The organism is Microcoleus sp. N3A4 (genome assembly GCF_036701805.1).
Lineage (GTDB): Bacteria > Cyanobacteriota > Cyanobacteriia > Cyanobacteriales > Microcoleaceae > Microcoleus.
The window spans coordinates 1-57,671 of sequence record NZ_JAUBRJ010000003.1; the positions used below are offsets into that span (position 1 = coordinate 1).

Annotated in this window: 56 protein-coding genes (1 of these 56 running past the window's edge); 27 read left to right on the forward strand and 29 right to left on the reverse strand. The window is 44.3% G+C overall.

Annotated elements, in window-relative coordinates; translation table 11 throughout:
• From QUA56_RS02355 to QUA56_RS02370, 4 genes are all read left to right on the forward strand, one after another.
• Window positions 1–211, forward strand: a 211-nt coding sequence (locus QUA56_RS02355; RefSeq protein ID WP_333352671.1) for a hypothetical protein, incomplete at its 5' end; no start/stop codon positions are given.
• 238 nt (window positions 212–449) lie between these two features.
• A complete protein-coding gene (locus QUA56_RS02360; protein ID WP_333352674.1) occupies window positions 450–584 on the forward strand; it encodes a hypothetical protein in 135 nt (44 codons plus the stop codon).
• Window positions 585–588: 4 nt separating this feature from the next.
• Window positions 589–1,206, forward strand: a complete 618-nt coding sequence (locus tag QUA56_RS02365) for a transposase (RefSeq protein WP_333352677.1) — start codon at window positions 589–591, stop codon at window positions 1,204–1,206.
• Window positions 1,190–1,621: a transposase gene (locus tag QUA56_RS02370; protein WP_333352680.1), complete on the forward strand. Its 432-nt coding sequence runs from the start codon at window positions 1,190–1,192 to the stop codon at window positions 1,619–1,621. Before QUA56_RS02365 ends, QUA56_RS02370 begins: the two co-directional genes overlap by 17 nt.
• Window positions 1,622–1,807: 186 nt before the next feature.
• Here the strand turns inward: QUA56_RS02370 and QUA56_RS02375 are convergent, their stop codons facing one another.
• From QUA56_RS02375 to QUA56_RS02410, 8 genes are all read right to left on the reverse strand, one after another.
• Window positions 1,808–2,605: a hypothetical protein gene (locus QUA56_RS02375; RefSeq protein ID WP_333352683.1), complete on the reverse strand. Its 798-nt coding sequence runs from the start codon at window positions 2,603–2,605 to the stop codon at window positions 1,808–1,810.
• A 7-nt stretch (window positions 2,606–2,612) separates the two neighbouring features.
• On the reverse strand, window positions 2,613–3,425 hold the full coding sequence (locus QUA56_RS02380) for a hypothetical protein (RefSeq protein ID WP_333352685.1): 813 nt from the start codon (window positions 3,423–3,425) through the stop codon (window positions 2,613–2,615).
• A 4-nt stretch (window positions 3,426–3,429) separates the two neighbouring features.
• A complete protein-coding gene (locus tag QUA56_RS02385) occupies window positions 3,430–4,221 on the reverse strand; it encodes a TIGR04255 family protein (RefSeq protein ID WP_333352688.1) in 792 nt (263 codons plus the stop codon).
• A gap of 344 nt (window positions 4,222–4,565) precedes the next feature.
• On the reverse strand, window positions 4,566–5,711 hold the full coding sequence (locus QUA56_RS02390) for a citrate synthase (RefSeq protein WP_333352691.1): 1,146 nt from the start codon (window positions 5,709–5,711) through the stop codon (window positions 4,566–4,568).
• Between the two features lie 234 nt (window positions 5,712–5,945).
• Window positions 5,946–6,440 carry a phosphohistidine phosphatase SixA gene (gene sixA, locus QUA56_RS02395; RefSeq protein ID WP_333352694.1) on the reverse strand — a complete coding sequence of 165 codons (495 nt, stop codon included), beginning with the start codon at window positions 6,438–6,440 and terminating at the stop codon, window positions 5,946–5,948.
• Between the two features lie 93 nt (window positions 6,441–6,533).
• Window positions 6,534–9,950, reverse strand: coding sequence for a diguanylate cyclase domain-containing protein (locus QUA56_RS02400; protein ID WP_333352696.1), 3,417 nt, complete (start codon window positions 9,948–9,950; stop codon window positions 6,534–6,536).
• Between the two features lie 456 nt (window positions 9,951–10,406).
• Window positions 10,407–11,681 carry a bifunctional oligoribonuclease/PAP phosphatase NrnA gene (locus QUA56_RS02405; RefSeq protein WP_333352699.1) on the reverse strand — a complete coding sequence of 425 codons (1,275 nt, stop codon included), beginning with the start codon at window positions 11,679–11,681 and terminating at the stop codon, window positions 10,407–10,409.
• A 238-nt stretch (window positions 11,682–11,919) separates the two neighbouring features.
• Complete coding sequence (locus QUA56_RS02410) at window positions 11,920–12,417, reverse strand: HNH endonuclease (RefSeq protein ID WP_333352702.1); 498 nt, start codon at window positions 12,415–12,417, stop codon at window positions 11,920–11,922.
• 345 nt (window positions 12,418–12,762) lie between these two features.
• Here QUA56_RS02410 and QUA56_RS02415 point away from each other — a divergent pair, with 345 nt between their 5' ends.
• Window positions 12,763–13,227, forward strand: coding sequence for a COP23 domain-containing protein (locus QUA56_RS02415; RefSeq protein WP_333352704.1), 465 nt, complete (start codon window positions 12,763–12,765; stop codon window positions 13,225–13,227).
• Between the two features lie 394 nt (window positions 13,228–13,621).
• On the opposite strand, the gene QUA56_RS02420 is transcribed toward QUA56_RS02415, so the two are convergent.
• Window positions 13,622–16,396 carry an AAA-like domain-containing protein gene (locus QUA56_RS02420; RefSeq protein ID WP_333352707.1) on the reverse strand — a complete coding sequence of 925 codons (2,775 nt, stop codon included), beginning with the start codon at window positions 16,394–16,396 and terminating at the stop codon, window positions 13,622–13,624.
• Window positions 16,397–16,513: 117 nt separating this feature from the next.
• Between QUA56_RS02420 and QUA56_RS02425 the strand changes: the two genes are divergently transcribed.
• The 3 genes from QUA56_RS02425 to QUA56_RS02435 all read left to right on the forward strand — a co-directional run bounded on the left by QUA56_RS02425 (window position 16,514) and on the right by QUA56_RS02435 (window position 18,929).
• Window positions 16,514–17,281 (forward strand): 5-formyltetrahydrofolate cyclo-ligase, encoded by a 768-nt coding sequence (locus tag QUA56_RS02425; RefSeq protein WP_333352709.1) that lies wholly within the window; start codon window positions 16,514–16,516, stop codon window positions 17,279–17,281.
• 48 nt (window positions 17,282–17,329) lie between these two features.
• Window positions 17,330–17,848 (forward strand): O-acetyl-ADP-ribose deacetylase, encoded by a 519-nt coding sequence (locus QUA56_RS02430; protein ID WP_333352711.1) that lies wholly within the window; start codon window positions 17,330–17,332, stop codon window positions 17,846–17,848.
• Window positions 17,849–18,038: 190 nt separating this feature from the next.
• Complete coding sequence (locus QUA56_RS02435) at window positions 18,039–18,929, forward strand: M48 family metallopeptidase (protein WP_333352714.1); 891 nt, start codon at window positions 18,039–18,041, stop codon at window positions 18,927–18,929.
• Window positions 18,930–19,084: 155 nt separating this feature from the next.
• Here the strand turns inward: QUA56_RS02435 and QUA56_RS02440 are convergent, their stop codons facing one another.
• The 3 genes from QUA56_RS02440 to QUA56_RS02450 form a co-directional block, all read right to left on the reverse strand.
• Window positions 19,085–19,363, reverse strand: coding sequence for a S1 RNA-binding domain-containing protein (locus QUA56_RS02440; RefSeq protein ID WP_333352716.1), 279 nt, complete (start codon window positions 19,361–19,363; stop codon window positions 19,085–19,087).
• Between the two features lie 157 nt (window positions 19,364–19,520).
• Window positions 19,521–20,120: a Uma2 family endonuclease gene (locus QUA56_RS02445; RefSeq protein WP_333352719.1), complete on the reverse strand. Its 600-nt coding sequence runs from the start codon at window positions 20,118–20,120 to the stop codon at window positions 19,521–19,523.
• Window positions 20,121–20,374: 254 nt separating this feature from the next.
• Window positions 20,375–22,240, reverse strand: a complete 1,866-nt coding sequence (locus tag QUA56_RS02450; RefSeq protein ID WP_333352722.1) for an AAA-like domain-containing protein — start codon at window positions 22,238–22,240, stop codon at window positions 20,375–20,377.
• A gap of 276 nt (window positions 22,241–22,516) precedes the next feature.
• Here QUA56_RS02450 and QUA56_RS02455 point away from each other — a divergent pair, with 276 nt between their 5' ends.
• From QUA56_RS02455 to QUA56_RS02470, 4 genes are all read left to right on the forward strand, one after another.
• The gene (locus QUA56_RS02455; RefSeq protein WP_333352725.1) at window positions 22,517–22,690 is read left to right on the forward strand and encodes a hypothetical protein; all 174 of its coding nucleotides are present in this window, start codon (window positions 22,517–22,519) and stop codon (window positions 22,688–22,690) included.
• 40 nt (window positions 22,691–22,730) lie between these two features.
• Window positions 22,731–23,069, forward strand: a complete 339-nt coding sequence (locus QUA56_RS02460; protein WP_333352728.1) for a hypothetical protein — start codon at window positions 22,731–22,733, stop codon at window positions 23,067–23,069.
• A 286-nt stretch (window positions 23,070–23,355) separates the two neighbouring features.
• Window positions 23,356–24,690 (forward strand): serine hydrolase, encoded by a 1,335-nt coding sequence (locus tag QUA56_RS02465; protein WP_333352731.1) that lies wholly within the window; start codon window positions 23,356–23,358, stop codon window positions 24,688–24,690.
• A 457-nt stretch (window positions 24,691–25,147) separates the two neighbouring features.
• Entirely contained in the window at window positions 25,148–27,757 is a 2,610-nt protein-coding gene (locus QUA56_RS02470; RefSeq protein ID WP_333352733.1) for an AAA family ATPase, read from the forward strand.
• Window positions 27,758–27,990: 233 nt separating this feature from the next.
• Here the strand turns inward: QUA56_RS02470 and QUA56_RS02475 are convergent, their stop codons facing one another.
• From QUA56_RS02475 to QUA56_RS02490, 4 genes are all read right to left on the reverse strand, one after another.
• Entirely contained in the window at window positions 27,991–28,362 is a 372-nt protein-coding gene (locus tag QUA56_RS02475; protein WP_333352736.1) for a DUF4342 domain-containing protein, read from the reverse strand.
• Window positions 28,363–28,582: 220 nt separating this feature from the next.
• The gene (glgA, locus tag QUA56_RS02480) at window positions 28,583–30,058 is read right to left on the reverse strand and encodes a glycogen synthase GlgA (protein ID WP_333352739.1); all 1,476 of its coding nucleotides are present in this window, start codon (window positions 30,056–30,058) and stop codon (window positions 28,583–28,585) included.
• 273 nt (window positions 30,059–30,331) lie between these two features.
• Entirely contained in the window at window positions 30,332–30,631 is a 300-nt protein-coding gene (locus tag QUA56_RS02485) for a hypothetical protein (protein ID WP_333352742.1), read from the reverse strand.
• A gap of 376 nt (window positions 30,632–31,007) precedes the next feature.
• The gene (locus QUA56_RS02490; protein ID WP_333352745.1) at window positions 31,008–31,736 is read right to left on the reverse strand and encodes an AIM24 family protein; all 729 of its coding nucleotides are present in this window, start codon (window positions 31,734–31,736) and stop codon (window positions 31,008–31,010) included.
• 180 nt (window positions 31,737–31,916) lie between these two features.
• Here QUA56_RS02490 and QUA56_RS02495 point away from each other — a divergent pair, with 180 nt between their 5' ends.
• Complete coding sequence (locus QUA56_RS02495) at window positions 31,917–33,413, forward strand: glycosyl hydrolase family 57 (RefSeq protein WP_333352747.1); 1,497 nt, start codon at window positions 31,917–31,919, stop codon at window positions 33,411–33,413.
• A 143-nt stretch (window positions 33,414–33,556) separates the two neighbouring features.
• Here QUA56_RS02495 and QUA56_RS02500 read toward each other — a convergent pair whose 3' ends face one another.
• Window positions 33,557–33,856: a hypothetical protein gene (locus QUA56_RS02500; RefSeq protein WP_333027404.1), complete on the reverse strand. Its 300-nt coding sequence runs from the start codon at window positions 33,854–33,856 to the stop codon at window positions 33,557–33,559.
• Between the two features lie 46 nt (window positions 33,857–33,902).
• Window positions 33,903–34,517 (reverse strand): DNA-3-methyladenine glycosylase, encoded by a 615-nt coding sequence (locus QUA56_RS02505; protein WP_333352750.1) that lies wholly within the window; start codon window positions 34,515–34,517, stop codon window positions 33,903–33,905.
• 20 nt (window positions 34,518–34,537) lie between these two features.
• Here QUA56_RS02505 and QUA56_RS02510 point away from each other — a divergent pair, with 20 nt between their 5' ends.
• Complete coding sequence (locus QUA56_RS02510; RefSeq protein ID WP_006633228.1) at window positions 34,538–34,660, forward strand: hypothetical protein; 123 nt, start codon at window positions 34,538–34,540, stop codon at window positions 34,658–34,660.
• A gap of 169 nt (window positions 34,661–34,829) precedes the next feature.
• On the opposite strand, the gene QUA56_RS02515 is transcribed toward QUA56_RS02510, so the two are convergent.
• Window positions 34,830–35,348 carry a pentapeptide repeat-containing protein gene (locus QUA56_RS02515; protein ID WP_333352752.1) on the reverse strand — a complete coding sequence of 173 codons (519 nt, stop codon included), beginning with the start codon at window positions 35,346–35,348 and terminating at the stop codon, window positions 34,830–34,832.
• Window positions 35,349–35,734: 386 nt separating this feature from the next.
• On the opposite strand from QUA56_RS02515, the gene QUA56_RS02520 reads away from it, so the two are divergent.
• Window positions 35,735–36,235 carry a hypothetical protein gene (locus QUA56_RS02520; RefSeq protein WP_333352755.1) on the forward strand — a complete coding sequence of 167 codons (501 nt, stop codon included), beginning with the start codon at window positions 35,735–35,737 and terminating at the stop codon, window positions 36,233–36,235.
• Between the two features lie 107 nt (window positions 36,236–36,342).
• Complete coding sequence (locus QUA56_RS02525) at window positions 36,343–36,657, forward strand: translation initiation factor (RefSeq protein ID WP_333352758.1); 315 nt, start codon at window positions 36,343–36,345, stop codon at window positions 36,655–36,657.
• 471 nt (window positions 36,658–37,128) lie between these two features.
• On the opposite strand, the gene QUA56_RS02530 is transcribed toward QUA56_RS02525, so the two are convergent.
• Window positions 37,129–38,253 carry a THUMP domain-containing protein gene (locus tag QUA56_RS02530; RefSeq protein WP_333352761.1) on the reverse strand — a complete coding sequence of 375 codons (1,125 nt, stop codon included), beginning with the start codon at window positions 38,251–38,253 and terminating at the stop codon, window positions 37,129–37,131.
• A gap of 462 nt (window positions 38,254–38,715) precedes the next feature.
• Here QUA56_RS02530 and QUA56_RS02535 point away from each other — a divergent pair, with 462 nt between their 5' ends.
• From QUA56_RS02535 to QUA56_RS02545, 3 genes are all read left to right on the forward strand, one after another.
• Window positions 38,716–38,868: a hypothetical protein gene (locus QUA56_RS02535; protein ID WP_333352764.1), complete on the forward strand. Its 153-nt coding sequence runs from the start codon at window positions 38,716–38,718 to the stop codon at window positions 38,866–38,868.
• A gap of 142 nt (window positions 38,869–39,010) precedes the next feature.
• A complete protein-coding gene (locus QUA56_RS02540) occupies window positions 39,011–40,159 on the forward strand; it encodes a JmjC domain-containing protein (RefSeq protein WP_333352766.1) in 1,149 nt (382 codons plus the stop codon).
• Between the two features lie 75 nt (window positions 40,160–40,234).
• Window positions 40,235–41,257: a sucrase ferredoxin gene (locus QUA56_RS02545; RefSeq protein ID WP_333352769.1), complete on the forward strand. Its 1,023-nt coding sequence runs from the start codon at window positions 40,235–40,237 to the stop codon at window positions 41,255–41,257.
• A 100-nt stretch (window positions 41,258–41,357) separates the two neighbouring features.
• Here the strand turns inward: QUA56_RS02545 and QUA56_RS02550 are convergent, their stop codons facing one another.
• From QUA56_RS02550 to QUA56_RS02575, 6 genes are all read right to left on the reverse strand, one after another.
• The gene (locus tag QUA56_RS02550; RefSeq protein ID WP_333352772.1) at window positions 41,358–41,798 is read right to left on the reverse strand and encodes a GNAT family N-acetyltransferase; all 441 of its coding nucleotides are present in this window, start codon (window positions 41,796–41,798) and stop codon (window positions 41,358–41,360) included.
• A gap of 478 nt (window positions 41,799–42,276) precedes the next feature.
• Entirely contained in the window at window positions 42,277–43,620 is a 1,344-nt protein-coding gene (locus QUA56_RS02555) for a TldD/PmbA family protein (RefSeq protein WP_333352775.1), read from the reverse strand.
• Window positions 43,621–43,681: 61 nt separating this feature from the next.
• A complete protein-coding gene (locus tag QUA56_RS02560; protein ID WP_333352777.1) occupies window positions 43,682–43,930 on the reverse strand; it encodes a DUF4926 domain-containing protein in 249 nt (82 codons plus the stop codon).
• Window positions 43,920–44,261, reverse strand: a complete 342-nt coding sequence (locus tag QUA56_RS02565; RefSeq protein ID WP_333352780.1) for a DUF6883 domain-containing protein — start codon at window positions 44,259–44,261, stop codon at window positions 43,920–43,922. Before QUA56_RS02565 ends, QUA56_RS02560 begins: the two co-directional genes overlap by 11 nt.
• A 20-nt stretch (window positions 44,262–44,281) precedes the next feature.
• Complete coding sequence (locus tag QUA56_RS02570) at window positions 44,282–45,769, reverse strand: TldD/PmbA family protein (protein WP_333352783.1); 1,488 nt, start codon at window positions 45,767–45,769, stop codon at window positions 44,282–44,284.
• 201 nt (window positions 45,770–45,970) lie between these two features.
• The gene (locus tag QUA56_RS02575) at window positions 45,971–47,011 is read right to left on the reverse strand and encodes an adenosine deaminase (RefSeq protein WP_333352786.1); all 1,041 of its coding nucleotides are present in this window, start codon (window positions 47,009–47,011) and stop codon (window positions 45,971–45,973) included.
• 290 nt (window positions 47,012–47,301) lie between these two features.
• Between QUA56_RS02575 and QUA56_RS02580 the strand changes: the two genes are divergently transcribed.
• The 8 genes from QUA56_RS02580 (at window position 47,302) to QUA56_RS02615 (ending at window position 54,884) form a co-directional block, all read left to right on the forward strand.
• Entirely contained in the window at window positions 47,302–48,642 is a 1,341-nt protein-coding gene (locus QUA56_RS02580) for an adenylosuccinate synthase (RefSeq protein WP_333352789.1), read from the forward strand.
• Between the two features lie 260 nt (window positions 48,643–48,902).
• Window positions 48,903–49,274: a hypothetical protein gene (locus tag QUA56_RS02585; protein ID WP_333352792.1), complete on the forward strand. Its 372-nt coding sequence runs from the start codon at window positions 48,903–48,905 to the stop codon at window positions 49,272–49,274.
• 37 nt (window positions 49,275–49,311) lie between these two features.
• Window positions 49,312–49,680: a hypothetical protein gene (locus QUA56_RS02590; RefSeq protein WP_333352794.1), complete on the forward strand. Its 369-nt coding sequence runs from the start codon at window positions 49,312–49,314 to the stop codon at window positions 49,678–49,680.
• 64 nt (window positions 49,681–49,744) lie between these two features.
• A complete protein-coding gene (locus tag QUA56_RS02595; RefSeq protein WP_333352797.1) occupies window positions 49,745–50,353 on the forward strand; it encodes a 50S ribosomal protein L25/general stress protein Ctc in 609 nt (202 codons plus the stop codon).
• A gap of 100 nt (window positions 50,354–50,453) precedes the next feature.
• Complete coding sequence (locus QUA56_RS02600; RefSeq protein WP_333352800.1) at window positions 50,454–50,714, forward strand: hypothetical protein; 261 nt, start codon at window positions 50,454–50,456, stop codon at window positions 50,712–50,714.
• Between the two features lie 149 nt (window positions 50,715–50,863).
• The gene (locus tag QUA56_RS02605) at window positions 50,864–53,566 is read left to right on the forward strand and encodes a tetratricopeptide repeat protein (RefSeq protein WP_333352803.1); all 2,703 of its coding nucleotides are present in this window, start codon (window positions 50,864–50,866) and stop codon (window positions 53,564–53,566) included.
• 93 nt (window positions 53,567–53,659) lie between these two features.
• On the forward strand, window positions 53,660–53,920 hold the full coding sequence (locus tag QUA56_RS02610) for a DUF4214 domain-containing protein (protein WP_333352806.1): 261 nt from the start codon (window positions 53,660–53,662) through the stop codon (window positions 53,918–53,920).
• Window positions 53,921–53,930: 10 nt separating this feature from the next.
• Window positions 53,931–54,884 carry a DUF4214 domain-containing protein gene (locus QUA56_RS02615; RefSeq protein WP_333352809.1) on the forward strand — a complete coding sequence of 318 codons (954 nt, stop codon included), beginning with the start codon at window positions 53,931–53,933 and terminating at the stop codon, window positions 54,882–54,884.
• A 57-nt stretch (window positions 54,885–54,941) separates the two neighbouring features.
• Here QUA56_RS02615 and QUA56_RS02620 read toward each other — a convergent pair whose 3' ends face one another.
• The 3 genes from QUA56_RS02620 to QUA56_RS02630 form a co-directional block, all read right to left on the reverse strand.
• On the reverse strand, window positions 54,942–56,147 hold the full coding sequence (locus tag QUA56_RS02620; protein ID WP_333352811.1) for a glycosyltransferase family 4 protein: 1,206 nt from the start codon (window positions 56,145–56,147) through the stop codon (window positions 54,942–54,944).
• A 43-nt stretch (window positions 56,148–56,190) separates the two neighbouring features.
• Window positions 56,191–57,444: a glycosyltransferase gene (locus QUA56_RS02625; RefSeq protein ID WP_333352813.1), complete on the reverse strand. Its 1,254-nt coding sequence runs from the start codon at window positions 57,442–57,444 to the stop codon at window positions 56,191–56,193.
• Window positions 57,445–57,511: 67 nt separating this feature from the next.
• Window positions 57,512–57,671, reverse strand: the 3' end of a protein-coding gene (locus QUA56_RS02630; protein WP_333352816.1) for a glycosyltransferase family 4 protein. It continues 1,097 nt past the right edge of the window; 160 of the gene's 1,257 nt are visible here — the last part of the coding sequence; its start codon lies beyond the right edge, outside the window — the gene reads right to left on this strand; the stop codon is at window positions 57,512–57,514.

A 57,671-nucleotide genomic window follows, 5' to 3' on the forward strand; every position in this document is an offset into this window, starting at 1 on the left:
TTTGACAACTACAAAAATAGATGTTTGCTTACGCAAGCATTTAATTGTTAGTTTAGCATACCAACTAATGAAGAACCACTATTTTTATCGATTTTATCATGATCTTGCCTCTGTCTCACATTTATTTGAAATGACTATAAGTTGGGCTGGGGAGATTAAAATAAAGAATAAATTAACTAATTATTTGCAAAAGTTAGAAGCAATCGCATAAGTTACTCAACAATTACCAAGCTAACATTATTTCTATTATTCAAAAATATGTAAATGATGGATGGATATTATCATTTAATTTTTCAGTACAATACTCCGGACAGTTTTTAAAGAGGGAGGCGATCGCAATACAGCAGAGAAGTGAAAAAAGTGAGTGCAATCTGAACCAAAAATAAACAGAAAAAAAGGCACTCTTTTCGGTTAAGCTATAAAAACACACAAGCTCAACAGATTGCCTTATGAAGATTATTGAATCCATCTTACAACAAATGCCGGGGATTAGTCAACCCCAAAAGAAGTTTTTAATCACTTTATTTTCAACTATTTTGCTGGTAAGAAGGCAAGGTCAACTTCACGAATCTCAGTCGTTATAGCTGTTTGAGTGAAAAAACCTACCGTCGTCACTTTCTCAAAAGCTTTAACTTTCCACAATTTAATCAATATTTTCTCAAAGAAGCTTTAAACCCTGACCACACAATTATTGCTGTTATTGATTGTTCTTTTTTAAGCAAAAGCGGCAAACAAACTGATGGCAAGGCTTATTTTTATAATGGTGTAGCTGGTAAATCGGAACAGGGGTTGGAAATTTCTGTAATTTCTATTGTCGAAATTGAGACTCGTTTATCTTATAGCTTAAGCGTACAACAAACTCCGTCACGCCCTCAAATAAAGCCCGTGAAAAAAATGCCCAAAAACCCGAAGAATAACAGCTCAAAAAAATCTCGCAAAAACCCGGACTCTCAAAGCTCAAAGCCTGACATCACAAGAGTTGATGACTATGCACAACATTTGAAGAATACTCGTTGTTTTTTCCCCACTTCTGTACGTTATTTGGTGGCTGATGGCTATTACTATCGCTCTAAATTCTGGGATGCTGTGCGGGACTTAAATTTAGACTTTATTGGCAAGTTAAGAAGTGATGCTAACCTACGCTATCTCTATACAGGTGAACAAAAGAAGCTGGGAGCTCCACGTAAATATGATCGCACAAGTTGACTGCCATGATTTGAGTCGTCTTAATTTTGTTAAAGACCTAAAACCCGGAGTTTCATTATATACATTGATTGTGTGGAGTTGTTGTTTAAATTGCCCAATTTGTTTGGTTTGTATCTCTGAGGTTCAAGCCAACGGCAAAATCAAAAATGCTTTATTGTTTAGCACTGATATTCACCTACCACCTGAGCAAATTCTTGAATATTATCAGGCTCGTTTCCAGATTGAATTTATTTTTCGTGATGCTAAGCAATTTACGGGATTGTCTGATTGTCAAGCTCGTCATTTACCACGGCTTGATTTTCATTTTAATGCCAGTCTTATTGCCTTAAACTTAGCTAAACATGAACTCTCTAGTTGTCATTCATCTGCCAAGTCGTTTGTGTTTTCAATGGCCTCTTATAAACGTCTGGAATAAAATCGCGCATCTACTTTCTACCTTTATTGATAAGTTAGATTTAGACCCGGATTTGATTTTAAATCACCCTAACCTTCCTTCAGTCTTGTCTTATGGTACTTTAGCTGCTTAAAAACTGTCCGGAGTATTGTCAGTAGATTCCAGATAAAATTATGTTGGTTTTATTCAAGGAAATCTAGAAGTTATTTAAATAACTGGTCCCGAAGGCTCAGTACGATAGCTTAAGTGTTCTAGATGGTACTCAACTGTGTCACGCATATCACGAACTGTAAATTCCATTTCAGAGACCGCTTCGCATTTGCGTAAGTCCACTGTTCCGCTATCCTTTGTCTTTTCTAAAAGATTGGGAAATTCTTTCTTGAGGCTACTTGCTATATTGACAGCCATTTTACCGTATTCAGCCTTATCAATGATGTAGACAATGCTGATCGAGAGTTCATACGGTTCTTCGCGAGGAAGTTCATCTTTGGGATCATAAGACAGACGGAAAGACAATATTCCAGCAGAATTTTTCTTACCTTTATCGTCAATGTGTTTAAAAACGGCTCTAAGCCGATCAACAAGGCTATTCGGTAGAGCATGGCGACGATATCTAGCAGCCAGCCAACTCTGAAGAATCTGCCCAGAATCAGTATTGAGTTTATAAGTCTCATCAGGCTGGAGAGTGTCAAGCCTATCTTTATTTATCAACCTTTTTGAGGCGATTAGTTCAATCCAAACAATTTGTCCATCATGTTTGTAATCTATATGTAAAATGCGCGGATTTTTCCCGTAAGTGAAGTTCCCATTGTGCTGCTCTAAGATGCGAGCAAAAATGAATTCCACAGCAGGTTCAACATCCAGATTGTCATTGGCGATATCGCAATCGTGGGATATTGCTATAGCCAGATCAGCATCAGGTACATCGGTCAAGCCTACCGCCTGAAAGTCTTTCTGAGCAAGTACGCTACCCTGTCGCCATTTGGTGTTTCGAGACCAAGGCATTCTTGTACTAACTCCTCTCATAGACAGCCACAGACGACTCGCTCAACACATCGTGGAGCGATCTCAGGTTTTTGCCAGAGCCTTTAGGTTCACGGCGAGTCTGTGCTTCTTTATCGGCTATTGCCTTGAGAGTGGCTAAATCTGCTACAGGATCTTCATCTGTCTTGAGTATATCGAGCAAAGAACGTCCATTTAAAATCGGACGATGCACAAGCTTATCTAAACGAATGATGTTTGCTCTATTAAATTGGTCGGCGACGCGGGACAATTTCTGAATACGCATTACTGCTTCTCCCTTTGGCTCTTGTCCTGCCAGCCAGGCATAGACAGTAGGACGAGTGACCCCAAGAACAGAAGCTAGATCAGACATATTTATAGCAAATACATCACGGATATTCGCAACATGTTCAGCAGGCGATAGCGTAGCACTGCTGCCTACGGCAGATTGCGTATCAGCCTGCTTTGCCCTAGAAGGTTCGACATGTATACGTGGATAGTGAAGTCGGTTTAGTAACTCAGCGGTACTATGTGCAGTCATGATACCACCAGTACCTGCTGTCCAAATAAATAGCTCAACTCTTAATGCACCTATCTCATTAGGAGTATAGGTTTTCATAGGATGAAAAGAAGCCTGGGAATAGGGTGTAGGTATTGGGCGTTGCTTAATCAGGGTAGGAAAATAATAATTTGAAAATCCCAAAGTTTTGTGGATACTGGTTTCTATGACTTGCATATTTAGCCTTTCATACCCTAAATCAGCAACGCCGGTTTTCATAGGATGAAAAGAAGCCTGGGAATAGGGTGTAGGTATTGTATTCATATTCTTAAGCCCATTTTTCTCTAGCGTAGTCAGTCACCGAAACTTTGAAAGCATTGGTGATGATGTCATGCGCCTTCAAAAGTTGATCTTTAATTTCTTTGAGATCGAAACTGTTTCGGTTAAAAACAAAATAGTCAGTATCTAACACAGCATTCCGACTATTAATCCCTGTGAATCGGGGTTGTAGTGAGAGCTGTAACGAAATCAAGTCAGGTGACAAAGCTAATGCCCCATCCGTAATAACCGCTCTAGCAACTAAATTGCCGTCATCAACAACTGTGACTGTCTCAGTAAAGCTATGGCTTAGACGACCCTCTAGATTTGCAGAAAAACCAAGCAGAGATGGATTCAAGTATTGTTGCAGTGTGTCATTATCCATCGGTACAACAGCATTAAGATAACGAAGTCCAATTCGTTCAACGTAAGCCAGCTCAACAATTTCGTGAACCAGCTTTAAGCCAGAGATGGTCTTCTGCAAGAAATCTGTGAAGGTGTGGTATGTAGTAGTGTGGAAAACCAAGGCATTCGAGAGCAATAGGTATCCTTCAGTACGCTCAGTATTCATGAAGCTCCAGCGCATATGCTGCTGAGGCTGAACATCAGGTTGTGATTCATCTAGTCGGCGAATTGTGAGTTCTAATTGATTTTCGGCTTGGAAGTCGGGGAACCCACTTCGGCGCAGGCGCTCCTGCAAACGGGCAACATAATCCGAGATTTGGGCAATTGGGTTAAATTGCACCTGAGCCAGTGTGTAGAACACGGGCGCAAGACTCATTTTTGGCGCTGGTGTTTTCATAATATCAAAAGGATGTCCATAGGATGTCCACAACTCTATTTTACATATCACTTTACACTTTTACGAAGATTTTTCCTGCGTACCGAACGTTTTTTAGAATCTGCACCATTTGTAAAAGGAATCTCTACAACCTAAAATTCACTGGCTTGGATAGTTAAGCCGTAGGGTGTGTCGCCATCGAGAATCCTTCATCAACAGCGACAATCTCATGGCGACGCACCTGTTCTTTTCCAGAGATGAGGAAACAAACCCAAAATTTTGGTAAGGTGCGTCGCTACTCTAAAAGTCGATTTTTATTGACAGATTTTTGCAAGGCGACGCACCCTACGGCTACAGCTTTGAGATTAAGATGGAAGCCTGTCCTCGATCGCAATATAAGGAGCACCGTGAGTCCCCGTATATATTTGAGTCGGGCGGTAAATGCGGTTTGCCTCTAGCTGTTCCTTCCAGTGGGCCAACCAGCCGGCAACGCGGGCGATCGCAAAAACAGGTGTAAATAAGTCGATCGGAATTCCCATTTTTCGGTAAACCAGACCAGAATAGAAATCTACATTTGCATAAATTCCTTTGTGACCCAAGTTCTCCTCAACCACTTCTTCCAACTTGACAGCAATGTCGTAATAATCATCGTGGCCGAAGTTCTCAAACAACTCTTCCGCTAACCTCTGAAGAATAGTTGCTCTCGGATCTTTCACCTTGTAAACTCGGTGGCCGAAACCCATGATTTTGTCCTTGTTGGCAACGCTCTTCTCGACAAAAGCCCGCACGTTTTCTACCGAACCAATTTGCTCCAACATATCAATCACTTCTTCATTAGCTCCCCCGTGCAGCGGCCCCGCCAAAGTGCCAACTGCTGAAGCAATCACCCCGTAAGGGTCTGTCAGCGTCGAAGCTGTTACCATTGCCGAAAATGTAGAGGCATTAATTGTATGTTCGGCGTGGAGAGTCAGACAAGTGTCAAAAATGCTAGCTAACAGCGGATCGGGTTCTTGCTCGTTGAGCATATACAGAAAGTTAGCCGAGTAGTTCAAGTCATCCCTCGGCCGCACCGGGTCATTGCCCCGCCGCATTTGCTGGAACGCCGCCACCATTGTCGGAATTTTGGCGAGCAGCCGCACGACAGCTTCTCGAATGTATCCCTGGTTGGGGAGAGCTCGGCGGGAGTAGAACAAGCCCAGGGCGGCCGCTGAAGCTTGCAGGGCGTCCATTGGATGTCCTCTTTCAGGAAAGCATTTCATCATGTCGCGGATGCGATATTTGATCCGCCGATGATATCGAATTTCATGCTCGAAGGCTTCTAGTTCTTCCTTTGTCGGAAGTACCCCCCAGATTAATAAATATGAAGTTTCGAGAAAGGAACTTTTCAGTGCCAGTTCCTCGATGCTAATCCCGCGATATTCCAGCAACCCTTTTTGTCCATCGACGTAGCTAATGCTGGACAAGGTGGCGGGAACACCTTCTAAACCTGGTTTGAATTCGCCGACGACCATTGCGATACCGTTTTGTGTGAGTTCAATACTACTAAAAGTACATTACCAGAAACCAAGATAGTGTCACAGTCTTGACAAATAATCATTTAATTGGGGTTGACAAACCGGGTTTTTCAACAGAGATCCCGATCGCACCGCTGCGTATTTTCGCCCCTCAAACCCGGTTTCGCCGTCCGAGAATGCGGGTTTAAGAGGGCTGGCGCGTCCTGTTAATGTCGGGGCGGTTCGCTGTTTCTACGACAGCAAAAACTTGGGCCCAGTCAGCCAAAACATTTGGCTGCGGCCCACTGGGGAGCCTGTTTCGGGGAGGATTAAGCCGATCGTACCTGCTTTTTTGAGGATCAGGGCGTCTTGGGTTGTACCCCAAAGCAAAGTTTCTGCCCAGCGGCCTAAGTCTGGTTGGTGGCCAACTACAGCCAAGCTGCGGCTTCCTCTAGCGGGCCACTGTTGGTACCACTCCAACCAGTTTTGGATGTCTCCTGATGGGGCTAGGGCTGGAGATTCTTCTATTTGGGAACTCAGACCTACTGTTTGCAGGATTTGGGCGGTTTGCGCGGCGCGCAATAGGGGACTGGTGAGAATTAGATCGAACTGAATTTCGAGTTCGTACAGCCGCTGGGCAACTTTCCGGGTTTTGCTCGCGCCCTCTTTAGTCAGCGGGCGTTCTGAGTCTGTATCATATTCTTCGGGTGCGGCCGCGATACCGTGGCGGATCAGATATAAGTGCACTGTCGCTGTCCTTTTGATAGATGTGCGATGGCTGCGCCCCGGCTTACGCCTGCGAACTTATGGGTGAAGTTTGGCGCGATCGACATCTTTTGCCTATTCTACAACTGCATTGAAATCTGCCGCCGTCATCTGGTTGGCGCTAGAGGCGTAGCGATCGCGCCCTTGTCGTTTCGCATCGTACAATGCTCGATCGGCGAGGGCTATCAGTTCATCCGGCGATGTGCCGCTGCCGGGAACCATGCTAGCAATTCCCATGCTAGCGGTCACGATCGCGCTCACATCAGATTGTTCGTGAGGGATTGCCAAATCTCGGATTGCCTGTCGCATCGACTCAGCAACTGCGATCGCCCCAGCAGCATCCGTATTCGGCAGGATAGCAGCAAATTCTTCGCCCCCATAGCGCACAAACAAATCGGCGGAACGTTTAACCGCTGCTGCTGCGGCTTTCGCGACTTTCACCAAACAAGTATCCCCAGCTTGATGTCCGTAGCAATCGTTATATCGCTTGAAATAATCTACATCCAACATAATCAACGAAAGCTGTTGTTTTGCCTGCATCAATCGGTGCCATTCCGACTGCAATCGCTCATCAAAGCAGCGACGGTTTGCTACTTGTGTTAACCCATCTGTCGCGGCCATTAATCTGTCTCCCTGAGCCTGATTTCTGAGTATCTCCTCTGCCTGCTTGCGTTCTGTAATATCAGCAAAAGTCGTCACTACTGCATACGGGTGACACTCATTCATCTGGAACAGCGGTTGCGAATTAATCGAAATCCAAGTCAGTGTTCGATCGGCCTTGTGAATGCCCATCAGCACATTTGATAGCGGTTTTCCCGTCTGTAGGGTGAGCGTTGCCGGATGCTGTTCGCCGGGGAAGGGAGAGCCATCTTCCCGAACAGTTCGCCAGTCTAAATCTACGGATGTACGCCCCATCATTTGTTGGGAGGTCAGCCCGATAATCCTTTCGGCACTGGCATTACAGGCAATAATTTCTCCGTCTGCTAGCTGAAGTACGACGCCTTCTGTCATGGTCGCAATCACAGAACGATACCGTTCCTCACTTTCCCGTAATTGACTCAGGAGAATGTTTTTGGCATCAAACTCTGAAGCCAGATGCACGCTACCAGCCAAAAACCCAGCCATCAGTTGTAAAGTCTGGATGTCTGACTCTGTAAAGGCAGAGGGTGTCGCTGAAACAACTTTTAAGACACCAACCCGTTCTTGTTGATAAAACAACGGAACAACCACCATTGACCGGAGACCAATGCGCTGACAGGCAGCCCGATCCACCCGTGCATCGGTTTCTGAATCGTCGCAAAGCATGATTTGGCCGGTCGCAATACATTTTCCCGATAAACTGGCCGCTATTTTGACCCGCAATCCAACATAGGGGCTGGCGATACCGCTGGCCGCCCGATACACCAATTCATCCCCTTCAACCATTTCAATCACCGATCCGTCGGCGCGGGTCAAATCTTGAGTCCTGTCTGCAATCACCGCCATGACTGCATCAAGATTGGGATTGCGGATGGCGATTTCCTGTTGGGTAGCAATCACCATACCCAGATGCTGGAACTCTTGCTGTAATGATGCTTCTGCTTGCTTGCGATCGCTGATATCCTTCATAAAGCAGTGATGCCCGATGAACTGCTGTCGATCGTCGTGAATCGAGATCATCACCAATTGTTTGTAGAAGCTAGAGCCGTCTCTGCGAATGCCTCTGGCTTCAACCTCTACTTTGCCGTCTTGCTGCATTTGTTGATAAGCCGCAATTAACTTTTCTAAATCATCGGGATGTACAGTTTTTTCCCAGAACATTCCGATCATTTCTTCGGGTTGATATCCAACTGCATTGGCATAGGATTGATTGACAAATATATATCGTCCTTGAGTATCCAGTTGAGAGATACCAGAAACTGCATTTTCTAAGGCAATCATCAATTCTCTTCGGTCAAACTCCGCCTGTTTGCGCTCACTAATATCGGTGTGAGAGCCAGACATCCGAATCACATTGTCGGCTTCATCCCAAAGGGCTTGACCGCGATCGAGAATCCACTTATAGCTGCCGTCTTTGCACAGAACCCGATGCTCTGAGATGTAAAACGGTGTTTTCTTGGCAAAATGGTCGAGAATTAGTTGCGTTACCAAATCGAGGTCATCGGGGTGCAAGCGTTTTGACCATTCATCCAGATGGTTAGAAATTTCGCGTGCTTCAAATCCCAACATCTCTTTCCATCGAGTGGAAAAAAAGACTTCGTTGCTTTTCAAATTCCAGTCCCAGATGCCGTCGTTATTGCCTCGCAGTGCTAGTTGCCAGCGTTCTTCGCTCTCGCGCTGTGCTTCAGTTGTTTCGATCGGCTTGCGAGCAGATAGACGCAGTTCCATCTCATCCATGACGATCGCGGCTAGATCGCGTAAGGTGGCTTTTTCTTCTGGGGAAAGGTGACGGGGATGCTTATCAATTATGCAAAGGGTTCCCAAGTTATACCCATCATGGGTTTTTAGTGGTGCTGCTGCATAGAATTTCAAACCAAATGCACCGGAAATTAGGGGATTTGCTATAGTCTGCGGATGTTCAAGAGCATTGCTAATTTCGTACACATCATCTTGCAAAATAGCTGAGGCACAGAGTCCGGGTTCGCGATCTATTTGCTCGACATCCAACCCGTAACGAGATTTGAACCAAATTCGATCGCGATCCACGAAGGCGACAAGGGCGATGGGCACTCGAAAAAAACGCGCCGCAATTGCCGTGATGCGATCGAAAGCTGCATCAGGTGGAGTATCCAAAATCTGGTAGCGCCGTAAACTTTCTAATCGCTCAGATTCATGGACTGAATGGTTGATTGTACAGTAATGTTGTTCGCTCTCTGGCAGAGTCATTTCTACTGGCTGATTCTCTGTGATATCCGTTTCTGTTTGTTGAATTTCAAGGGTTCCGGGCTCTAGGTTTACTTCCGATTGGTGAAGTTGTTGATGCCGTTCCTCTTCCTGGGCGATCGCGCTGGCGAGTTGGATGGCCATTTGTTGCAATAATTGCACTTCGGGGGATTGCGATTTCTGCGGGCTTCTACAGTCATGGGCAATCAGCAATCCCCACAAATTCTTCTGGCACAAAATTGGCACGACTAAATTTGCCTGAACCTGGAAGCGATCGAGAAATTCCACATAACAAGCTGGAATATGACCAGCGTGAATATCAGAAATGGCACTGATTTGTCCCTGGTTGTAACGCTCTATCCAGGTTGCTTCCAAGCAAGGGTCATAAATCTGTTTTCCCTGGATTGGCAGCCACTCGGCACCAACCGATTCAGCCAATACTACGCCATCTCCACAGGGCACGAAGCGATAAATAATCACGTGCTCTGTTTGCAGCAGCACCTTGGTTTCTGCAACCGCAAATTGCAAAAACATCTCCAAATTCGTGAAATCGTTGATTTGAAGTGCAATTTGGGAAAAATTTTCGATAATTTTCTCTGACGAGCAAGAGAAAGCCTGTTGTGTAGACATCTCCATGTTCCTTTCCTTTTCTCAACCTCTTTTTTACCAGTTTAACCTGCTTGGCATCGGTACAATAATTTATTATTTGTAGCCGCTGATATGCCGGTAGCATCGGAATTAATGTTACCCACAGTCAGGACACGGCACTGCCGTGTCCCTACAATTAATCTGGCGCGCAAGACACGGCACTGCCGTGTCCTCTATACCATTCCGGTGTAACCGGAATAGATATGAATAGGAACATGACTTTGTGGCTTTTAGGTAGGGTATTTTTGCTGTATTTAAGACTTTAATACAGTCTTGAGCCGTTAGCTGAGGTGTTCTGACTCGGTAAGGAAGACTACCTAAACAAACAAAATACCTCGATCCCCGACTTGTTTAAGCCTGCTGGGAGCTAACCTCACTTCATTAAAAACGATATAAGTCCTGTCAAGTATTAATTTTTTTTGTGAAGAATTAGTCTATCTAATTATGATAAACCGGATTGTCTGTCGGACTAATTAATTTCAGCAACTTTTGCTTGATCTGAGCATCAAATACTTCCCATTTCAGCCTTGCATAATCGCTGTGATCGTTTTCACCGGAAAGAAATCCCACCGGAATTTCAAAACCTCCAGCTTGACTTCTACCACCGCCAAAAAAGCGTCCTTGAGCGTCCTGACCGAAGGCTTCTTTAATAAATTCGTCGGGGTCGAGAGTCAGTTTAGTAGTTCGCAGCGAGCCAATTACTACTTCAATTTCTTCGTCTTTGTCGTGAACAATTCCGTAAACAACGGCTGTATGTACGTTCTCTTCTGTTACTAAAAAGTCCGCCGCTTGGGGAATAGAATCACGATCGTCATAGCGGAGGTAGCCGATGCCGGCGATCGAAAAATTGTTCTGGACGGTGCGGTGTTTGAGCGATCGCTCGATCGCGTCCATCACCCACTTAGAACGAGAGGACTGCAACACTGCATTCAGCAACTGCGGGTCGTAAAATCGGCTCAAATAAGCCGCAGCTAAAAAGTCTTCCTCCTGAGCTTGTCGGAGGGCGTTCGTATCCGATCGCAAACCGTGCATCAAAGCTGTAGCGCACTTGATGTGCAGGCTGACGCTGCCGTCGAGAGCTAGGAGTCCAGCCTGTAAATACTCCGTAAAAATTGTGGCTGTAGCGCGGATTTGAGGGCGCAAATCGGTGAATTCTGCGTTCATTTCCCCCTGCAAATTGTGGTGGTCGATGACGGCGGCGATCGGAACTCCAGCCGCTAAAATAAACTCAGTTAATTGACAAGTCGTGCCTTGATTGTCGATGAAAGCGCAGCCCTGATACACCGACAAATCCTTAGTTTTTGTCGTTTCCAGCGTCCAGCGCTGCAACGGCAACCCTGTCAATTTAACTAAGGCAATATTTTCTTGGTGGCTGAGGGCGCCGGCGTAGATCATCTCGCATTGGATATCGTACTGTTCGGCGATTAATTTGTAAGTCCAAGCGCTTGAAAGTGCGTCGGGGTCGGGGAAATCTTGCAGCAAGATTAACTGGCGAGTGCCTTTGTGCCGATCGAACATTTGGCGCAATTGCTCGACTTTGCGATCGTGCAATTCCTCGCGGAGACGGGCGCGATTCTCTTCGGAAGCAACTTCGGCTTTGCTGCGCCGTTTCCCAGGCGCACTCAATCCGGGTACAACCTCGCTGCTGACCTCAAGTTCACCTTCGCGGTTGCCGGATGTTTCATCGGAATTGTTAGGGGGATGGTCTTTCATCGTTGAAAATTAACAATTTAACTATTTCAGGATTTGCGCGGCATTCGATCTTAAATCCGGTTTCTTTGTAGATGCCTTGTTGTCAAAGCCAATACTTCTTACGAGAAACCGGATTTAAGAGTGTAAATTCTATCTTTAAGTTTTTAACTCATGCAGAGAGTGTGCGTTGCCAGGAACGAAGCAATCTCAGAAATCAGAACTTCTGCAAAAAACCCCCGCGCTTTCGCTGACAGGGGTTTTAAAGGCCAATTACATATTTTTGCCATTCTTTGTGCAGACCGCTCTTAACGTGTTTAGTCACTTCAAAATAAAGACCGCTGTGAGGCTTCCTCGGCGGATAGCGCAGCAGCATTCCCGCTTCTTTCGGCGTGCGACTGCCTTTATTGACATTGCAGCGCATACAAGCCGTAGCGAGGTTTTCCCAACTGTCGCCTCCTCCGCGCGATCGGGGAATCACATGATCGAGGGTTAAATCGTCCCCCGTATAACTACAGTATTGACAAGAGTGAGCGTCCCGGTGCAAGATGTTCCGGCGGGTCAGCGGAATATCCTTATAGGGAACTCGGACGTAATGCCGCAGTCGGATCACAGTTGGTAGCGGGAAGTTTGGCGCAATAAATTTCCCGTTGTGTTCTACCTGTTCTGCTTTTCCTTTCAGCAACAAAACTACCGCCCTTCGCCAATTGGTGATGTTAAGGGGTTCGTAGGAGGCGTTCAGCACCAGAACATTGCCCATTGTTGATTATTAAAGAGAATATTTTTACCGATAGTAACACAGGTTCCGCTTTAGGTGGGGCGGGCTCAGGAAGAGCAAGGATCGCGCAAAAAACGGTGAAAAACCGCACCTTTACCCTATTCCTGCGCGCTTGCGCCCCCTGCGGCTGCACCTATTTTCTCCCGTCCGTCTTTGTCAGCGAGCTTTTTTCCCCGAGTCTCAGCCTAGATGAGGCCACTATGTGCGATCGCAAAAATTTGCAGAATTAATTTTATTTTTTTCCCTAAATGCCTAATCTTCCCGGCAACAAGCAGTCTAACTTTTTAGACTATTAGTAACCTTAAATGAACAAGCTTATTACTGCTCATGAAATTTCGGCTCTTAAAGTCAGCTTTTAGCGCGTCAATTATTGCCCTTGCTGCTCAGATTTTAGCAAACAGTCCAGCCTTTGCCCAAACGCCTTCATTCTTCTGCGGTGCTGCGGGCGGCCGCCCAGCTACAATTGCTGTCCAACAAGGCAAAAATATTCCCGTTATTCTGTGGCTAGCTGATAACTATTTCAATGAATCGGGAGAGGACGCGATTACTCGGTGCACCCGAGTCTCGGGAATTCTCAACAACTCGCAACCGCAAGGTAACTGGGAGAATATTATCACATCAGGTGCATCTCCCAGCGGTCAACTAATTATTTGTGCAGCTAATTCTCAAGACGGTTCCTGTAGATTATTATATCAAGTACCCAAAGGGCAAAATCCCGAACAAGCCCGACAAGAACTCTTAAGAAAAGTCAAAAATCCTAATGTAAGTGTTTCGCCTGTTAAAGTAAATTGATAGTCATGAGTCATATCAATTCCGGTTCACTAAAACATGATTGTTGACTGTTGACTGTTGACTGTTGACTGTTGACTAAAAATATGCTTTCGGGCCAACTGACTATTTGGACATTTGAACAATACCGATGCAACCGGAAACTACAGCATATTCCATGTATATGCGGTACACACAATCTTGTCGCAAGTAAGGTGCGTCGCCACCGGTCAATCTGCAAATTCCATTGAACCTGCTCCGCAGCGACGCACCCTACATAACACGTACCGCACAATAATAGCTTTATAGTGTACTTCATGAACCTGGAATATGCTGTATATCATTAGCTACGGGTAGGGACACGGCAATGCCGTGTCCTACTTGCAGATTATTGATAGGACACGGCAATGCCGTGTCCCTACTTGCAGATAGTTGAAACTCTTCTCAAATACTTCGGTTGACTGGTGAAAAAATTGCAGCTTTGCTTTAGCAATTCTTCTAACCCTTCAATCTGCCTCAGCCAGACAGTGCCGTTGCTTCCAGCTACAGCAATTTGCTTCCCGTCTCGCTTCCAACTGACACTAACCACATTCTCCTCAAACTCAAATTGAGCAACCTGTCGCCCCGCTAAATTCCACAACCGCACTGTCTTGTCAATTCCGACTGTAGCAAGCCGTTCTCCGTCGGGACTAAAACTAATTGATTTCGCATCTAAATGCAAGGTTTGAAATTCATCAACTAATGTTTTTTCTGACAGATTCCACAGCCCGACTTTGCCATTCAATGTTACTGTAGCAAAGCGATGCTGGTGTTGAGCCGCACTGAAACTGATCCCAATTGCCTGAATCGGCAGTGTTTTTTTCAGCTTTCCCGACAAATTCCAAATTCGCACTGTAGAGTTGCCATCTAACGTCGTTATAAAATCGCCACTCGGGCTAAAATTTACGCTTCTCACTAAGCCGTTGTGACCGGGTAGGTTCACGCTAGACGATATTAATTTTTGCAGTTTTGATAATTTCCAAATTGCAGCATTGCTGTCTATTCCTGCGGCAGCCAACAACTTTCCTTCGGGACTAAAACTGATGCTGGTAACTGAGCCTTGAATTCCTGGCAATTGAGAAATATTTTGACCTGATAAATTCCATAATTTAACTGTACTGTCCCTTCCTGCGGTCGCTAAAACTTTGCCGTCCGGGCTAAAATTTACCATATTAACTGACTGCTGCAAAGCTTTCCATTCAGCAACTTTTTGCCCGGAAAGGTTCCATATCCGAACTTTATCGTCTATTCCGGCAGTTGCCAAAATTTGTTTGTCTGGGCTAAAACTGACGCTGGTAACTGCACCTGTATGAGCTTGCCAACTCATTGTCTTTTGGGGAAGTGATGGTGCTTTTACAGGCTGTTTTTTGCTAATTTTTTCGAGAATTACTTGTAAGGCTAACAGCGGTATAGTTGCCGGATATTGTTCTAGACGCGGTTTGTTTTTAACCAATTTTTTTAATTTTTCCCCAGAGGCGATCGCCCTCAGTAAAGCTTCTGATAAAGCTTCGGTGTTTTCGGTTTTTTGAGATACCGCCAACAGTAAAGCATCGCTGCCATTTTGTTCGATTTCAATACTTGCTTGTGCTAGTTTAAACCGCTGGTAAGCGAGAGTTGAAAAGCCGATCGCCGCCAGTAACGATGCTGCAAGTACCGCAGAACCGATGCCGATCCACTGTTTGGCTTTTTGTTTGGCAGAGTCAGCTTCCGTCCAAGCTTTTTCGGCATCGCACACAGCTTTTTTGGTTTCTAGTGTAGCTGAATGCAGCAGTTGATTTTGGTCGCTCAAAATAACTTTTTGGCTGGCCGTCAAAAACTGAAAATCTTCGTTTCTCAAACTTTTTCCGGCTGCCCAAACTAATGCTGACTGCAAATCATCCCCTCGCAACAGTTGGGAATCATCTTCACAGCTAGAATTGAGCCAGACTTTAATCGCTTCTGAGTAAGGCGAGAGTTTTTCTAATTTTTCTTCAATTAACTCTTTGTTAAATACAGCTTCGTAAATAGGATTAGAAATTGTTAATTTTTCCCGGTGCTTAACGATTAATCCGCTCAATCGCAATTCCATTTGTTCGCCGCTACCATCGGGGACAATTTCAGCTTGTTCTAAAATTTGCTGGTACAATCCGAGTCTCCTCACAATCCGCTGGTTTTCTCTGAAAAGCCGATCGCGAATTGTGGACAAATGTTCGGGCACATCCTGAGATTCCCAATTCTCCACTATTTTTAATCGCACTACCTTCTCAACCCACTCTTGAGAAGTGTGAATTTTCTCTTTCTCCCCCCCTTGCCGACGGGCGGCTGCATCTTTCTCCCCCCTTTGGCAAGGGGGGGCTGGGGGGGGTAAATTCGGGATTAATTGTGGGTTTTCCAGCAGGAGTTTGCACAGCTTTTGAGTCAAAAAAGGCTGCCCGCCCGTCCAATACAAAACCTCTCTCAAAACTTCATTAGGGCTGTCTGTAAGCTCTGCCAACCCCGCTGCTAGCGGTTGAGCTTCTGTTTCGTCAAAACCAGTTAATTCGATCGCCTTGCCAATATTAAAAGGGGTATTGCTGCTGGCATTTTGCTCGCGGCACAAATCCGTGGGCGATGCTACACCTAAGAGGGCCCAAGTTAGGCGATCGAACTCTGAATTGTTGGCGCGCTTGTTGTAGCACGATCGAATTAGCGCTAAAAAATCGTCGGCGGGAAAATCTAGGGCAAGAATACTGTCGATTTCGTCAATAAAAATGACAATATTGCTGGAAATGTTGGGTAAGAGTACGGTTTCGATGAATTCGCTCAATCTTTGAACTGGAGTTAAAAAATTGCGATCGCGCCACCAAGTCCGCACGTTGACAATATCCGACAGGTTAAAGTTATTTTCGAGAATGCGGAGTAAACCAGCATACCACTGTTCGGGAGTGACGCCGCGGTTGCCAATTTCCGAAATGTCGATCGCAGCACAAGCAATTCCTTCATTTCTCAGCCGCTGAATTGTCCGCACCTGCAAGCTAGATTTGCCCATTTGCCGGGAATTCAAAACATAACAAAATTCCCCGGCTTTCAATCCATTATAAAGGTCATCGTCTGCTTGCCGCTTCACATAATTTGGAGCGTTATTGGTGAGACTGCCGCCGACTTGATAGTAACTGGGCTTTGTTGTAAAATTCATATAAGTTATTCGGCGGTTGAAACTGCTTTTTGTCAAACAAAGTCTGCCTGCGCGGACTGAAGAAGTGAGGCGGTATTAAAGCATAATTCTGTATGATAAATTGTAGCACTATACAGCATGAAAACTGATTGGACTGGATATAACCACGACAAAGACCAGTTAAGAGCTGAAATTTGGTCTTTACTGAATCAGCAAGCCGCATCTATTGGCGATTCCTTTGGTCATATTCCCAACTTTGTTAATGCTGACATGGCGGCTGAAAAATTGGCAACTTTACCAATATGGCAACAAGCAAAAACGATTAAGTGCAATCCAGATTCGGCGCAAATTCCGGTGCGGATGCGGGCTTTGCAGGAGGGAAAACGCCTGTATATGGCAGTACCGCGATTGACAAGCACGCGCTGTTTTGTAGAGTTAACTGCTGCGGATTTGCAGAGACAAAATATATCAATTGCCGAAAGTGCGTTAGCGAAGCCCTCGAAGAGGATCGCCCGCAAAGCACTCGATTGCGGAAAATTGGTAAGTTTTGCAGAAATGGAGCCGATCGATTTAGTAATAGTCGGCTGCGTAGCCGCGGGCCCCAACGGTGGAAGAACCGGCAAAGGTGCAGGATTTGCCGATTTAGAATTGGCTATGTTGCAGGAATTCGGGTTAGTACAAATCCATACGCCAATTGTAACAACAGTGCACCCTTTGCAAATAGTCTCTGATTTGCGTTTGCCAATGCAAGCTCACGATTGGGCGCTGAATTGGATTGTTACTGCCCAGGAGGTAATTGAAACTAATACAAGTTATCGGCGTCCCAGTGGCTTAAACTGGGATAGTATACGGCCGGAACAGTTGGCGCAAATTCCGATTTTGCGAAAGTTGAGAGAGCAAGACTAGATAACGAGTTTCTGTGCTAAACTTGTCTACAGTTTACTATTGTAGAACATGAAAGTTATTTTGGGAGACATTACAAAACTGGAAGTTGATGCGATCGTGAATGCTGCAAATAGCAGCTTAATGGGTGGTGGTGGAGTAGATGGAGCAATACACAGAGCAGCAGGATCGGAACTTTTTGATGAATGCCGATTACTTGGAGGATGTAAGACTGGAGATGCTAAACTAACTAAGGGATATAAATTGCCTGCACGCTTCGTCATCCACGCAGTAGGGCCAGTATGGCGGAAGGGTGTTGATGGAGAACCGGAACTCTTAGCGGAGTGTTACCGTAAGTGTATGCAAATCGCCGCAGAGCGAGAGTTTGAGAGTTTGGCATTTCCTTGCATTAGCACCGGCATTTACAGCTTTCCTAAAGCTCTAGCAGGTGAGATTGCAGTGAAGGTATGCTCGGAATATATACAAAATAATGGTGGTTCTCCAAAAGTAATTTTTTGCTGTTTCGATCGAGAGAATTATGAGATTTATGAGAGAATTATATCTAAATACAACCCTAAAAAACCTCTCTAAAACTTCATCTAACGCACCCTACAAGTTAAACTGGGATAGTATACGGCCGGAACAGTTGGCGCAAATTCCGATTTTGCGAAAGTTGAGAGAGCAAGTTTAGATTTAGTTCTTTCAGGCATTGCTGAATCGAGAGATGAATGGCTAAGCATGATGAGGAACAGGCACATTTTCTAGAGGAGGTCTATTGAGGATGAAAAAAGTCTTATTAGGATTGAAGTCAGAGACTTACGAACATCCTTTCGATCGCAAAGCTTTAGCGTCTCTAGAAAAGATGCCTGGAGTTTCTTTATTGCTGAAGAAAGTGAATGAGTACGGTATCGATCGCCTACTCCGTTTGCAATGTTTGGGCAGTGATTTTCGCGTGACTCCCAACAATTTTCCGGGGTTGTCTCAGGCGTTGGAAGAAACTTGTCAAATTCTCGATTTATCTCCCTGTCCAGATTTATATTTGTTTCGCGGTTGGGGGCATATTATTACCGTTACGACTGGTATTGAAAATCCAATTGTAACGGTGAATTTAGAAGCCTACGAATGGCTTTCTAGCCAGGAACTGATTTATGTATTGGGGCATGAAGTCGCCCACATTAAGAGTCAGCATTTGCTCTATCATCAAATAGCGATGGTGATGCCGCTTTTAAAGACTTGGGTGAATGCAGCGACATTAGGATTTGGCGGTTTGGCGGCTAATGGGGTAGAACTGGCGTTCTGGAATTGGTTAATGATGGCAAGGTTTACAGCGGATCGGGCGGCGTTACTGGCTTGTCAGGATGTGGATGTAGCGATTACCGCGTTGATGAAACTTGGCGGTTTACCCAGTTGCTATGTAACACCGGAAGCGATCGCTGATTTCCTCGTTCAAGTGCGCGAATTTAGCGACAACAGTGTAGAGTCTCAAGATACACTTACTAAGTTACTCAGTTTCAACGATTCCAGAGAATCTTGGGTCGTGATGCGCGCTTCGGAACTCCTAAAATGGGTTGATTCAGGAGAATATCAAACCTTACTCGAACAACCCAATCAACCGCCACCATTATTAGACCCAGATGCTACAGAAGATTGGAATTTTCTAACGTCTTGGTAAATTCCGTATGCTATAGCAAAGTGCTGAGTAATGAACAGATGAAAGCGTTGCTAATTCCTGGGATTAAAATAGGACTAGATGCTTGGAACTTCGTTCCACATCATCTCGCTTTTCAGCAATGCCTTCTTTCAATTTATCACTCCCAATTATTTTGACTAATTCAACTGGCTGGGCTTTATCCCTAACCGAATTTGTTGTCCCGTTTCCTTGAATGCCCGCACGACTACATCAACTGATGAACCAACTGCTGGATATTCATCGCGTGTCATAAAACCTTCATCTTTGAAATCCCCGAGTTCAACAATACCCGTAAACTTTATCCCTGGAAGGGCAACGAATATTCCAAAACCAAAATGATTGGTGACTACTCCTTTCAATTTAGTTCCAACTTTTAGAGACTCTTTTATTTCTTCCCACGGTTGCTCGTTAATCATTTTATTTTATAAGCCTGCTACTTGCATGATTAAAACATCTCTTAATATCTACCGCAACTGGCACAATGAGTAAGGTGCGTCAGATCCGAAACCCTAAATAATTGTCCTATAACTTCGTCTGACGCACCCTACAAGTTTAGGATTTACTCATTTTATCTCAAGGCAAAATAGAATTCACAGCGATCGCCCCAATTTCTCTTCCTTCAATAATAATCGGTATAACAGCCGATCGCCCAAAATCTAACCTTTGACTGTAATCTGACGGCTCAACTTCAACAAGAGGTTGAGAGTACACCTCAACCAGTCCTTCCACAAGATTCACAATCCAATAAATCGCAATTCCAGCGCGGGCATAAATCCGTTTTTTTACAGTTCGATCGCGCTGAAGCGTCGTATCGGATACTTCAATAATCAGGGCAATATCTTCAGCACCAGGATGCCGATCGAGATATTGTCGCGTCTCCCCTCGAACAACCACTATATCAGGTTCTGGTTCGCTGTTAGATAGCGTTATCGGTTCTTGGGAATCAACATACCACCCCGCAGGTAAAATATTCTCTAAAGCTGTTCTCACAAGACGAGTAGTTGCTCGATGCGGTGGATTTTTGGGCATTTTGAAAACCAGCCAACCTTCCAGCAATTCTACAGAGTCATCATCCGTGAGAATGCCAGCTTGAATTATCGCATGATACTGCTCTATGCTCAAGCGCAAAATCAGATCGTTCGGAATTGCTGCAACGCTTTCAACAGGCGACATAACAGTATGCGGGAGTTAATTTAGTTATGATTTTACCTAATTTTAACATATATCTACTTTGTGGTGAACACGCGCCATGCAATGAAAGCTGTCAAAGCTAGATAACCAAACACGGTTATCCAGTCTAATAAATTATCGGAAGTTATCAAAAAAATATCGTTCATGGGCAGTGTTGACCTGATTATTAATTAGTTCCTCTCTGGTGGAACGAGAGTTTGTAGAGTAGCGATTTCAACCGCCGATCGCTCTATATTTTACACGATCGCGCTTAAGTGCGATCGAAAATATTGCCGGTACAACTCGCACCTCGGCACGCACTCGTTACCATGCAATCTCACCAACCCCAAACTATCTAATTTAAACGCCTCCATCGACTTTAATTGCACGGGACTATCCGCCGCTGCAATCTCTCTCATCCCCTCCGCTAACTCTGGATATTCTTCCAAATTCCACAACTGCCGGCGCAAATGGTCGCTATAAATTCCAGCATCTGCGATCGCAGTTTCTTTTAATTCATCGAGTGTCAAATCCGATCGCGAAATGTGATATAATGCAACTCGGACTAAATACGGATGTCCGCCGACAATTGCCATCAATTCCTCAACTTCGGCTTCCGACCAATTCAAGTTGTGGCGCGCTGCTAAATCTTGTATTTGCTGATGGTTGAATTCTGGCAAATCTACTGGCAGCCCAACGTTGAAAGGCGATTGATTGATGTTCATCGGGATGTAAACTTCGGTGGAGTGAACTACAATTAATCGCAGTTTTTTCCAGATGTCGCGCCGCTTTGATTCTTCGTGCCACGCCCGCAGCAGTCCTAAGAAGTCTTCGGCAATGTCGGGATATTGAAAAACGCGATCGATCTCGTCTAATCCTAAAATTAAAGGACTGTCGATTTGCGGTAAAATGTATTTTTCAAAGTAATCTTTGCAGTTGACTTTGCTGCCAAAAATCTCGTCCCAATAATCGTCTAATTGATTGGGTAAGTGCAACTCGCGGCCGACGTAAGCGCAAAACCACTTTAAGAATTTATCTAAGTTTGCAAATACGCCTTTATCTACTAACTGAAAAGTTAGCGGCACGGTGCAATAGCCTTGACGGGCTCCGTGATGCAAAATTCTTGCCATCAAGGAAGTTTTGCCCATTTGTCTCGGTGCTTTGATTCTAATTAACGCGCTGGGCTGCACTATAGTTTGATAGCAGCGTTCTTCGATGGGCGGGCGTTCTACATAAAATTGAGAAGCGACATCGACTTGTCCTCCCGGTAATTCCGATTCGGCGGCGGGTAGAGGTGTTTCGTCGCTGCTAATTTCTAATAGCTGGTTTGGCGTTAAATTTTCCGTTTCTTCGGTAACTGGTGCGGGTTCTTCTGCTAGTAAATTCAGAACTTCTTCGATCAGAATGGGAGTGTCGGCGGTGGTTTTCCATTCCCTCTGTTTGATGCGGTAAAGATAGCCCCGCAAGTCGTGATTTAGAGGCGCGTTCAGCGGAAAACCGACGCGGATGGGGAGAATTATTGGTCTTCTGTCAGCGCGAGCATCTTGCAGTTCTTTTGCTTGCTGAACTTGATATGTTAGCAGTTCGCTTTGGCTGACCGTTGGCGGCAATAGCAACAACAAATAATCGCATTCTTTAAGGAATAAATTAATGCGCTCGAACCAATTATCTCCCAATCTAATGTTATTTTCTGCTGTAAAAACTGTATGACCGATCGCGCTTAAGGCTATTTCCAACTGTTTTCCCAACTCGCGATCTGGTTCGGCGCTGCGATAACTGACAAATACTTTAACACTTCTGCTGTTGGCTGTTTCCCCCGCAGCAGGCAAATTGTCCGACTCACCCGCATCTTCCGCATCGTCTAGTTTAGCCGATCGGTGGTCGCCATTCGCCAGAGTCATCTCAAAAGCCGCGAACAACTGGCGAATTTTACTCAAATCCGCACCTTCTCTACCCTGCTTAATTTTGCTGACTGTATCGGCACCAACGCCAGACTCGGCCTCGATTTCAGTCAGAGTACCTCTAATGTTATATCGGTCAGACCATTCTTGGAGCGCCTCGTTAAGTTTCTTTAAGCCAGAGGCAGTGAGAATGCGACCGCGATCGCGTTTTGACTTGAGCACTTCGCTTGCACTGAAAGGGAAAGGAATCTAGGAAATTTAACGCCTTAACTTCCTATTTTAGGCGATTTTAAGGAAGATAGTCAGCTAGCCGGAATTTAAGGCATTTTACTTGGAGTAGTTTTGTGGGCGATCGACTCCTCAAACTCTGTCCTGATAACGGATTCAACAGTTGAATCTATTTTAGTATAAAAAACTTTTCTTAAGTCCCCAATCTTCGCCGCTAATGACCGCTTAAATTTTTAGAGTAGATACACCAAGCAAAAAAGGAGCAGCCAAATGAGCAAAATCTTACACAGACTGGCAATGGCCGCTTTTGGAACCGCCGCCATTTTCACAATTAATACACTTAATAATTTAACAGAAGCATCAGCGGCTGGTAAATTTGACCAATCAGAAATTCATCAAAACACAGTTTTTCCAATTCCCGTACCGGGGCAGTTCCATAAATAGGGAAATTCATTGATTGATTTAATTTAATTAAGGAGAAATTATGAAGTCTACACTTTGCTCGCCGCAACCTACCGCTACAACATCTGACTCCGTTGATGCTGAGGCGATCGATGCCTGCACTGCACTTGCGTGGGTGGAATTGGTAGCATTAGATGCCAGCGCTCTCACGGGGGATGATTGGCTGGCATTGTGCGATGATATAGATAGCGGGGAAATCTACCGCTGCTGGTTTTTGTGGTGCGACCGCGAAATTAGCGGTAATTGGGAAGCTTACGATCCTTTGAGCGATCGCCGATTTGTTGCTAAAGGAAAAGTGTTTCTCAAAGCCGCGATCGACTCGCTCGAAGATGCTAGAAATCTGGCAACAACACAAGTTTAACTCATCAAAGGCGAAGAAAATTTGCGCCGACCAAACAAGAATTCGGCGAAAAGAATTCGCGATTGTACAAACTTTAGTCCGCCTGCGCGAGACAGAAAGAAAAAAAGCTAATATAACCGGATTTGATATAAGTCCCGGAAATCGAATATTCTCAAAGAAAATAATAAAATTTACGGCTGCGGGCAAGAGTTGACTGTATGATGCTATGTGGTTCGCGCCGAAAGCGGTTGAGAACGCTGTTACCGCCGCTTTCTCGTTGCCACCGTTAAACTCTTTCTCTTCAAACATGACTCCAAAACTACGATCGCTGTTGCCTGCTTTAATTGCTGTTTTGTCGATCGCCCTGCCTGCAAAAGCTGATACACTAACATCTTGGCACTTCGATGCCAGCCAAAATCAACTCAATTTAACAACAGATTCAGGAGTTCAGCCGGAAGTTAAGCTAATCGCCAATCCCACCCGTTTAGTAATTGATTTGCCCGGAATAGTCTTGGAATATCCCGAAACTCCTCAAAGCTACAACTCAGTTATTCAACAAATTAGAGTCGGGCAGTTTGACACCGAAACTACCAGGTTAGTGATACAATTAACTCCCGGTTATAAGTTAGACCCGCAACAAGTCCGAGTCATTAGAGAATCTGCCACTCGCTGGTCGTTTCAGTTGCCGAATCCAGAACAAATAGCGGGCAACGAGTCTGTTCTACCTACAGCTATTACCCAGATCGAACAAAAACCCGGTCAAGTTATACCAACAGTTTCTTCAGCAAATCCCAGAAACTATGCTGCTGATTTGGCGATGCGAACAGGTTCAGAAATGAGCGCAATTAAGCCTCAGATTGAAAGTGCGATCGAACAGTACAGATCCCTCAGCGCCGGAATGTTTTTTCTGGATTTAGATACAGGAGACTATTTAGACATCAAGGGCGATCGCGTATTTCCGGCCGCGAGTACAATCAAATTACCGATTCTGATAGCCTTTTATCAAGATGTAGACGCGGGAAAAGTTAGCCTGGACGAAACATTAGTTATGAAGTCTGACTTAGTTGCCAGCGGCTCTGGAACTATGCAAGACGAACCAGATGGAACTCGGTTTAGCATCAGAGAAACCGTAGATAAAATGATTACCATCAGCGACAATACAGCAACAAACATGATTATTGAACGTTTGGGGGGAATTGCTAAACTCAACGAGCGTTTTCGCAGTTGGGGATTAACTGACACCAGAATTCGCAATTGGCTCGGCGATTTTCAAGGAACAAATACCACAAGTTCTGTGGATATGGTAAAGCTGCTGGCGATGCTGTCTGGCGATAAATTAGTCTCTGAATCGAGTCGAGAACAGGCTTTAGAATTATTGCGGCGTACAACAACTAGAACGCTGCTTCCTTCGGGCTTAGGCGCAGGAGCCGTGATTGCTGACAAAACCGGAGATATCGGCTTTGTGGTGGGCGATGCGGGAATTATTGATATGCCGAACGGCAAGCGTTATTTAGCGGCAATCTTTGTCAAACGTCCTTACAATGACCCGATCGTGAGAGATTTTGTGCGCCGAATTTCGCGGATTGTCTACAATTATTTAGACCAGCCTGCGGCGAAAGTACCGGAGAATTTGCGCTACTGAAAAGTTGGGAAACATAACCCCCCAAGCTACCCCTGTCAACGTTATGTTAACGACTTTGCGTTATTCTAGCCATGCTTATTGACAATAAGTTGAGAATTAACCCCTTGAACTTGAATTTCGCAGCTTGGTGGGTTAAAGCGTGATTTCAGGGGAAATTGAACCGTCTTGCCTCGAACTATAGTTCTCCCGATCGGGGGCGTTAGGCTGGAAAGGATACAGGTTTCGCATTAAGTAACCTTAAATTTCGCAGTCTCGTCTCTTCTAGAGGTGTATTAGTGTATTATAGTAGCAAGTTGGCAGTTTAAGCCTCTGAATCACGCTATTAGACCGATGATATAACTGAAAAATAAAAAATCACAAGTGTACAATCAACTCTAACCCTATGCGTCTCAAGACAATTTTCATTCGATTCTATAAATCCTTCAATGACGACTTCATAAGAAAAAATGATAACACGGTGAAGCCTAAGCCTTGGGAGCTGATCAATGATGCTTTTTACCCATATATTGAAGTTCCCATAGAATCCAAGATTACAACAATTGTTGGTGCGAATGAATCGGGCAAATCTCACTTGTTAAGTGCCATTGAGAAGGCTTTATTTGTAAAAAATATTGAGCCCAGCGATTTCTGTCGCTATTCTCCACTTTTTACGGTTAAAAAGAACGAATTAAAATACCCTGACTTTGGTTCTGAATGGTCTGGTCTTTCTAAGCCTGAAGAAGCCAGTGTAAGAAAAATCATAGAAATTCCTGATAAAATTATTTTCGATAAATTTTTTATATTCCGCAATAATGTTGACAATTTAACGTTTTATTTGCCGGAAAAAGGAGATTACAGACCATACAAACTAGGAGAAAAACAGGTCATTGAGTTACAAAAACTACTTCCTCGACCGTTTAGAATTGAGTCTAATGTGGCCCTTCCATCAAGCGTTCCCATTAAAAAACTCGTTGAGTTGGATCGAGAAGATTATTCAGGCAGTAAAAAATTTGAGCTTTTAGATAGAGAGCAAAGAAACCGAATAGTAAAGGCACTTGATGTTTTTAGCAATAATCCAGAATTAATTACTAGAATTCGCCATCTGGGTGGTGAAAAAAGGGAAGAAATTGAATATGAAGCAATTACTTCACTAAAGTCAATTATCTCAGCACTTGATGAAGTCAGTTTGAGCGATATAGAGAAAGCAAGAAGAGAGAAAGAATTCAAGCTAGCTTACAAATTGATTTGCAAAATTGCTGAAGTCGATACCAATTCTTTACTTAATCTGGCTGACGCGATTCAAAATGGAATGCAAGGTTTTGCAAATGGAATCATTGATAAGATTAACCACCAATTAGCCATTAATTTAAACTTTCCCAACTATTGGGTTCAAGATCGTAACTTTTGTCTAAAAGTAGTGGCAAGAGACTATGACTTAGTTTTTACCATAACTGATAGGACAGGAACTGAATATTCATTTGATGAAAGGAGCCAAGGATTACGATTCTTTCTCAGCTATTATATTGAATACCGCTCTCATGAACCCCATCACAATAAAACTGAGATACTGTTGATGGATGAACCAGATGCTTACCTATCTAGTCAAGCCCAACAAGACTTACTTAAAGTATTTGATCTCTTTGCAAGTCCCGAACCAGGTTCACATTTAACTCACCCTATTCAGGTAGTTTACGTAACTCACTCTCCTTTTTTAATTGATAAGAATCATACTCAACGTATTCGAGTCTTACAGAAGGGAAATGAGGATGAGGGAACACGAGTAGTTAAGGATTTTGCCAAAAACCGTTATGAACCTCTAAGGTCTTCGATAGGTCCTCATATTGGCGAATCAGTTTTTATTGGTAATTGCAATTTAATGGTCGAAGGCATTGGCGATCAAATTATTATTGCCGGGGCTGCAAGATACCTTCGAGTTATTGATGTATCTAAATTAGAAACTTTAGATTTAAACCACATCACGATTGTTGACTCAGGGGGAGCTAACCAAGTTCCCTACATGGTCTATCTAGCTTGTGGAAGACACGTTGAGCAAATAGCAGTTATCGTTCTATTGGACAGTGATAAGTGTGGTAATGATGCTAAAAAGCAATTATTAGGTAAAATAGGGCAACATAGAAGGCCTTTAATTAAAGAGCAATTCATTCTTCAGCTTGGCGATCTCAAAGAGGAATTTTATTTGGTTGCTTATAATGCGACCGTAAAACTTGAGATAGAAGATATTATTCCCTTGCCAATCTGCATAGAAGCAACGAAGCTTTACTTACAGGAATTTCTACAAGTAGATCAAACAGAAGTTTCTTTTTTAACTGAAGGTTTGATTTTAAGCAAGATTGATGACCGGACTATTCTTGATGCCATACAAGAAAGTGTTTCAGAATCTTTTTACAAGGAATTGAAAGTTAGTAAGGCTGGCTTTGCTAGGAATGTTATTCAAGTGGTAAATGAGTGGTCACAGAAACGAGGTGAGCTAGATGAGAATCAATCTAAGGCATTGAAAAATTTTGGAGAAAACTTTAAAATTCTGTTTAAGAAGTTGAACCTTATGCAACGTAGTGCTCAAAAGAGATTGATCAAAGAAATGCTTTCACAAAAAATAGAGCGTTTAAAGAAGAATTTTATTGTACTTCATCCCGTTTCTGCAAAACGTGAGGATGGTGTTATTCTGCTTGACGAGATCGAGGATCTTCTAAAAAGCAATATAGAAAATGAGTCACCTCAGGAAATCGAAGCAATTCAGAATGCGAGCCAAAATTTGCGTCGTGATTACAAGCTTGATGTCGAAATGAATAAAACGATCCACGATTACACAGGATTTCAAATGGGTTTAGAGAGAATCAAGTATGCAGGGCTTTTAGCGAGTCAAGAACAAACTGTCGAAGCTCAAGCAGAGGAGTCAGATATTTCAGAAGAAGTCCTTGAGGATGCTCAAATAGATAAGTCTGTTGAGGATGGGCAAGAACAATTGATTAATGAGCAGGTATCTACTACGTCTGAGGTAGAAACTGCTGAAGTTTCCGATCAGTCTGCAAACTCTAAGATGAGAAATAAGCCTAATCCACGTAAGTAGTATCGAGGTATGAGGAGGTAAACTCTCAGCGATAAAAGATGTTTACTGAAACAGAGTATAGTCTGTCTGTCATGTGACCCAGGTTATCTCTGTTCGGTAAATTTAACCGTTACAAACCTACTCGCAAACCCCCTTTCCCTGTAAGGGTTGGGAGGTAAAAAATTTTAAAACCCCTCTCATGCAAGGAGAGGGGTTGGGTAGAAGTTCTGCGTTTCTATTCACCTCTAAAAATTTTACTCTTTGCGCTCGATGGCTACAGTCAAATGAGCCGCAACTGCCCCAACGGTAGCAAGTACAGCAGCAATTGGAAAGACTACCGATCCTGCAACGCCGCCCACCAATCCCGCCATCAGCGGAATGTCTCCCAAAATCCGCCCTTGCGAGTTTTTGATGACGAGGCGGCGGAGTTTTCCTTGCTCAATTAGTTCTTTGACTTTAGCAATTATACTGTCGGCGCTAATCTTGAACTCTTCCACTCTGACTTTTTCTTCTGTTGCAAATTCTGAAGCGAATAAAGGAGTTTCAACTGTTGGGTTTGCAGAATTTCCGGCCGCTGCTGTTTCGTCTTGTAGAATCGTTACTTGTTGTTCTAGTTGTGAGTTCATTTTGTGTAAGGGCGGGTGAAAACCAACCGTTTAATTTGTATACCCTTATCTTCGGCGATCGCACTTGGGAATGACAGGCAAGGAAACCCTACAATCTGCATTCGTACTTTCCACCCCCGCATTTTTACTCAAAACATTATCTCTGTCTGGTTAGAAAAGGGTGGCTTTATCTATTCCTAAAGGTATAGAAAATATCTTTGGCAAAAGCCGCCCTTACTGATTATTTGTGTCGAATTAGCTCGTAAATTTCCACATAGTCTTTAGCTGGATATTTCCAGGAATTATCGCAACTCATGCCTTGAAGCATTAGTTTTTCAAATTCATCATGGTAGTCATACCACAATCCGATCGCCCGATCGAGCGCCGACTCTAAAGCCGAGTAGTCGGTTTGGTAAAATACGTAACCGTTGCGCTCTTCCGGGAGGTGGCGGGTGTCGTAATCTCGATCGAACACAGTATTCACCAAACCGCCAACTCCCCGCACCACAGGAACAGTACCGTACCTCAAACCGATCATCTGAGTCAGCCCGCATGGTTCGTAATTGCTGGGAACCACAATCATATCCCCACCCGCATAAATTAAGTGCGACAGTTCCTCATTAAAACCTAGTTCTAAATGGCAGTCTGGATTATCATTTAAAAACTGTCTTTCGTGCTGGAAATGAGCGTTAATTCCCGCCTCCGTCGCGGAACCCAAAAGCACGAATTGCGCTCCCTTACTCAGAGAGTAATAAATTGCATGGTGGACGAGATGAACGCCTTTTTGGTCGTCCAAACGGCCGATAAAGGTAATAATAGGCTTGTCAGCATCGCGCAGTAACAGCCGATCGCGCAAAGCTTTTTTAGTTTTGGCTTTTCCTGCCAAATCCTCCTGAGTGTAGTGGTGGGGAATATAGCGATCGCTCTCTGGATTCCACACGTCATAATCAATGCCGTTGAGCACCCCGCGAAACTTCTCTTGATACAAATGCAAAGTGTGACCCAAACCGTAGCCAAACTCGCCGAGGTGAGCTTCCCAAGCGTGGTGCGGCGAAACTGTGGTGACAAAGTTCGAGTAAACAATCCCACCTTTCATAAAGTTGATGGCAAAAGGGTTAAAATTATCTCGGAGGCGATCGTACTCAAAATAATAATCATCTCGATTTAAACCCGTGGCTTGCAAAATATCGCCACCTCCCATGCCTTGATGTTTGAAATTGTGAATGGTATAGCAGACTCGCTGATTTTCCATCCAATTGTATTTGTAAATTTCAAACAGCATGACTGGAACCAAACCAGTTTGCCAATCGTGACAGTGAATCACATCGGGACGCTTGTTGCTTCTGAGCAAAAATTCCAAAGCGGCTTTGCTGAAAAATGCAAACCGCATATTGTCGTCATTGCAACCGTAATAACAGCCGCGATTAAAAAAGTTATCTTGAGAGCGAGGTTCGATGAAAAAACACAACTGCCCGTGCACCCAGCCGCACAAGACATCGCAGAGGATTTCGCCGCCGTACCAGGGCACAGCCAAATCCCGGTAGGCCTCGTGAAGTCCCCAAATGTGGTCGTACCTCATGCAGTCGTACTTGGGTAGAATAATCTCGACGCAGTGACCGGAATTCTGCAACTCCCGACTCAAACCGTAAACTACGTCGCCCAAACCCCCTGCTTTGATGACGGGGGCGCACTCCGAGGCAATTTGTACTATGTACATTTTTTTTTCTCGCTCCTGGATAAATCAAAAAAATATTTTCTTAACTTGACAAAGTATATGATTTCTAGGCAGATAAGCAAGTCGGCCATTGGGAATACAGGGAAAATAGGCGCAGCTAGCAGAAGTTGAGACCGATTTGGGCGATAACTGGCAATAGCCCAACGGGGAAGGATATCATCGAGGCGAAGCTGCAAGCTCTCCTTCAAAGGAAAAAGCATCGGTTGAGCCTGTCGAAATTGTGGCAACTCGATCGCAAATTCCGCAAAATTTAACTCATTTTATCGCATTTGTCAACTCAATCTTTTGAGCCAAATCGCCATTTGTCTCGTCTCGTTCCGAATATCGATCGAATAACTCACTCAAAGCTTCTTCTCCAGCAATCTCTCCATTACTGACAAACTTCTCTACCTCCACCGAACCATCACTCAAAAATTCAATTTCCCACCGTTCCCCAGGTACAGCCACAATCACCATCACAGCTTCATCGCGATGATGCGCTAAACTGTAATCGATAGCCGGTTTTTCCAATTTTTGCAAAAATAATATTAGTCGGTCAAATCCATTATTTTTCATCTATCAAATCTCCGATCGATCGACAATTTGCGAACCATCCTAAAGCCTGGTATATTTTCTTTTTTCACCTCTTTCTATTTGCTCCCATATCATTTCGCTAAATTCTTCCCAACTTGGCGAACTTGCCGGAAGCTGTGCTTATTTTATACTACCTTTTTTACCTTTGAGAATATCAGACACTTTCATGCCTGGAAATTTGTGTGCGATGTTTCTTCCTCCTTATCTTATAGCGGTCCTCAGAAACATGAGGTACGTAGTTGGGCTTTAGCCCTCTTATTTCAGTGATTATATAAGCTGTCAGTCATACCTCATCTTTTTGAGAAAGGCTATAAATCCCACTCATAATTCTCATCCCGCTCGACAACAATCCAACAACTCAACCCAAACCCATCGCATCATTTTCACATACTAACAATTTACCTTTCCCCTGATAAAACCAAACATAACCCTCCCCGCCGCCTTTGCCAAAATGACCTAATTTTCGATAATCTTCTTCAATCCCCTTGGTAAATCCTTTAACCAAATCGCAATCAGCTATCAAAGTTTCACCTTGTTTGAGTTCGACAACCTTAGCCGGTGAACTTGTAGCTGCTACAACAGTAGCTTTTTGCTCGCGCAAAGCTGTAACAGCAATTCTCCACCTACCGTCATTAGAAGCAGCCACTTGTCGGAATTTGAGTTTTTTAGCACCGATAACTACATTGTCCGAACAAAACTGAAATATACCGTCATCAAACTCCCACTGCTCCGCATCCAAAAGCTCGATCGGCGTATAATGCAGGAAATTCCCTTTTTGTCTCGGTTCCAGTTTCACCGTACCAGTCCCTTGATATACGGGAGCGTTGTAGTCCATTTCCGTTGTCAAAGATACCCACATATCTTTCAAACGGTTATCCGTTTTATAAACACCGGCAGTTAATTTCCCCATACACCAATGCAGCGCACCTTTTTGAATAATCGCTCCCGAATTATTCAAGTTAATTTCTACTTGCTGAACGAGGGGAATATTCTTAGTGGGATGGTAAAACTTATTGGTTTCTGGATTGATGTTATTTTGGATGTACCACAAATCCGTTGGTTCCAAAACCTTGATTTCGTATTTCATAATATACCTCGCGTATTTACTTGAAATGTGTTAAACATTTGACCCGTGATTTGGGGCTTCCGCGCTCCCGGACTTATGTTGTGAAATTTATCTTTTGCAGACTTCCTCTGCTACTGTTAAAGTATCTAGCTATTTTAGCAATAGCAGACAGTGCCGCTCCACAATTGTTGAGAAAAATTTATGCCTGCGATCGCACAATCTCCCAATTTACCCATTTTACAAGAAATCAACTCAGGATTGCCCAATATTTGCGGTTCCGAAGCAGAAATCAATGCCGCAGCCAATAGCAAAGAACCAGTCTTTCTACCTACCACAAATCTGCGCCTCGAAAACATTCAAGCCGGATTTGCCTGCGCCCTGCATATGCACCAACCCACAATTCCAGCCGGTGCAAACGGCGAACTAATCTGCAATCTCCAGCATATGTTTGAACATCCCAACCAAGGAGATAACCACAATGCCGGAGTGTTTGCTTGGTGCTATTCTCGCATGGGAGAATTCATCCCACAACTGATTGGTGAAGGTTGCAACCCGCGAATTATGCTCGACTATTCGGGCAATTTATTGTGGGGATTGCGCCAAATGGGGCGCGACGATATCTTCGACAATCTCAAGCGAATTACCTGCGATCCTCAATATCAACCTCACGTAGAATGGCTGGGGACAATGTGGAGTCACGCCGTCATTCCCTCAACTCCAATTCCCGACATCAAACTCCAAATTCAAGCATGGCAACATCATTTTGCCGCCATTTTTGGCTTAGATGCCCTGAAGCGCGTTAAAGGTTTTTCGCCCCCAGAAATGCACTTTCCCAATCACCCTGACACGCTTTACGAATACATCAAAGCTTTGAAAGAATGCGGCTATCGCTGGCTGATGGTGCAGGAACATTCTGTAGAAAATATCGACGGTTCGGGATTGTTGCAAGACCAAAAATATATTCCCAATCGTTTGCAATCCCGCAATTCTCGCGGCGAAACAATTAGCATCACGGCTTTGATTAAAACCCAAGGTTCCGATACAAAATTGGTCGGTCAAATGCAGCCGTATTACGAAGCAAAAGGACGCAATAAGCAGCAAATTGGCAGTGTCACAGTTCCTTCTTTAGTTACTCAGATTGCCGACGGGGAAAATGGCGGCGTGATGATGAATGAATTTCCCAGCGCTTTTGTCAAAGCTTGGCACGAAAACCGCGAACAAGGCGGGGGAAAATCCGGTGTTGTCGGTTTAAACGGAACTGAATATTTGGAGATAATTGAAGCGGCGGGTGTTAATCCTGATGATTATCCGATTTGTCAGGGGATTAACCAGCACAAAATCTGGCAGTTAGTCGATCCCGACAGTGCGACGCCGGAAAAGGTCGAAAGTGCGATCGACCAACTCAAGCAAACCGACTATAATTTTCACATGGATGGTGCTTCTTGGACTAACGATTTGAGTTGGGTAAAAGGCTACGAAAACGTCTTGGAACCGATGAATCTACTCAGCGCTGCATTTCACAAAAAATACGACCCGCTGGTGCAGCAAGATGCGGCAGTTACCAAGCAGTTTGAATACCAGCAAGCTTTGCTTTACAACTTGCTGCTACAAACAAGCTGTTTCCGCTATTGGGGACAGGGAACTTGGACTGATTACGCGCGGGAACTTTACAACCGCGGCGCTGCTTTAATGAAGTAGCAGAATTTATTGTAGGGTGCCCCGGAAACAAACTGTTTGAGCCGCCTCAAATATCAGCGCTGACGCACCCTACATCTAGATAACTTTATTGATAAAGAGAGGACTTTAGTCCTCATTACAAACACGGACTTACCAATTACTTTCTACATTTCCTGCATCAACCGCAAATAATTCTGCCGCATCTGCGTCATATTTTCCATCATTCTATTAGCCATATCTTTCTCAACATCGCTCATTTGCTGCCAGAATAAAGCCGATCGCCTAGCCATAATAGCTTCTTCCCACAGCATCTCCAAAAGTTGCGCCGCCATTGGGTTTTCAGCATCGATAATCCCGCACAATTGCTCGAAGGCCCGGTTGGCTTCGGTGTGAGTGCTAACATCCTGAACCAGGGTTAGGCATTTCTTGAGTTGTACGATCGGATTTTCAGAAGAGTAAGCCATAATTTGATTGAGATAAGTGACAAAATTTACACTGACATCTTTGACATTACTTGAATGTAGATACAGCCGCACAGTTCCCAATATACCAACGCCAAGGCAAATCCATCCCTTGCGAAATTCCGATCCGCGTAGTTTGCACAATATTAATCGTACCTGACTCGATCGCTTGCTGAAATTCCGCACTCGGGTGTTCTAACCTGAGCGGTTGGCCTGCATCCAAGAGAAAACTGCTTAAAGTTCGATCGATCTCAAGCACCTTACACAGTTTCCCAGGCCCGGCGGCGAGGCGCGATCGCTTTTTTTCGGGGATGTGCGAGAACGCTTTGGGAACCGCATTTAGCTGCAAAGCTCGAACCAGCACAGCACTAGCAACTCCCTCTGCATCCGTCACCACGTTAAAACAGTGATACATCCCGTAGATTAGGTAAACGTAGCTCATACCCGGAGGCCCGAACATCACCTCATTGCGAGAAGTGCGCTGTCGGTAAGCGTGACAAGCGGGGTCTCCCGGGCCGTAAGCTTCGGTTTCGACAATAATTCCCCGAATCGTCTCGCCGTCAGGAAACTGCCGCACCAGCGAGCATCCCAGCAAATCTGGCGCTACGCTGGTAGATGGCCGCGCCAGCCAAAAAGATTCTACAATCTGAGTATTTTCACTCACTCAACAGGAGACAGTAAATTATGGACGTTAAGTTAGTTTTAGCAGTCTTGACGGCAGTTTTCACCGTTTGCTGTCTATTCTTCGGCACAAAAAACGGCTTCTACGATACTGACAAGTATCACGGTAACGGTTCTGCTCACTAATTTTAGGGGCTGTTAGTTACTTAAAAAACCGCTGTCTGTTATTCAGACGGCGGTTTCTTTTAATGAACCGCAGAGGCCACAGAGGACACAGAGAAAGAGAAAGAGAGAGCGGAAAGAATCAAAAGAAGTTGACAAATGATGACACAGCAAATTCCTGTAGTTGCTGCAATTAAGGATGAATTTTGCCATCGGGCATTTTAGTTTCTTGCCAGCTAGCATTCTCGAAGTCAGCGCATCCCGGCAGATTTAAACGCATTGTCGCTCCCCGATCGCTCGTTTTCATGTTGAAACCAACTACTGCATTTTCTGGGTTATTTTTTTCGGGAACAGCGGTGACATTAAAATCCATATTTGCTCCTCGATCGTTCGCATCAAGGTTGAAAGTAATGCCGCTACAGCCCAAATCTGCTCCGGTGAGGTTGGCTCTATTCAAGTTAGCATTTTTTAAGTTAGCATTGGCTAATTTGGCTCCCGACAAATTAGCACCTTCGAGGTTTGCGCCCTGCAAGTTAAATCCTCGTAAGTCAAGTCCCTTCAGGTTGGCATTGCTGAAATTGCATTCTGGACATTGCTTGGTTTCCAGCAATTGCTTGATTTGGTTTTGTTGAGTTGAATCAGGTATATATTTGGTGACAGTAAATATAACTGCGATCGACAAAGCAGCAGCAAGTAAATTTTTAAATTTCATAAAAGTTCTGAAAAGCTTTCCTAGCTTTCTTTTGCGGTTGATATATTGCTACAGTAGGGCGATCGGTCTCTCCAGAATTTTCACAAAAATTTGCCCTGATTGCGGAATTGACTTGTACCCGCCCGGGTGCAGCGTGCATATACCTGCGGGCTGAATAAAAAAAAATTCTATTTATGTCCTTAGAAGGATGAAATTTTATAAAAAATTGACGATGATTAAAATAGATACGCAACACCGTACCTGCGCTGTTGTAAGTTCTCAGCAACTACTTTTGTCAAAATAGGTTTGAGAAATTAATTGATTATCAAAACTGTTGGCGGCAGCTCAGGTTCCTCAACCCTGCCAAAACACACCACACCTGCAATCCCAACGAACTCGGAGCGGCAATGAATAAAGTCTACCCCGAACCCAAAAGATCGCGCTTCATGGCACTGCTGCTGACAACGCTGCTCACATTTCCCTTTGTCACTGCTTGCGGTTCCAGCCAGGAAAGTTCTGCTCCCCCGCCCCCAGTAGACAATACTCGCGCTGGAGCGCCCGCAAATCGCCCCGCCAGTCCTTCGCCCCAAGCAAAAAAAGGACTGAGCAATACTCAAAAAGTAGCGATTACTTTAGTAGGAGCGGCCGCCCTTTACTACATCTACAATCAGCACAAAAATAAACAAGAACAGGGGCCGCAGGGAAAACATTACCTTTCCAAAAACGGTCGCGTTTACTACCGTGACGCTCAGAAACAAGTTCACTGGGTAACGCCGCCACCAGAAGGAATTAAAGTGCCGGAGTCGGAAGCATCGGCTTACCGGGACTTCCAGGGGTACAACAACCAAACTACAGGTAAAGACCTCACTAGCTTGCCGGAAGCTAAAACTGCTGTTCCGGCACAGTAACCAAACAATTTGAAATTTTAGATGGACGATTTAAGATTTTCAATTAAATCTGGGATTCCCAATCTAAAACAGCCATTTTTCAACACATAAAAAAGAGGAACTTTATCATGGTAGACGGATTTTTGCGGAAGATAAAAGATGCGATCGTCGGGCCAGACAGCGAGCAAGTCGATCCTGACGGCAATTACGAAGATACCTCAAATCCCGGACAGTTCGGCAACGTGAGTCCGGCTAGCGAAGACCCCTACGGCGACCCCGCCGACAACGCCGATTCTGGACAGTTCGGCAACGTGAGTCCGGCCAGCGAAGACCCCTACGGCGACCCCGCCGACAACGTAGCGGATGCAGGACAGTTCGACAATGTGAGCCCGGCCAGCGAAGACCCCTACGGAGACCCAGCGGATGAGGAAGGCATTAGTTGAGTCAGTTGGCTATAAAAATTACCTGGTAAGCAAAAGCACCTCTGCGGGGGTGTTTTTTTGTTGGGAACTATACTCTTTTCCCGCTCAAAGAGTACAGAAAATTCTATAGTTAAAAAAAAGCGAGGAAAATCTCAATGAATCTGAGCCAAAGATTGCGATTAGTAAGCCTAGATAAAAAGCAGTGGCAGCGACTATATTACAAGAATCAGCAAGCATAATATACAGCGGTTCTCAAAAAAGTGAGGTATGCCCTATGCCCTATGCCCTATGCCCTATGCCCTATGCCCTATGCCGGATAGTACCTCATCTTTCTGAGAAAGGCTATATACGACAGAGACTATCAGCAATCAGGTATCTAAGTGAAGGAAAAAGTCGAGCGGAAGTAGCCAAATTAGTAGGCTCTACAGATTTAACCATCAATTAATATTGGCTATTGCCAAGTTTGTTTAGTGAGACATTTTCCACAAGTATTTAATAAAGCTCATACTTGAGCAAAGTACACGGAATCGATCCATTAAAAACCGGAATTCGCCTGGATGTCCTGAGTCCCACCTTTTTACCCAACTCCTTATTTCCCGTCAAAATAAACGCATTCCAACCTTTAAAACGATTCTTAAAAATATCCCCCAACATCTTGTACAAATCTCCCAATTCGCTAGCATCTCCCAGGCGTTCTCCGTAGGGAGGATTGCAAATCAGAACGCCTCTGTCTGCTGGTGCTTCCAACTGGGATAACTCGGTTTGAGCAAACTGAATCTTACCGGAAATACCGGCTTGCTGCGCGTTCGTGCGAGCTTGAGTTAACATATCGGAATCGCGATCGCACCCTGCAATCACCTCTTTAAGCTCCGGCAATTCGCCGTTTTCAGCTTCGGCCCACAATTTATCCCACAAAGGTTCGTCAAAATCCCGCCAAGTCATAAATCCAAACTTTTCTCGAAACAATCCCGGTGCAATATTCAACGCCTTTAAAGTCGCTTCCAAAGGCAAAGTTCCCGAACCGCACATCGGGTCTAAAAAGGGCAAATCTGGCGTCCATTCTGCCATCTCCAACAAAGCCGCAGCTAGGGTTTCTTTGAGGGGAGCAAGCCCCATCGCCGGTCGGTATCCCCGGCGGTGCAAACTGCCGCCGGAACTGTCTAAACTTAAAATAGCTCTATCTTGATGAATGTGAATGTTAATTAGCAAATCGGGATGCTCTACATCAACATTAGAACGCTTATTAAATTGGTTGCGCTGTTGGTCGGCGATCGCATTTTTGACCTGCAAAGCTGTATAGTGAGTGTGGTTCAACTTTTCGTTGCCGCCCGTGCAGTTTACTGCTAAAGTATTTTCGGGGTACAAGTATTCGTCCCAAGGGATTTTCTGCACTTCGCGGTAGAGCATATCCGAGTTGTAACACCGGAATTCGGCGATCGGCATTAGCACTCGAAAAATTGTTCTCGACCAAAGATTGACGCGGTACAATAAAGTGCGATCGCCCGCAAAGTAAACCCCAGTAAAATCTGGCTTGACATCCTGAGCCCCTAAACGTTCTAATTCTTGGGCGGCAATAGTTTCTAAACCGCGCGCAACTGTAGCAAAATATTGATTCATTTGTTAATGGTTATTGGTTATTGGTTAATTGTTAATTGTTAATTGTTAGTGGTTACTACTGACAACTGAATAACTGACCGATCACCATAGTAGCTGGTTTTCATCCTAAGTCTCAAAAAAATAATCTACCTTAAGGCAGATGCGTCGGTTTACTAATCCTAGCTTATTACTAATAATATTCAACAAGCGATCGCATTTCCATCTCTCTATTTACAGCGCTGACTGCGGGAACATAGGCGCTAAACCTTAAAACTCTGACTTTCACAGGACTTCAGCTCTCACGATCGACTTGATATCTCAATCTTGCGGATGAGCTTGTTTTTCAACTATTGAAAATCTTTATTAATTGCTTGCACAATTTATTGACTTTATGCTAAGGTACTTAGAGCTTGAGATTGAACCCTCAACACAATTGTTAAGGAACATCTGAGCTAGATCGGTTTACTACATTTGGAGACATTTATGTCAAAGCAAATTGACGGATCGACTTTCAAACAATCCCGTGCCAGCAAAATTCAAGTTGAAGTCAAGGAAATTGCCAAGCAGGTAACAGCTAAAAACCTCTCATCTCATCTGAATGTTGATTCTGATGGTAGCGATGTTAGCAACGAATAATTAAAAGTCTTTTCTGTTAGACTTCGCATCCCCAAGCAAGAAGTAATAGATGGTACTCCTTGCTTGGGGGATAACTATAGGGGCATTGCCTCTAAAAATTAATTTGTTCAAATTTTATTGATAAAAATTGTCATAAAGAATTATGCGATCGATCGCCAACCTATTGCAACCATACAATCTCAAAGAATTTTTAGACAACAATTGGACAACCAAAGCAGTTTCGATCCCCAGCGAAGGTAAGAAAAATTTTGCACACCTATTTTCCTGGGAAAAACTCAACTATATCCTGAACTTTCACCAACTAAGATATCCCGATATTCGATTAGCAATAGGAGGAAAAGTCCTCGATGAAAGCGCCAATGAAAACCTCATCAAATCCTGCCAATCGGGAGCAACTTTAATTATCAATGAAGTACACAAACTAATTCCCGAAATCGCTCACTTTGCTGCAGAAATAAAATCAGATATTGGCTATGGAAATCAAGTAAATGCCTACTGTTCCTGGCCGGAAAAACAAGGCTTTTTTTCCCATTATGACACCCACGAAGTTTTTATATTGCAAGTAGACGGAATCAAGCAATGGTATGTATTTGAAGACACAATTAAGTATCCGCTGAAAGATCAAAAATCCTCATCTTTTCCACCACCAGAAACCGAAGCATATTTAAGCTGTATTTTACATCCAGGGGATGTGCTTTACATACCGCGCGGACATTGGCATTATGCAGTTGCTTGCGAAGAACCATCGCTGCATTTAACATTAGGAATACATTGCAAAACCGGAATTGACTTTTTAGAATGGTTGGTTGGCGAATTGCGCGAACAATCAGATTGGCGCAAAAGTTTACCGCTACGAACAAACGCAGATTCTATCAATGCAAATGTCAACAGTTTAATTGCCCAATTGCACCGCTACGCAAACAGTAAAAATCTTGCAGATGAGTATAGCAGTTATCTGGACAGTTTAGGAAAACCTGTTGCCAAATATTCTTTGCCTCATCAAGCAGGATTCAATATTTTGCCCTATGGTGTGCAAACCAAGTTTAGAATTCCCAAGTTTCAGCGGGTGAGAATTCACGAATTATCTGATGGTGGCGGATACAAAATAGTTGTTGCAGGTAAAGAAGTATCCCTGAGAGGAATCACAGCTAAATTTACGGACAATTTATTTAGTACGGAGTTTTTTACTGGGGAAGATGTTATGGATTGGTTGCCGGATTATGATTGGGAAATAGATGTAGTGCCACTTTTGTCGAAGCTGGTAGTTGAAGGAATTATTTTTGTTGGTTAAAATTGGAGAAGAACATGAGTTCTTATAAATGGGTTGTAAAAAGAGCAATTTCTGACACAGACAAGGAGTAAAACTATGATGGATAAGTTTTTTTGTGCTGATGCTTCTAAATGCGTTGAAGAGGATATTATTGGCAGCGGTAGTAATTACCAAACCTATATATTAATTGAATGTGGTTTACCTTGGGAATCTGAAGCGTTTAATTCTAAACAAATTTCCCAAAATCTCAAGGATTTGGTAGAGGAAGTAGAACATTCAAAACAGAAAATCCGATTTTTGTTGATAAATAACGATCGAACCAAATGTGCAAATCAGCGCAAAGTTTTGATTTATGACAATAAAGATGGGGAACTTTTTGGCAGTTACGAAAAGCATGAATTTAATGTAGATAGTTTTGATAAAGTAGCGGGAATTGTCAAAAGCTATTTAGCTGGAGAAGTCCCTGATTGCGAAACCGAAAACAAGTCAAGTAGAGATATTTTGGTTTGCACTCACGGCAGTCACGATATGTGTTGTGCGAGATACGGCAATCCTTTTTATGCCCAAGCAACGGCTTTAGCTTCTGAGTTAGAATTGAATGATGTTCGCGTTTGGAGATCCAGTCACTTTGGGGGACACCGCTTTGCACCGACTGCGATCGATTTGCCTGATGGCAGATATTACGGAAATCTCGATCGCGCGTCGTTCCAATCAATTTTAACGCGAACTGGCGATATCGAATGCTTGAATAAAGTTTATCGTGGTTGGGGAATTTTGCCAAATCCTATCCAAGTTTTGGAAAGAGAATTGATTCTGCTGTACGGGTGGGATTGGTTTAACTACAAAGTCGCCAGCAAAATTCTCGATTTAGACACAAAAAATGATGCTTTTTTAGCTGAAATTACCTTTGAAAAAGCCGACGGTACGTACACCTATCGTGCCGATTTGGTAAAAGATGAAACAAAAACTGTTCGGCTTAAAGGTTCCTGCGGTGCTAAAAAAGAGTCGGAATTTGTCAAATATTCGGTAGAAAATCTCCATTTTTACTCGAAAAAGGAGGAGTTAAAGTTTGCAATCTCTCCTTCAGTTTCGCTGCCAAAGTTGGTCGAAACTGTGTAAAAGCGTGTCCGATAGATCGTGCATAATACATAGGCGGGGGCGGGTTTTTGAGATTGTCGGTTTTTGACAAATATTGTTGGTGAACCCGCCCCTACAGGAATCATGGTTGAATGTCTAACTGCATAAATATGTGCGGGATTCCGAGGAAGTCAAAGGGCTTGTCTTGTTCGGAAAATCCGAGTTTATGGTAAAATTTAATGGCGTTAATGCGAGACATAAGTCTCACTCTTTTGAGATTTTTTTCCTGAGCTTTTGCGATTAATTCTGCAATTAATTTAGTGCCAATTCCCCGATTTTGAAATTCAGGAAGGACGGCAACGTAGCTGATGCTTCCTAATTTTGGGGATAATTGGCGCAGTCGGGCTGAACCAATGATTTGGCGATCGCACATGGCAATTAAATGAAAAGCAGTATCTTCGTGGCTGTCCTTTTCGCTGCCCCTCTCCATTCCTAGAGGCGATCGCAAAACCAGCCACCGCTGGTAAAACATCTCTTCTAATTCTTGTTGATTTTTAACTGGATGTATATCTACTTGAGGCATTTTTTGATGAGATTAATGTTGTATTTACAGCATATTCCAGGTTCATGAATTACAGTAGCAGCCTTAATTGTGTGGTACGTGTTATGTAGGGTGCGTCGCTGCGGAGCAGGTTCAATGGAACTTGCAGATCGATCGGTGGCGACGCACCTTACTTACGACAAGATTGTGTGTACCGCATATACATGGAATATGCTGTATAAGAGTAAAGGATGAGGGCGGGTTTACAATATAATTTGTTTTAGGTCAAGATAGTTGGTAAAATCCACCGCTTGTAGGGTGCGTCGCTACCAGATTTTCGATTTTAATTACAGATTGTTTGGGGCGACGCACCCTACGGTATAATGTGCGAGTTACTGAGATGTTGCACCATTCTCAAGAACGGGCAAGATGCCCGTTCCACAAAAAAAATCATCTCTTGTGGAACAGGCATCTTGCCTGTTCATAAAATGCTTATTGAAAATGGTGCAATATCTCAGAGTTACAAACTGTCAGTAATACTGGTGAAATTAAAAGCTTTCACGCGCACTCCGGGCACGACACTGCCGCCGTAACGCTTCACCGCACTAACTGCATCCACATCGCGCAACATATCAGGTAAAACTTGATTGAAACGCAGGTTTTTAATCGGGTAAGCAATCTTGCCATCCTCAATCCAAAAAGTACCGTCGCGAGTCATTCCCGTTACTTCCAATGTTTTCGGATTCACGTAGCGCACGTACCAAGCTCGACTGACGAAAATTCCGCGCTCGGTTTGAGCAATTAAATCTGCTAAACTTTGGTCGGAACCTGTCATTACGATCGGGTAATAAGCACCTTTTGCCTCTTTGCCTTTTTGTGCGGCCCAGTAGCGGGAATAAGACAAACTTTGAGGTACGCCATCTTTGATGATTTCCAAATAGTTATTGCTCAATCCGTCGCCGAAAAAAGTATTCGATCGCAGCAAAGGATGAGCCGGATCGCGCTGCACTTGCACTAACGGGCTAAAAAGTTGTTCTCCCGCGCGGTTTCCCGCTGGTTTTCCCTCTGCGTCGGCGATCGACATAAACGATCGCCCCTCATCCGCCGCCCTCGCATCCAAACTCCAAATTACCCAGGGTAGCAAATCCGCAAAAGCAGCACCATCAAAGATTACAGGATAAATACCGGGAGTGACTTCGCGGGGGTTGCGGGATGCGATCGCCCGATCGAGCACTTGTTCTGCTAATTGGGCGATCGGCAATTCGTTGATACTCCAAGCAGTGCTCTGAGCCCAGCTAGAACCGTTGTCAATGCGAGCAGTAAAGCTGAAATCTGCCTCTGTAGATTGGTTGCAGGCGCGGAGTCCGGTTGACGAGGCGATCGCGTACAGCGACGTTTCAGCGCTCAAAGTACCCGAACCGTGAGCCCCCCCCTGTCCGGCAATGGCGCAAGCTTGCTGCACCATTTCTGCCCGCGCTAGAGGCGATACAGTTGCCGTTGCTGCGTCGAATGCGGGCGATCGCAAATCGTAGGTTTGAGGGGGTAACAGCGGCATCCATTCGGGGTCTGCCGGCGCAATTCGGGCTAATTCTTCCGATCGCTTGACGGCGGAGGCGATCGTATCTTCATCAAATTCTGTAACAGCAGCAGAGGCGCTTTTGTTGCCGAAATAGCTAGTAATGCTCAGGCTAAATACAGTTTTGCTAATATTTTGACTGATTTGATTTTCCGAGAATCGGGAAAGAGATTCTTCGCCAGTAGAGAGACTGACAAATACTGCTTCGGCTTCCGATTGTTTGACTGCCTTTTCTAGTAAAGATAAGGCTTGGTCTTCACTTAAAATTGCGGGGGATGTTACGAGCATAAGCTAAAATGCTAGGAAAATTTGTTTGTATTTGAAAACATCTTGAACTGCGATACAGCGGTTAACTTGCCTGTACTAAAGAGCGAACTGCTAACACTTCATCAGCTCGCAGAAGTTCCACATCTGAACGGGAGACAGCCACAACTAAAATCGATTCTCCTAAAGCATTAAATATTTCTAGAACGCAGCCATCTTCGCCTTCGTTTGGGTGAGGTACGCGATCGACTAGCATCGCTACATCGCCTTTTTTTAGCTGATATAGCGGTATATCCCGACACAATGCTACACGCTGGTAAAGTTCAAGTTTCACGTCGAGACTCCTTTTTCGGTTTGAGAGTAATAAAATGAAAACTTCCGTCAATTTGCCACTGCAACCAAATTGTAACAACTGCTAAATTACGTCCATTAGCCCCAGGCAAGTCACCTTCGGCGCGAAAGAACTTTCCGAATTCATTAGCACCATTTTCTACTGCCTCAGCCGACGCTATCAAAAACTGGATGGCTGCTAACAAAGCTTCTGGGTTATCTTGACTAAAACCCCCTAGAGCGAGAAATTTTGACTTGTCATCTTGTGCTTTGGGAACAAGTAAATAGCGCGTCAACTTTGCTTCGGGTATGATAGCATCCGCTGGAATTTTCACGTTATAAGCCTACAATCTAATTAAGAATTTCCCCCAATTTGAATATCTCTCACTCGCACCGGCACACAAGCGTGAGTCATCTGAGCAACCTGCATCGGCTCGCCTTTTCCGCATATATTTGTACCGCACTGAACCAGCTCCGAAGCCGGCCCGATCGCATCTATTTGATTCCAAAAATCAGTAGTCATCGCCTGATAAGTTACATCCTTCAACATACCCACAACTTTACCTTTTTCCACCTTCCAAAAAGCATCGCCGCCGAATTGAAAATTGCGCCGCTGCTGGTCGATCGAATAACTACCCATACCGTCGATTAAAATCCCGTCTTCCGTATCCGCAATCATCTCTGCCAAAGTAGCAGTGTGACTGCCGCCGTCCGGGCCCGGTTCCAATCCCAAATTGGGAATTCTCACCATCGGCACGCTCGACCAACTGTCAGCGCAAGCAGAACCGTTGCTGCTGGCACGTCCGAGGCGATAAGCTGTCTCTCTGTCAGTTAGATAATCAACTAAAATTCCATCCTTGACAACGTACCAATCTTGTGATTTTACGCCCTCATCATCGTAACCCATTGTACCGCGGCCGCCCGGTTGAGTGCGATCGCACTTAAAATTCACCCAAGGTGCAGCATATTGCAGTTTATTTAAATTATCAGTAGTAGCAAAGCTCGTGCCGGCAAAATTAGATTCGTAGCCGTAAACCCGGTCTAATTCAGTTGGATGTCCGACAGATTCGTGGATTGTCAAATACAAATTTGTCGGCTTAAGAATCAGAGATTTGCAAATACCAGCCGGGACTGTGGGAGCGCTGACTTTCTCAATAGCTTCAGCCGCAACTCTTTCGACTTGACTCAACAAATCATCGGGATTAATATGTTCGTAACCGATATTCAGGGGCGGGCGTTCGTAACTGCGACTTTGGGCATCGCCGCCCGCAATTGCCGTACAGCCAAAACCCGGATAGCTGCGGTAGATTGTTTGTTCGATTAGCGAGCCTTCTGTGGAAGCAAAAACCTTGTCTTCGCGGCTTGACTGCAAAAAAGAAGAAGCTTTTTTGATGCCTTGTGCGCCGTGTGCTAGCAGCTTCTCGTTGATAGTTAACAGCAGCTCAGCTTTGTCAGCAACGGGTACAGAAAAAGGGTCAATGGCGATCGGAGTTACATAGGTATCGACATATTTTTCGACAGGCACTAACCGCACCGGTTCCTTCTGAGTTAGGCGGCTGCCTTTAGCGATTTCTACAGCTAAAGCGACTATTCTTGCAACCTCTGCGGGTGTTTTGCTGTGACTGGCGGCAAACCCCCAAGCGCCGTCTAGAAGCACTCGCACGCCAAAACCGGAACTTACATTATCTGACAGTTGACTTAAAGATCGATCGCGCGCGTAAAGATTCTGCCTTCGGTAACTGCAAAAACGCACATCACCGTACTCGCACCCAGTTGTGCGAATCAAATCTACAGCCAAATTTGCCAACTCGTTAGCAGAGATTTTTGCAGTTAACAGTACCATAGTTATTAGTCATTCGTCGTTACTTGTCAATTATTATAGCGCTTTTTAATTATTTGAACGAACCGCGAAGACGCAAAGAGCGCGAAGGAAGAGAAGAAAGAGCTTTTTCTCATTTCTAAGTAGAGTCTTTATCTGAAAACATCTACCTATCTTCCTCTTTGTCTTTCTTCGTGCCTGCGCGGTTCATTAAATAGATATTCTTTAATTCACGATCGCCCCCACAGACTCATGGTGCAACAAACCAGTCAGCATTTGGGCCGGTTGTTCCCCGTAGGGCCACGCGAAAGCATGGCGGAAAGCGGCATTTTGACACGCTTGCAACTGCCTAAAATCAATGATATCCAAAGTTAATAAATTCTCGTACTCAAAAGGCAGCCGCACGTTGTGCAATCCCGCGTTGTCGGTGCAAATGGCAATATCGACACCAGCTTCAAAACATCGATCGAACACAACCTTCAATTCGCGCATATCCTGCAACGTTCCCGTTTTGAGATAGGTAGTCGGGCAAACTTCCAAGCATTGACCCCTGCGCGCGACTTCTGGCAGCAGTTCGGGATATTTTAATGGAATTTGAATCCCGTGGCCGATACGCATCAGATAAGGCAGAAGTTCGGGATAACAGCCAGAGGTTGTTTCGTAGAGGTGGCCGGTAGTTTTGATGCCGATCGACCTCGCGTACTGGTACAATCCCACAAACTCCTCCAAACGCTCGCCAATAGCAGCATCGCCCCCAGCTAGATCGATCGCGCAAACATATTCTCCCATTTGTGCGGCCAAATCGACGATCGCCCGATTCACTTCATAAGGCAAACGCGAGTGCATACACAAAATTTGGCTGGTAACAATCGGACAATCGCTAATTTGACTTGCCTTGCCCACAACTTGTACAATTTCTGCCATCAAATCAATGCGTTCTGACTGCGAAAAATGCTCTGGAGTCCGCAAATAAGGCGTATAGCGCAACTCCAAATAAGCCAGATTTTCAAACACGTAAGCGCCCCGCATCAACCGATAGATGAAATAAGGCAAAGTCTCAACAGTTTGAACGCTTTCTACCAGCGTGTGCAGTTCCAAATACTCATCAAGAGTATTGCGCGGACGAGTGTAAAAATCCTCAAACTCCGAGTATGCTTGAAATCGGCTAGCTATCTCAGCATTATTGTGGCGATCGAAATACCGCCACAGCACCCGAGGAACCACAGAACCACCCAGATGGCGGTGCAACTCAGCGTGTAAACTCATGGCAACAAAGCCTCAATTTTCTCGATTGTAACAAAAATTAATTAGTTCAGTAGTCAGTAGTCAGTAGTCAGTAGTCAGTAGTCAGTAGTCAGTAGTCAGCGAACAGTCAACAGTCAACAGCGAACAGTCAACAGCTAACAATCCCCCATGCCCCATGCCCCATGCCCCATGCCCCATGCCCGTATCTAAAATCTATAATCCAAAATCTAAAATCTAAAATAGATTGACATTCGGGACGCATTCGTACATAATCGGAAATTGTGTCAACCTGAGCTGAACGCGAGAAACCCTTGGCTAACGTAGTTGTAATCGGCGCCCAGTGGGGCGATGAAGGAAAAGGCAAAATTACCGATTTGCTCAGCAAATCCGCAGATATCGTTGTCCGCTACCAAGGGGGCGTCAACGCCGGTCATACCGTGGTAGTTAACGGTCAGACTTTCAAGCTGCACTTAATTCCGTCCGGGATTCTCTACCCTGATAAAGAGTGTATCATCGGCTGCGGAACGGTCATCGACCCTAAAGTTTTAATAGAAGAATTAGATCAGCTAGAGGCACTGAATATTTCGACGACCTCGCTGATGATTTCGGAGACTGCTCACGTCACGATGCCCTATCACCGATTAATTGATGTGGCATCGGAAACGCAGCGGGGAAATTATAAAATCGGGACGACAGGACGCGGCATCGGCCCTACTTACGCCGACAAGTCCGAACGCACTGGGATTCGGATGCTGGATTTAATGGACTTGGAAGGATTCCGAGAACAATTGGAATGGACAATTCATCAGAAGAATGTCATTCTCGAAAAACTCTACAATTTGCCGCCTCTCAATCCGCAAGACGTAATAGATGAATATCTAGTTTATGCGGAACGTTTGCGGCCGCACGTAGTAGACAGTTCGCTGAAGATTTATGAGGGAATTCACAAGCGGAAAAATATTCTGTTTGAAGGCGCGCAAGGCACTTTATTAGACTTAGACCACGGGACTTATCCTTACGTTACTTCGAGCAATCCGATCGCAGGCGGCGCTTGTGTGGGAACCGGAGTCGGCCCAACAGCGATCGATCGCGTAATTGGCGTAGCAAAAGCTTATACAACCCGCGTCGGAGAAGGCCCCTTCCCTACCGAAATGGTAGATGGAATTGGCGCAATTTTGGGCGATCGAGGTGCAGAATTCGGCACGACAACCGGCCGCAAACGCCGCTGCGGTTGGTTCGACGCAGTAATCGGCCGCTACGCAGTCCGCATCAACGGCCTTGACTGTCTGGCAATTACCAAACTCGATGTTTTGGATGAATTAGAAGAAATCAAAGTCTGCGTTGCTTACGAAATTGACGGCGAACGATGTGTGGATTTCCCCAAAAGTTCCCGGATATTTGCTCGCTGCAAACCAATTTACGAAACCCTTCCCGGTTGGAAGCAGTCAACGGAAGAGTGCCGGAATTTGGAAGATTTGCCGCAGCAAGCTTTGAATTATCTGAAGTTTTTGGCAGACTTGATGGAAGTGCCGATCGCGATCGTTTCTCTCGGTGCGAGCCGCGACCAAACTATTATTGTAGAAGACCCGATTCACGGCCCAAAACGTGCTTTGCTCTCTGCTGACGGTACGCCTGTAGCAGCACACTCGTAATCATTGGTATCAACTTAACGTCAAACCCAGCCAGAGACTGCTGTTTGACTATTAAATTTAGATGCCCCCTTCTTAAGGGGGGGCAAGACTCTTCTCAAAGCCAACCCCTACTCCCCTTATTAAGGGGGATGCGAGGGGGATCTAGACTACGATTATAAAAGCGAGATTTATCAAAGATTTTAGCCTTAAGTTGACACTAATGACTTGTAATATTTTCCAGAAAGTAAGTTTTTAAATCAGGAAGGTCAAGAGGAAAGCTAATGTTAGATATTATTTTTTATGCCTTCAAAACCGAACTGTCACCACACTATGTCGAAATGTCTGAAGAGGTTTACGAGTGGTTGGCAAAATCAGAATTTTCCAAAATTGGCAAATCTGTTCCCAGAAATATTTTGATAGATAAAGAAGAGGAGAAGCTACCTGTAGTTGAGTTAGATCGAGATATTCGCCAGAAGCTCAGAAATTTTTTCCGAGATGCAATTATCTGCGAAAGCGATACCGTCCTCACCAAGCTGGGAGATTCCCCTCTCAAAGAAGAATATCAAGCAGCAACCTACCGTTTGAGGAAATTGCTGGACTTGCTAAAATGTGTTGAAAACGAAGATTATCAGTATCTTCAGCGAGTCCTTTGAATGAGTTTCTGGATGTTTGCCAGAAGGAGTAATCCCCATGTTTGACATCAGTTTTTATTCAGCCAATGGTGAACCGTCCGATAGTGTAATAATCACCGCAACTACTTACGAGTGGTTAGCTAAATCGGATTTTTCAAAAATAGGCGGGGCATCAATCGACACCGAAATTTACCTAGATGAAGAAAATGTAATTCTGCCTCTAGTTGAATTAAATCAAGATATTCGCCAGCAGTTTAAGAAAATTTTCAGCGAAGCAATCATCAGTGAAAGCGATGCAGTTCTTACTAAGCTTGGTGATTACCCTTCAAAAGAAGAGTATCAATCAGGAACGTACCGTCTGAGAAAAATGCTGGAATTGCTGAAGTGTGTGGAAAACGAAAATTATCAATACCTTCAGCGAATTTAATTAGGGGCGATCGCAATATCACAATTCTGGTAAAATGTGAAAACAATCAACAGAAAGTCAGAAAATGGAACTCGCAGTAGAATGTCAAAAGCGGGCAGAAGGCAGCAAACCTAACGCCCTCCGCCGCTCTGGATTGATTCCCGCCGTCCTCTACGGTCACAAAGGCTCTGAATCCATTTCCCTTACCATTAAAGCCAAAACAGTTGAAAACCTGCTCAAAAAGCACGTAGTCAACAATGCCCTAATTGACCTCAGCATTCCCGACCTCTCTTGGAGCGGAAAAACCTTGCTCCGGGAAGTTCAAGTTCATCCTTGGAAGGGCTATCCTTACCACCTGAGCTTTTTCTCCGTGGCAACTCAAGACAGTCTGGAAGTTGAAGTGTCCCTGAATTTTGTCGGCGATGCTGTCGGCGTCAAGTTAGAAGGCGGCATCTTGGATACCGTACTGACGCAACTAGCAGTTAAGTGCAAACCAGACAGCATTCCTGAAGCAATTGAAGTAGATATTTCTAATTTAAAGGTAGGGGATGCGCTGCACATTCACGAATTAGTTTTGCCTGCAGGAGTGGTAGCTCTCGGCGAACCAGATCAGGTGGTTGTTACCGTGCTGGGAATTCAAGCAGGTTCTGAAGCAGAAGACGCAGAAGAAGCAGCAGCCGAAGCAGCAGCTTGATTAGTAATTGCTAATAGTTGTTAACTAATTAATTGTTGAAAAAAAAGGGCGATCGCTTTCTCTCAAAAGGGCGATCGTTTTTTGCTAAAAAGGTTATTGTTTGAGCGCGATCGCACATCTTGCTCGGTTAGTAATATTTGTTTATGGCGGGCTCCCGTGCCCAACCCCTACTCCCCACAAGAAAGCATCCCACAAGCAAGCACCCGATCGCATCCCCAGAATCGAGCTAACACCAGTCTTGACTTTTCTTTACAAAACCTGCGATCGGGCAGAAGCTACAAAAGTCGATCGGGACTGGCGCGCAAAGGAGCCAGAAAGCACGTTAATTCGTACATATTTAGCAGTAAAATCAAAAAAATAGCCTAAAAACCGGGTTTCTCGCCAGCACCGACCGTCAAAAAAATTAAGACTTGGGGGAACAAGCCCGGTAGTGTTAGTGTCAAACGCGAGTATAATTGTGAAACGTTTCGACAACCCTATTTAATTCCTGCCTCTGGAGCCGCCGCCCATATGCCATCAACAGTGAGTACAGAATCAACAGCGGTTCAATTTAACCAACAGGGAGAAATATACTTATCCCAAGGAAAATTAGAAGAAGCGATCGCCTCCTGCGAACAAGCTTTGAAAATTCACCCCAATTTTGCACCGGCTTACAAGACTTTGGGCAACGCGCTGCAAGCTCAAGGCAGGATGGAAGAGGCGCGGCACTGGTACGCTAAAGCGATTGAAATAGAACCGAATTTTGCGGAAGTATACGCGAATTTGGGCAGCCTTGGCGCGCAGCAGCAAAAATGGCAGGAGGCGATCGGATTTTATCAAAAGGCGATCGCGATTAAGCCGAATTTCGCGGGAGTTTACCGGAATTTAGCAAAAGTATTCGGACAAATTGGCAAAGCGGAAGAAGCGCAGCAGTGCTGGTATCAAGCATTTAGTTTGGAACCGGAAAAAGTAGCGCCTGGGGAACACTTGAATATGGGCGACGCTTTTTTTCGGCAGGAAAAATTCCCCGAAGCGATCGCTTGTTACGATCGCGCCATAAAATTAAATCCTAATGTGGCGACTGCCTACCAAAATATGGGCGAAGCGCTCAAAAAACAAGGCAAGTTAGAGGAAGCGACAGTATATTATCGCAAAGCTATTGAACTGAACGCAGCTAATGCCAGAAACGGCAGCGAGGGACAGCAAACTTTGGCGGGTGCAACTGCAACAAACGGTGCAGTTAAACAGCAGCCCCCAGCAACCGCAGTCAAGCCGCCAGTCAAGCCACCAGTCAAGCCGCCAGTGCAGCAGGCAGTTAATTCTACAATTAATATAGACGATCCAGAAGCATACAAAATACTGGCAGAAGGCTATTTTGCTCAGGGGAAATTGGAACAGGCAATTTCTGCTTGCAAAAAAGCGCTGCAAATTAAGCCGGAAGCACCGCTTTACAAAATGCTGGGCAACGCCCTGCAAGCGGGCGGCAAAATAGACGAAGCTAAAAGTTGCTATGTCAAAGCAATAGAAATTAACCCAAATTATGCCGAAGCTTACGCTAATTACGGCAGCATTTGCGCGCAGCAAGAACAGTGGCAGCAAGCGGTTTCTGCTTACGAAAAGGCGATCGCCCTCAAGCCGGATTTTGCCGGCGCTTTTCGCAATTTTGCGAAACTGTTGACGCAGTTAGGAAAGTCTGAGGCGGCTGCTGAGGCTTGGTACCGGGCATTTGCGATCGACCCCAAGTCGGGCACCGCCGAGGAACACGAGAATTTAGCCAAAACTTTGATCGAGCAAGGTAAGGTAAATCAAGGTATTGACTGTTACCGGCGCGCGGTTGAGTTGAACCCAAATGCTGGTGCAGCTTATCACGAATTGGGCGAAATTCTCAGAAATCAAGAACAGTGGGAAGCGGCGGTAGATGCTTACAGCAACGCCATTAGAAATAATCCCGAACTTTCTTGGTCGCACAACAATTTAGCGGAGTCGCTGGTTAAGTTGGAACGCTGGGAGGAAGCTGTAAATGCTTACCGCAAGGCGATCGAATTAAATCCAGATTTTAGCTGGTCTCACAACAATTTAGGCGATGTGCTGCTGAAGTTGGAACGGTGGGAAGAAGCTGTAGAGGCTTACAGCAAAGCAACAGAATTAAATCCAGATTTCAGTTGGTCGCACAACTATTTAGCAGACGCGCTGATTAAATTGGAACGGTGGGAAGAGGCAATTTCGGCTTACCAAAGGTCGATCGAACTTAATCCCGACCATTTTTGGGCGCACAACAATTTAGCAGAATCGCTGGTGAATTTGGAACGGTGGGATGAGGCGGTTGTTGCGTACCGGCGCGCTAACGAAGTTAATCCGAATTTCTTCTGGTCGCAGAGCAAGTTGGGCGACGTGCTGCTAGAACTGGAAAGGTGGGAGGAAGCGATCGATGTTTACCGGCGCGCTGCCGAGTTAAATAGCGATTTTCCGTGGACTTATTACAACATGGGGACGGCTTTTGAGAAGCTGGAACGGTGGGATGAGTCGATCGCGGCTTACCGCCATGCTGTGCAAATTCAGGCGGATTTGCCGTGGATTTCGCAAAAGTTGGCTGATGCTTTGAGGATGCGATCGCAGTGGGATTTGCGGGATGCGATGGGTTTGTACCGGCGGGCGATTGAGGAGAATCGTGATGACGTGCAGTTGTACCACAAGGCGCTGGAGATTGCGCCGAATGATGCTGACCTTTATGTTGAGTTGGCTGATGCTTTGGTGCGGCACAGTTGGCCGGATGGGGCGATCGTCTTTTATCAGATGGCGTTGCAGGTAAATCCCGAATGCGGTGAGGCGCACTTGCAGTTGGGGTTGATCTTCGCGCAAAAGAATGATACGGATCGGGCGATATCTTGTTACCGTCGCGCTATTGAGGTTCAACCAAATGAGTATAAACCTTACCAATTGTTAGGGGATGCTCTGGTTGCACAGGGTAAGCGAGAAGAAGCGATGAACTGTTACCGCCGGGCGATCGAGTTAAAACCTGACGATCCGTATATCCACAACAATTTAGGGGATATGTTGCGCCATCAAGGAGATTTGGAGGGGGCGATCGCTTGTTACCGCCGCGCGATCGAACTTAAGTCTGATTTCTCTTGGTTCCACTATAATTTAGGGGAAGTATTGACCAAAAAAGGGCGAATAGATGAAGCAAGTTCTTGTTACCGTCACGCCTTAGAGTTAGAACCCAAGATTTTCTAATTTAGACTGCCATGTGGTCTACATTTCGCAGTATAATGTCGGAGCCTCAATATTATTACCCTACAAAAGTCAATCGAAATTACAGAAACCAAAATGACACCGGAAGAAGCTCAGCGTCTAGAATCAAATATCCAAAAGACTTTCTCTATTCATGCTAAAAGCGACAAGAGTTATCTCTGGATGGCCTATTGGGTGATTTTTGAGCGGGAAGCTGACCCTGATGGATTAGAAGGTTGGTTAAACGATATGAAGGCTGGTTTAAATCGAGCTGATGTCATCAAAAAGATGATTGAGTCAAGTGAATTTCAAAAACGCCTTTCAGGTGTAACAAGCTTAGAAGCCAGTCCAAATTAGAGGAAACTCCATGAAACCGGAACAAGAAAAACGTCTGCAAGAAAGTATCCAAAATACTTTATCCGCTCATGCTAAGAGCGACAAAAGTTATCTCTGGATGGCATATTGGGTAATCTTTGAGCGGGAAGCTGATCCTGATGGGCTGGAAGGTTGGTTAAACGAACTCAATACAGGTGCGTCTCGAGCTACTGTTATAAAAAAAATGGTTGAGGCGCATGAATTTCAACAAAGGCTGACAGGTGAAGAAGGTGGCAATCATGGCTTTACTGAAGAAAATATCAACTCTATTTTGGATAATAAACTTCATAGTGCTCGCATGAAAATGGTTAGAACCCTGCTACCGCCTGCTAATGCGATATTAGATTTGGGAGGTTATTCTGCATCAGATAAAAAAGGAGCTTTATTACAGCTCGGCTATCATCATCTTCCAGAAAATTTATATATTAGAGATTTCCCGCCAGACAAAATGATGTTTCCAGGGCCAGAGTGGCCAATAAAAGTTAAGCACCAAAATTGCAATATTGAATATGTTTATGGAAGCATGACAGACTTAAGCTGCTTTCAAGAAAATAGTTTTGACTTAGTTTGGTCCGGAGAGTCAATCGAACACATCACCACAGAAGAAGCAGAAAAACTATTTGACCAAGTTTATAAATTATTAAAGTCTGGTGGTAAGTTTGCTCTTGACACTCCTAATAGGAAAGCTACCAAGCTACAGTTTCCCAATAATTATATTCATCCTGAACACAAGCTAGAATACTATTTCGATGATTTGTGCAAGCTTTTGGAGAAGCATAATTTCAAAATAGTGGAGACGAAGGGTATTATTGATCTCTCACAATCCATTGAAAGCTCAAGCCAGGAAACTCTCAACCATGAATTTCTTCACAGCCAACTTTTAAATGATAATCCAGATAATTCTTATTGTTTCTACATTTGCTGTATGCGAGCGGAAGATTTGTAGGCTAATTTATCAGAAGACGCACCATAAATAATCGCTGATGCCAGCCAGTTGCTAATATCAAAATTGAAGCCTTGCTCTGTCTAGTTCTCTCTGAGCTTGAAGCGCCGCTTGCTTCCAAGCTTGAGCTTGCGATTCAAACAACTTTTTTTCTTCTATTGTCCTCATAATATATTCCAGGCGATGTCTAATTTTTTGACCAATAACCTCTGGATGGAATAAAGACCTAATCTCGTGAGCGGCTCTCGCTCCTACTTGCTGTGCTTGCGGATAATTTTCAAAAACATACTGCATGAGCGAAGCTGTATGATCGATATCCGGCTCAGCCCAGATACTACCTTTTGGGTAAAGCCCATAAGCTTCAGTCGTTGCCACTAGATCGTATTTCACCAAAAAACTATTGCCGACATTCATAAAATCGGTATTGGATGAATAAGCGGTAGCTATGACTGGCTTGCCGTAATACATTGCTTCCGCCATAGTCAAACCAAAACCCTCAGCCCGATGTAGCGATACATAGCAGTTACAATTATCTACTAAGCCATGAACTTCTTCCTTGCTCAAATGCCCTTCGATAAGTTGAATAGACGGCCAGTCTTCTGTCATTGCTTTTAGTTGATCGTACTGATTTTGATAATAAGGATGAGGTCGAAACTTAATAATCAGTAAAACATCTTCATTAGACTTCCCAAAAGCTTTTTTAAACGCCTCAATGGTAGCAAAAGGATTTTTTCGCTCAAAACCGCTACCCATGTCGAACATGAACAGAAAAATAAATTTTTCTTTAGGTAATTCTAAAGATTCTCTCCCCAACTCGTTGGGCGGTAAATAAATGCTAGGTGGTAATTTGACAACGGGAAGAGGCGAGACATCGGAAATCGTTTCAGCAGTGTAATTACTGTAAGTCCACACCTCATCAAATCGATTAAAAGCTCCCATAAAAAAATCAGGAAATACCGGAAGTTCCCAAATCCAAAAACCAATATTATAGCGATTATTAAAATATTCCGGATCGATAGAATTCAACAAGGATTCGTGCGGGTTGGTATGGACGATATTAATGGGATAAGAATGATCGCTAGAAAAATTGGTGTATGTAGAATCTAAGTTGCGTTGCGAATCTTCTTTCAGATCCTTGATTGTAAAAGGAATATTAGCTGCTTCTATCGCTCTGATAGTACCTCGCACACCCCCGCCCAAACCAAACTCGCCACTCACATGACCGATAATATTAACTCCAAACTTAAAATTTGTGTTATTGAACATGATTGAACTCCTAATAACAAATATCTACAGTAAATTAAACTTTTTAAATCTTAGCACGCCTGTGGTGTTGCGCTAGTTCAGATTGAACTTGCTGTGTTGTCTGCCGCCAAACTTGGGTTTGGGACTGGGCAAAAGCCATCTCTTGCTGCATCTGATGGATGCGAGTTGACCAGTTTGTAGATTGGTTCATCCTGTTTCTAATGATTTCCAACCGATTTTTGATTTTGATGCCTTGAAGTTGAGGACTCAGTAAAGACTTAATTTCTTGAGCAGCTCTCGCTCCTAGTTGTTGTGCTTCCTGGGGATTTTCCACAACATACTGCATTAATGATGCTGCATGATCTATATGGGGATCTGCCCAGTAATTGCCTTTAAAGTAAGGCCCATAATCTTCTGTCAGCGTCACTATGTCATATTTTACTGGAAAACTATTGCCGACATTCATAAATTCCATATTAGATGAGTAGCCAGTCGCGATTACTGGTTTGCCGTAGTACATCGCTTCCGCCATTGTCAAACCAAACCCTTCGGCCCGGTGCAGGGAAACATAGCAGTCGCAATTGGCAACTAAAGCATGAAGTTCTTCTCTCTTTAAATGCCCATCTATAAAATGAACTGGCCAGCCTGCTGCTTGCGCTTTGAGTTGGTCTCGCTCTTTGGGGAAAAAGCTGCCATTAGAAAACTTGAGTACCAGTAAGACATCTTCATTCGATTGAGCAAAAGCTCGCTTAAATGCCTCCAAAGTAGCAAAAGGATTTTTGCGACCTATGGTACTGTGGAAGTCAAACATGAACAAAAAAATAAATTTGTCTTGGGGTAATCCTAATTGTTCTCTATCAAATGACGGTTCGGGAAATTCAAGGCTGGACATCATCTTAATCACAGGGACGGGGGATACGGGCGCGATGGCTTCAGCACAGTAATTGCTATAAGTCCATATCTCGTCAAATAAAGAAAAAGCGTACAGCCATCCTGGAGGAAATATCGGCAGTTCCCAAGCCCAGAAGCCAATATTGTATCGACCTTTAAAGCATTCGCGATCTACCATGTTGAAAACAACGGGTTCTGGCAAAGTGTGAATCAGGTTAATGGGATAGGGATTTTGCTCGGAAAAACTTGTGTAGCTGTTATCTAAATTTCGATGCCAATCTACTTTAATATCTTTGAGTGCAAAGGGAATTCCAGCCGCTTCGATCGCTCTGAGAGTGGCCCTCGAACCTTCTCCCAGACCATATTCACCGCTCAGGTGTCCGATAAAATTGATGCCGAAATTAGAATCTATTGTTTGATTTAACATTGTTCGTCTTTTACTTAAGAAATATCTCGAATAAATGCTTGAGAATTCAGGGTTCTTATCGTTGAAATTAAGAGTAGTTTGCTAACTCTTTCTGTACCTGTAATGCTGTCTGCCTCCAAGCTTGGGCTTGACGAGCCAATAAATCTCTTTCTGTCTGAAGTTCATGGAACCGATTTGACACTTGGGTATGATTTAGATGTGCCCTGATAAATTCAAGGCGATTTTTT

Bases quoted from the DNA above. Each gene is read 5' to 3' on its own strand.
- QUA56_RS02545 (WP_333352769.1), top strand. From the start codon at position 40,235: ATGATGGATAAGTTTTTTTGTGCTGATGCTTCTAAATGCGTTGAAGAG.
- QUA56_RS02530 (WP_333352761.1), bottom strand. From the start codon at position 38,253: ATGAATCAATATTTTGCTACAGTTGCGCGCGGTTTAGAAACTATTGCC.
- QUA56_RS02415 (WP_333352704.1), top strand. From the start codon at position 12,763: ATGAAATTTCGGCTCTTAAAGTCAGCTTTTAGCGCGTCAATTATTGCC.
- QUA56_RS02455 (WP_333352725.1), top strand. From the start codon at position 22,517: ATGAGCAAAATCTTACACAGACTGGCAATGGCCGCTTTTGGAACCGCC.
- QUA56_RS02380 (WP_333352685.1), bottom strand. From the start codon at position 3,425: ATGAATACAATACCTACACCCTATTCCCAGGCTTCTTTTCATCCTATG.
- QUA56_RS02495 (WP_333352747.1), top strand. From the start codon at position 31,917: ATGCCTGCGATCGCACAATCTCCCAATTTACCCATTTTACAAGAAATC.
- QUA56_RS02605 (WP_333352803.1), top strand. From the start codon at position 50,864: ATGCCATCAACAGTGAGTACAGAATCAACAGCGGTTCAATTTAACCAA.
- QUA56_RS02370 (WP_333352680.1), top strand. From the start codon at position 1,190: ATGATCGCACAAGTTGACTGCCATGATTTGAGTCGTCTTAATTTTGTT.
- QUA56_RS02385 (WP_333352688.1), bottom strand. From the start codon at position 4,221: ATGAAAACACCAGCGCCAAAAATGAGTCTTGCGCCCGTGTTCTACACA.
- QUA56_RS02555 (WP_333352775.1), bottom strand. From the start codon at position 43,620: ATGCTCGTAACATCCCCCGCAATTTTAAGTGAAGACCAAGCCTTATCT.
- QUA56_RS02360 (WP_333352674.1), top strand. From the start codon at position 450: ATGAAGATTATTGAATCCATCTTACAACAAATGCCGGGGATTAGTCAA.
- QUA56_RS02500 (WP_333027404.1), bottom strand. From the start codon at position 33,856: ATGGCTTACTCTTCTGAAAATCCGATCGTACAACTCAAGAAATGCCTA.
- QUA56_RS02475 (WP_333352736.1), bottom strand. From the start codon at position 28,362: ATGAACTCACAACTAGAACAACAAGTAACGATTCTACAAGACGAAACA.
- QUA56_RS02420 (WP_333352707.1), bottom strand. From the start codon at position 16,396: ATGAATTTTACAACAAAGCCCAGTTACTATCAAGTCGGCGGCAGTCTC.
- QUA56_RS02615 (WP_333352809.1), top strand. From the start codon at position 53,931: ATGAAACCGGAACAAGAAAAACGTCTGCAAGAAAGTATCCAAAATACT.
- QUA56_RS02390 (WP_333352691.1), bottom strand. From the start codon at position 5,711: ATGGTCGTCGGCGAATTCAAACCAGGTTTAGAAGGTGTTCCCGCCACC.
- QUA56_RS02430 (WP_333352711.1), top strand. From the start codon at position 17,330: ATGAAAGTTATTTTGGGAGACATTACAAAACTGGAAGTTGATGCGATC.
- QUA56_RS02525 (WP_333352758.1), top strand. From the start codon at position 36,343: ATGGTAGACGGATTTTTGCGGAAGATAAAAGATGCGATCGTCGGGCCA.
- QUA56_RS02515 (WP_333352752.1), bottom strand. From the start codon at position 35,348: ATGAAATTTAAAAATTTACTTGCTGCTGCTTTGTCGATCGCAGTTATA.
- QUA56_RS02435 (WP_333352714.1), top strand. From the start codon at position 18,039: ATGAAAAAAGTCTTATTAGGATTGAAGTCAGAGACTTACGAACATCCT.
- QUA56_RS02625 (WP_333352813.1), bottom strand. From the start codon at position 57,444: ATGTTAAATCAAACAATAGATTCTAATTTCGGCATCAATTTTATCGGA.
- QUA56_RS02490 (WP_333352745.1), bottom strand. From the start codon at position 31,736: ATGAAATACGAAATCAAGGTTTTGGAACCAACGGATTTGTGGTACATC.
- QUA56_RS02510 (WP_006633228.1), top strand. From the start codon at position 34,538: ATGGACGTTAAGTTAGTTTTAGCAGTCTTGACGGCAGTTTTCACCGTT.
- QUA56_RS02405 (WP_333352699.1), bottom strand. From the start codon at position 11,681: ATGAAAGACCATCCCCCTAACAATTCCGATGAAACATCCGGCAACCGC.
- QUA56_RS02460 (WP_333352728.1), top strand. From the start codon at position 22,731: ATGAAGTCTACACTTTGCTCGCCGCAACCTACCGCTACAACATCTGAC.
- QUA56_RS02520 (WP_333352755.1), top strand. From the start codon at position 35,735: ATGAATAAAGTCTACCCCGAACCCAAAAGATCGCGCTTCATGGCACTG.
- glgA (WP_333352739.1), bottom strand. From the start codon at position 30,058: ATGTACATAGTACAAATTGCCTCGGAGTGCGCCCCCGTCATCAAAGCA.
- QUA56_RS02440 (WP_333352716.1), bottom strand. From the start codon at position 19,363: ATGATTAACGAGCAACCGTGGGAAGAAATAAAAGAGTCTCTAAAAGTT.
- QUA56_RS02550 (WP_333352772.1), bottom strand. From the start codon at position 41,798: ATGCCTCAAGTAGATATACATCCAGTTAAAAATCAACAAGAATTAGAA.
- QUA56_RS02585 (WP_333352792.1), top strand. From the start codon at position 48,903: ATGTTAGATATTATTTTTTATGCCTTCAAAACCGAACTGTCACCACAC.
- QUA56_RS02485 (WP_333352742.1), bottom strand. From the start codon at position 30,631: ATGAAAAATAATGGATTTGACCGACTAATATTATTTTTGCAAAAATTG.
- QUA56_RS02610 (WP_333352806.1), top strand. From the start codon at position 53,660: ATGACACCGGAAGAAGCTCAGCGTCTAGAATCAAATATCCAAAAGACT.
- QUA56_RS02425 (WP_333352709.1), top strand. From the start codon at position 16,514: ATGAAAACTGATTGGACTGGATATAACCACGACAAAGACCAGTTAAGA.
- QUA56_RS02410 (WP_333352702.1), bottom strand. From the start codon at position 12,417: ATGGGCAATGTTCTGGTGCTGAACGCCTCCTACGAACCCCTTAACATC.
- QUA56_RS02575 (WP_333352786.1), bottom strand. From the start codon at position 47,011: ATGAGTTTACACGCTGAGTTGCACCGCCATCTGGGTGGTTCTGTGGTT.
- QUA56_RS02620 (WP_333352811.1), bottom strand. From the start codon at position 56,147: ATGTTCAATAACACAAATTTTAAGTTTGGAGTTAATATTATCGGTCAT.
- QUA56_RS02595 (WP_333352797.1), top strand. From the start codon at position 49,745: ATGGAACTCGCAGTAGAATGTCAAAAGCGGGCAGAAGGCAGCAAACCT.
- QUA56_RS02375 (WP_333352683.1), bottom strand. From the start codon at position 2,605: ATGCCTTGGTCTCGAAACACCAAATGGCGACAGGGTAGCGTACTTGCT.
- QUA56_RS02535 (WP_333352764.1), top strand. From the start codon at position 38,716: ATGTCAAAGCAAATTGACGGATCGACTTTCAAACAATCCCGTGCCAGC.
- QUA56_RS02540 (WP_333352766.1), top strand. From the start codon at position 39,011: ATGCGATCGATCGCCAACCTATTGCAACCATACAATCTCAAAGAATTT.
- QUA56_RS02445 (WP_333352719.1), bottom strand. From the start codon at position 20,120: ATGTCGCCTGTTGAAAGCGTTGCAGCAATTCCGAACGATCTGATTTTG.
- QUA56_RS02400 (WP_333352696.1), bottom strand. From the start codon at position 9,950: ATGTCTACACAACAGGCTTTCTCTTGCTCGTCAGAGAAAATTATCGAA.
- QUA56_RS02570 (WP_333352783.1), bottom strand. From the start codon at position 45,769: ATGGTACTGTTAACTGCAAAAATCTCTGCTAACGAGTTGGCAAATTTG.
- QUA56_RS02465 (WP_333352731.1), top strand. From the start codon at position 23,356: ATGACTCCAAAACTACGATCGCTGTTGCCTGCTTTAATTGCTGTTTTG.
- QUA56_RS02590 (WP_333352794.1), top strand. From the start codon at position 49,312: ATGTTTGACATCAGTTTTTATTCAGCCAATGGTGAACCGTCCGATAGT.